This window comes from Veillonellaceae bacterium (genome assembly GCA_012523975.1).
GTDB lineage: Bacteria > Bacillota > Negativicutes > JAAYSF01 > JAAYSF01 > JAAYSF01.
Map to the genome: position 1 here is coordinate 1 of JAAYSF010000081.1, position 42990 is coordinate 42990.

Annotated in this window: 42 protein-coding genes, 3 tRNA genes, 1 rRNA gene, 1 other RNA gene and 1 pseudogene; 13 read left to right on the top strand and 35 right to left on the bottom strand. The window is 43.4% G+C overall.

Annotated features, from left to right (window positions below; translation table 11 throughout):
• Positions 1-51 precede the first annotated feature (51 nt).
• Both GX348_11150 and GX348_11155 read right to left on the bottom strand, forming a co-directional pair.
• A tRNA-Glu gene (locus tag GX348_11150) sits at positions 52-126 on the bottom strand.
• A gap of 5 nt (positions 127-131) precedes the next feature.
• A tRNA-Asn gene (locus tag GX348_11155) sits at positions 132-207 on the bottom strand.
• Positions 208-334: 127 nt separating this feature from the next.
• On the opposite strand from GX348_11155, the gene GX348_11160 reads away from it, so the two are divergent.
• Positions 335-1447 (top strand): aminopeptidase, encoded by a 1113-nt coding sequence (locus GX348_11160; GenBank protein ID NLP42717.1) that lies wholly within the window; start codon positions 335-337, stop codon positions 1445-1447.
• A 42-nt stretch (positions 1448-1489) separates the two neighbouring features.
• Here the strand turns inward: GX348_11160 and speE are convergent, their stop codons facing one another.
• Positions 1490-2326, bottom strand: coding sequence for a polyamine aminopropyltransferase (gene speE / locus GX348_11165; GenBank protein ID NLP42718.1), 837 nt, complete (start codon positions 2324-2326; stop codon positions 1490-1492).
• Positions 2327-2659: 333 nt separating this feature from the next.
• Here speE and GX348_11170 point away from each other — a divergent pair, with 333 nt between their 5' ends.
• Positions 2660-3013: a DUF4870 domain-containing protein gene (locus tag GX348_11170; protein ID NLP42719.1), complete on the top strand. Its 354-nt coding sequence runs from the start codon at positions 2660-2662 to the stop codon at positions 3011-3013.
• Positions 3014-3081: 68 nt separating this feature from the next.
• On the opposite strand, the gene GX348_11175 is transcribed toward GX348_11170, so the two are convergent.
• Positions 3082-3303, bottom strand: a complete 222-nt coding sequence (locus GX348_11175; protein NLP42720.1) for a hypothetical protein — start codon at positions 3301-3303, stop codon at positions 3082-3084.
• Positions 3304-3424: 121 nt separating this feature from the next.
• Here GX348_11175 and GX348_11180 point away from each other — a divergent pair, with 121 nt between their 5' ends.
• Positions 3425-3640, top strand: coding sequence for a hypothetical protein (locus GX348_11180; GenBank protein ID NLP42721.1), 216 nt, complete (start codon positions 3425-3427; stop codon positions 3638-3640).
• Positions 3641-3695: 55 nt separating this feature from the next.
• On the opposite strand, the gene GX348_11185 is transcribed toward GX348_11180, so the two are convergent.
• The 5 genes from GX348_11185 to GX348_11205 all read right to left on the bottom strand — a co-directional run bounded on the left by GX348_11185 (position 3696) and on the right by GX348_11205 (position 7878).
• Positions 3696-3947 carry a GlsB/YeaQ/YmgE family stress response membrane protein gene (locus tag GX348_11185; protein ID NLP42722.1) on the bottom strand — a complete coding sequence of 84 codons (252 nt, stop codon included), beginning with the start codon at positions 3945-3947 and terminating at the stop codon, positions 3696-3698.
• A 95-nt stretch (positions 3948-4042) separates the two neighbouring features.
• The gene (locus tag GX348_11190; protein NLP42723.1) at positions 4043-5113 is read right to left on the bottom strand and encodes a hypothetical protein; all 1071 of its coding nucleotides are present in this window, start codon (positions 5111-5113) and stop codon (positions 4043-4045) included.
• Positions 5110-6021: a hypothetical protein gene (locus GX348_11195; protein NLP42724.1), complete on the bottom strand. Its 912-nt coding sequence runs from the start codon at positions 6019-6021 to the stop codon at positions 5110-5112. Before GX348_11195 ends, GX348_11190 begins: the two co-directional genes overlap by 4 nt.
• 162 nt (positions 6022-6183) lie before the next feature.
• Positions 6184-7173 (bottom strand): pyridoxal-phosphate dependent enzyme, encoded by a 990-nt coding sequence (locus GX348_11200; protein ID NLP42725.1) that lies wholly within the window; start codon positions 7171-7173, stop codon positions 6184-6186.
• A gap of 39 nt (positions 7174-7212) precedes the next feature.
• Positions 7213-7878 carry an HD-GYP domain-containing protein gene (locus GX348_11205; GenBank protein NLP42726.1) on the bottom strand — a complete coding sequence of 222 codons (666 nt, stop codon included), beginning with the start codon at positions 7876-7878 and terminating at the stop codon, positions 7213-7215.
• Between the two features lie 156 nt (positions 7879-8034).
• Between GX348_11205 and GX348_11210 the strand changes: the two genes are divergently transcribed.
• Both GX348_11210 and GX348_11215 read left to right on the top strand, forming a co-directional pair.
• Positions 8035-8727 (top strand): amino acid racemase, encoded by a 693-nt coding sequence (locus tag GX348_11210; GenBank protein NLP42727.1) that lies wholly within the window; start codon positions 8035-8037, stop codon positions 8725-8727.
• A gap of 83 nt (positions 8728-8810) precedes the next feature.
• Complete coding sequence (locus GX348_11215) at positions 8811-9218, top strand: hemerythrin domain-containing protein (GenBank protein ID NLP42728.1); 408 nt, start codon at positions 8811-8813, stop codon at positions 9216-9218.
• Between the two features lie 76 nt (positions 9219-9294).
• Here GX348_11215 and GX348_11220 read toward each other — a convergent pair whose 3' ends face one another.
• The 7 genes from GX348_11220 to GX348_11250 all read right to left on the bottom strand — a co-directional run bounded on the left by GX348_11220 (position 9295) and on the right by GX348_11250 (position 17399).
• Positions 9295-9870, bottom strand: a complete 576-nt coding sequence (locus GX348_11220) for a DedA family protein (GenBank protein NLP42729.1) — start codon at positions 9868-9870, stop codon at positions 9295-9297.
• Positions 9871-10223: 353 nt separating this feature from the next.
• On the bottom strand, positions 10224-11126 hold the full coding sequence (locus GX348_11225; protein NLP42730.1) for a fumarylacetoacetate hydrolase family protein: 903 nt from the start codon (positions 11124-11126) through the stop codon (positions 10224-10226).
• Between the two features lie 431 nt (positions 11127-11557).
• The gene (locus GX348_11230) at positions 11558-12913 is read right to left on the bottom strand and encodes an MATE family efflux transporter (protein NLP42731.1); all 1356 of its coding nucleotides are present in this window, start codon (positions 12911-12913) and stop codon (positions 11558-11560) included.
• 26 nt (positions 12914-12939) lie between these two features.
• Positions 12940-14094 (bottom strand): metallophosphoesterase, encoded by a 1155-nt coding sequence (locus tag GX348_11235; GenBank protein ID NLP42732.1) that lies wholly within the window; start codon positions 14092-14094, stop codon positions 12940-12942.
• A 208-nt stretch (positions 14095-14302) separates the two neighbouring features.
• The gene (locus GX348_11240) at positions 14303-15487 is read right to left on the bottom strand and encodes a metallophosphoesterase (protein ID NLP42733.1); all 1185 of its coding nucleotides are present in this window, start codon (positions 15485-15487) and stop codon (positions 14303-14305) included.
• Positions 15488-15653: 166 nt separating this feature from the next.
• A complete protein-coding gene (locus tag GX348_11245) occupies positions 15654-15938 on the bottom strand; it encodes a hypothetical protein (protein ID NLP42734.1) in 285 nt (94 codons plus the stop codon).
• Between the two features lie 111 nt (positions 15939-16049).
• Positions 16050-17399, bottom strand: coding sequence for an FMN-binding glutamate synthase family protein (locus GX348_11250; protein NLP42735.1), 1350 nt, complete (start codon positions 17397-17399; stop codon positions 16050-16052).
• A gap of 279 nt (positions 17400-17678) precedes the next feature.
• Between GX348_11250 and GX348_11255 the strand changes: the two genes are divergently transcribed.
• Positions 17679-17882, top strand: coding sequence for a hypothetical protein (locus tag GX348_11255; protein ID NLP42736.1), 204 nt, complete (start codon positions 17679-17681; stop codon positions 17880-17882).
• A gap of 63 nt (positions 17883-17945) precedes the next feature.
• Here the strand turns inward: GX348_11255 and GX348_11260 are convergent, their stop codons facing one another.
• From GX348_11260 to GX348_11275, 4 genes are all read right to left on the bottom strand, one after another.
• Positions 17946-18227: a hypothetical protein gene (locus GX348_11260; protein NLP42737.1), complete on the bottom strand. Its 282-nt coding sequence runs from the start codon at positions 18225-18227 to the stop codon at positions 17946-17948.
• A 185-nt stretch (positions 18228-18412) separates the two neighbouring features.
• The gene (locus GX348_11265) at positions 18413-18961 is read right to left on the bottom strand and encodes a hypothetical protein (protein ID NLP42738.1); all 549 of its coding nucleotides are present in this window, start codon (positions 18959-18961) and stop codon (positions 18413-18415) included.
• A gap of 4 nt (positions 18962-18965) precedes the next feature.
• On the bottom strand, positions 18966-20672 hold the full coding sequence (gene nagZ, locus GX348_11270) for a beta-N-acetylhexosaminidase (protein ID NLP42739.1): 1707 nt from the start codon (positions 20670-20672) through the stop codon (positions 18966-18968).
• 145 nt (positions 20673-20817) lie between these two features.
• Entirely contained in the window at positions 20818-21501 is a 684-nt protein-coding gene (locus GX348_11275) for an NAD(P)/FAD-dependent oxidoreductase (protein ID NLP42740.1), read from the bottom strand.
• Positions 21502-21751: 250 nt separating this feature from the next.
• On the opposite strand from GX348_11275, the gene GX348_11280 reads away from it, so the two are divergent.
• Positions 21752-22054 (top strand): zinc-binding protein, encoded by a 303-nt coding sequence (locus GX348_11280; GenBank protein NLP42741.1) that lies wholly within the window; start codon positions 21752-21754, stop codon positions 22052-22054.
• Positions 22055-22143: 89 nt separating this feature from the next.
• Here the strand turns inward: GX348_11280 and GX348_11285 are convergent, their stop codons facing one another.
• On the bottom strand, positions 22144-22416 hold the full coding sequence (locus GX348_11285) for a GIY-YIG nuclease family protein (protein NLP42742.1): 273 nt from the start codon (positions 22414-22416) through the stop codon (positions 22144-22146).
• 3 nt (positions 22417-22419) lie between these two features.
• The gene (locus GX348_11290; protein NLP42743.1) at positions 22420-23139 is read right to left on the bottom strand and encodes an MBL fold metallo-hydrolase; all 720 of its coding nucleotides are present in this window, start codon (positions 23137-23139) and stop codon (positions 22420-22422) included.
• A gap of 206 nt (positions 23140-23345) precedes the next feature.
• Between GX348_11290 and GX348_11295 the strand changes: the two genes are divergently transcribed.
• Positions 23346-24056 carry a 4Fe-4S binding protein gene (locus GX348_11295; GenBank protein NLP42744.1) on the top strand — a complete coding sequence of 237 codons (711 nt, stop codon included), beginning with the start codon at positions 23346-23348 and terminating at the stop codon, positions 24054-24056.
• A gap of 5 nt (positions 24057-24061) precedes the next feature.
• Here GX348_11295 and GX348_11300 read toward each other — a convergent pair whose 3' ends face one another.
• Complete coding sequence (locus GX348_11300) at positions 24062-24760, bottom strand: metallophosphoesterase (protein NLP42745.1); 699 nt, start codon at positions 24758-24760, stop codon at positions 24062-24064.
• 107 nt (positions 24761-24867) lie between these two features.
• On the opposite strand from GX348_11300, the gene rnpB reads away from it, so the two are divergent.
• An RNA gene (gene rnpB, locus GX348_11305) (RNase P RNA component class B) lies at positions 24868-25192 on the top strand.
• Positions 25193-25264: 72 nt separating this feature from the next.
• Here the strand turns inward: rnpB and GX348_11310 are convergent.
• Together GX348_11310 and GX348_11315 are read right to left on the bottom strand one after the other, a co-directional pair.
• Entirely contained in the window at positions 25265-25765 is a 501-nt protein-coding gene (locus GX348_11310; protein ID NLP42746.1) for a glucosaminidase domain-containing protein, read from the bottom strand.
• A 130-nt stretch (positions 25766-25895) separates the two neighbouring features.
• Positions 25896-26828, bottom strand: a complete 933-nt coding sequence (locus tag GX348_11315; GenBank protein NLP42747.1) for an EamA family transporter — start codon at positions 26826-26828, stop codon at positions 25896-25898.
• Between the two features lie 390 nt (positions 26829-27218).
• Between GX348_11315 and GX348_11320 the strand changes: the two genes are divergently transcribed.
• Complete coding sequence (locus GX348_11320) at positions 27219-27650, top strand: peptidylprolyl isomerase (protein ID NLP42748.1); 432 nt, start codon at positions 27219-27221, stop codon at positions 27648-27650.
• Between the two features lie 7 nt (positions 27651-27657).
• On the opposite strand, the gene hrpB is transcribed toward GX348_11320, so the two are convergent.
• The 4 genes from hrpB to GX348_11340 form a co-directional block, all read right to left on the bottom strand.
• Positions 27658-30117 (bottom strand): ATP-dependent helicase HrpB, encoded by a 2460-nt coding sequence (gene hrpB, locus GX348_11325; protein NLP42749.1) that lies wholly within the window; start codon positions 30115-30117, stop codon positions 27658-27660.
• 99 nt (positions 30118-30216) lie between these two features.
• The gene (locus GX348_11330; protein ID NLP42750.1) at positions 30217-30981 is read right to left on the bottom strand and encodes an amino acid ABC transporter ATP-binding protein; all 765 of its coding nucleotides are present in this window, start codon (positions 30979-30981) and stop codon (positions 30217-30219) included.
• 10 nt (positions 30982-30991) lie between these two features.
• Positions 30992-31645 (bottom strand): amino acid ABC transporter permease, encoded by a 654-nt coding sequence (locus tag GX348_11335; GenBank protein ID NLP42751.1) that lies wholly within the window; start codon positions 31643-31645, stop codon positions 30992-30994.
• A 133-nt stretch (positions 31646-31778) separates the two neighbouring features.
• Positions 31779-32543, bottom strand: coding sequence for an amino acid ABC transporter substrate-binding protein (locus GX348_11340; protein ID NLP42752.1), 765 nt, complete (start codon positions 32541-32543; stop codon positions 31779-31781).
• A gap of 285 nt (positions 32544-32828) precedes the next feature.
• Here GX348_11340 and GX348_11345 point away from each other — a divergent pair, with 285 nt between their 5' ends.
• The gene (locus GX348_11345; protein NLP42753.1) at positions 32829-33788 is read left to right on the top strand and encodes a bile acid:sodium symporter family protein; all 960 of its coding nucleotides are present in this window, start codon (positions 32829-32831) and stop codon (positions 33786-33788) included.
• 46 nt (positions 33789-33834) lie between these two features.
• Here GX348_11345 and mutM read toward each other — a convergent pair whose 3' ends face one another.
• Positions 33835-34653, bottom strand: coding sequence for a DNA-formamidopyrimidine glycosylase (gene mutM, locus GX348_11350; protein ID NLP42754.1), 819 nt, complete (start codon positions 34651-34653; stop codon positions 33835-33837).
• 362 nt (positions 34654-35015) lie between these two features.
• Here mutM and GX348_11355 point away from each other — a divergent pair, with 362 nt between their 5' ends.
• Complete coding sequence (locus GX348_11355) at positions 35016-35672, top strand: TerC family protein (GenBank protein ID NLP42755.1); 657 nt, start codon at positions 35016-35018, stop codon at positions 35670-35672.
• A 197-nt stretch (positions 35673-35869) separates the two neighbouring features.
• Positions 35870-37124, top strand: a pseudogene (locus GX348_11360) (NAD(P)/FAD-dependent oxidoreductase).
• 365 nt (positions 37125-37489) lie between these two features.
• Here the strand turns inward: GX348_11360 and GX348_11365 are convergent.
• The 5 genes from GX348_11365 to rrf all read right to left on the bottom strand — a co-directional run bounded on the left by GX348_11365 (position 37490) and on the right by rrf (position 42932).
• The gene (locus GX348_11365) at positions 37490-39679 is read right to left on the bottom strand and encodes a DNA topoisomerase III (GenBank protein ID NLP42756.1); all 2190 of its coding nucleotides are present in this window, start codon (positions 39677-39679) and stop codon (positions 37490-37492) included.
• Between the two features lie 45 nt (positions 39680-39724).
• A complete protein-coding gene (locus GX348_11370) occupies positions 39725-40135 on the bottom strand; it encodes a DUF1232 domain-containing protein (protein NLP42757.1) in 411 nt (136 codons plus the stop codon).
• 56 nt (positions 40136-40191) lie between these two features.
• The gene (locus tag GX348_11375) at positions 40192-41925 is read right to left on the bottom strand and encodes an ABC transporter ATP-binding protein/permease (GenBank protein NLP42758.1); all 1734 of its coding nucleotides are present in this window, start codon (positions 41923-41925) and stop codon (positions 40192-40194) included.
• 756 nt (positions 41926-42681) lie between these two features.
• Positions 42682-42772 (bottom strand) — tRNA-Ser (locus GX348_11380).
• A gap of 43 nt (positions 42773-42815) precedes the next feature.
• Positions 42816-42932, bottom strand: a 5S ribosomal RNA gene (gene rrf, locus GX348_11385).
• Between the last annotated feature and the right edge of the window lie 58 nt (positions 42933-42990).

A 42990-nucleotide genomic window follows, 5' to 3' on the forward strand; every position in this document is an offset into this window, starting at 1 on the left:
ATCCTGCTTGTAAGGCAGGCGCTCTCCCAGCTGAGCTAATCACCCATGATATGGTGACCCGTAAGGGAATCGAACCCTTGATACCGCCGTGAAAGGGCGGTGTCTTAACCGCTTGACCAACGGGCCACTTTTGGCTCCTCGAGTAGGACTCGAACCTACGACCGATCGGTTAACAGCCGATTGCTCTACCAACTGAGCTATCGAGGAAGGACAAGTGATATTATATTATATAAATATGATGAATGCAAGTAGAATATTAATTTTTTAGTAGGTTTTTTTTTGATTCTGTCCAATATACTATTAAGTAAAAACCATCTTAGGAGGCGCTCTGTTTATGGATTCCAGGATAACTACCCTTGCCCAAAATCTAATCAGTTATTCAACCGATTTGCAGCCGGGCGAAAAAATCTTAATTGAAATGTTTGATGACGCACTGCCGCTTGCTCAAGCCCTTATTGACGAGGCTTACAAGGCAGGCGCAATTCCATTCATAACACTCAAGAACAACCGTCTGCAGCGTTCACTTTTACGTGGCGCTGCTAGGGAACAAATGAAATTAATGGGCCAATGGGAAGCTAGCCTTATGCAGGATATGGATGCTTATATCGGCATAAGAGCCAGTGAAAATATCAGTGAATTGTCTGATGTAAACGCCGAGCAAATGCAAATGTACCAGCAGCTATGGCTTAAACCTGTCCATACCGATATTCGTGTTCCGAAAACAAAATGGTGCGTAATGCGTTATCCAAATGGCTCGATGGCCCAGTTAGCCAATATGAGCACTGAGGCCTTTGAGGATTTTTATTTTAAGGTTTGCAATCTCGACTATGCTAAAATGGCAGCAGCCATGGACCCCTTGATTGAGCTCATGCAAAATACCGATAAAGTTAGGATAATCGGCCCGGGAACTGATCTTAATTTTTCCATAAAAAACATACCTGCCGTAAAATGCTCCGGCCTTAGGAATATTCCGGACGGCGAGGTCTACACCGCCCCCGTCCGCACCTCAGTAAACGGTTATATTTCTTACAACACCCCTGCTGTCTATCAAGGTGTTACTTACGAAAACATTTCCTTAGAATTTGCTGACGGCAAAATTATCAAGGCTACTGCCAATCATACCGATAAAATCAATAAAGTCTTCGACACTGACGACGGCGCCCGCTATATCGGCGAATTTGCCCTCGGCGTCAACCCACACATCGACACTCCCATGAAAGACACGCTATTCGACGAAAAAATTAAAGGGAGCTTCCACTTCACGCCGGGCAGCGCCTACGATGAGGCCTTCAACGGCAATAAATCGGCGATCCATTGGGATTTGGTCTGTATTCAGAATCCTGAGTACGGCGGCGGCGAAATCTGGTTTGACGACAAATTAATCCGCAAAGACGGTAAGTTTGTAATATCCGAACTTAATGGTCTGAATCCTGAAAACCTTGTGTAAATAAGAAGAGCGCGCCCGCGGCGCGCTCTTTCTTATCTCTTCTTATTTAAGAAACTCTTTTACGAAATTGGGAAGGGCAAAACAGCCTTTGAAAATCTCCTCATTAAAATAGCGAGTACCTTCAATAGCGGAGCATTTTGCAGCATCGACTTTTACTGGATCGTATTTTTTGGAGCCAATTGTGAAACAGTGCATGCCGCCTGGATAAAGCGGAATATGGGCTAAGTACGTGCGAGCAATCGGGAATAATGAGGTAACATCTTTATGAAGCCGCTTAATTAATGGTTGATTATACAGCGGTGAGTCTGTCTGCTGCACAAAGAGACCGTCCTCTTTAAGCGCCTTATAAACCTCCTGATAAAAAGCATGACTGAATAAACCTTCGCCAGGGCCGATAGGATCAGAGCAGTCAACGATGATAACATCGTACTTATTTTCAGCCTCCTTCATATGCTGAATGCCATCACCGATTTTTAGTCTTAATTTAGGGTGATTATTGATAAGGGCAGTACTTATTTCAGGTAAAAACTTTTTGCATACATCAACTACCATTCCATCAATTTCAACCATTTCAGCGATTTCGACAGTTTGGTGTTTTACAACTTCACGAATTGTACCGCCATCACCGCCGCCAATTACCAGCACGTTTTTGGGATTCGGGTGCGTAACCAGCGGAACATGAGCTATCATTTCATGGTACACGAACTCGTCAAATATCGACGTTTGAAATACGCCGTCAAGAACCAGCATTCGGCCAAATTCCCAAGAATCGACTAATCCTATTTCCTGAAACTCTGACTTTCCTGCAAACAATGTCTCCTTAATCCGGGCAGACATGCCCAAATTTTTCGTTTGAAATTCAGTTAGCCACAAATCCATTGCACTATCCTCCAAGATTCTATACTTCAACACAAAATACTATCATAAATTTTACCAAAACAAAAGCACTTAATACGGAAACTTTATTAACCCCCCTAATATACGTTATATTTTTCTGAAATTACCGCTGTCGAGATTTTACATTTAAGTACATCTGACCCCGAGCAAAAATCCAGAATTAGACTTGAGAATGAACTCTAAGAAGCATGCATAAGTTATTATTAGCCCCAAGGTTTCAGCCTAATATATTTCCCGGAAATTATTAAGCTTATAAAGCAAATCAGCTAGAGTCCGGCGCAGAATTATTGTATAATAATACTAGGAGGTGAGCTCATGAGGGCAGCTGTCAGCGGCGAGCAAAAAGTTCTTGCCATTACTGCGCATATTGCCTACTTGCTAGGCGGACTTGGTTTTATTGTCGCCCCATTGCTTATTTTTATGCTACGTAAAAATGATCCTTTTGTAAACCATCATGCTAAACAAGCCCTAGTAGCCCACGTAGCAATCCTCATACTGTCAGCCGTTGTCTCCTTCTTATGTATGCTTATTGTCGGAGTACTTCTAATTCCCATTGTGGGAATTTTATGGATTGTTCTAGTAGTGACCTCACTCATCGCAACAGTCAAATCACTTAATGGTGAACCTTACTATTATCCTTTTATTCAACCGATTATTAATAAATTATAGTTGATTGCCGCCTATAAGGGCGGTTTTTTTCATAACCCGAAAACCGCAGTTCTTTCAGGAGATAAAATTTAGTTTACTCTTCGTTTCGGAATAATAAAAATAATCGCCCAAAGAGCGACATAAGCTAGCATTGTCAACCAAAACGGTTTGATATCAGTGAAATAGACAACCATTACCAGCCCCGTCAAAAGCACCGTCGTTGTGCTATAAAACTTATGTCCCGACCTGAAAAATACCGCAATACCAGTGACTAAGGGTAGGATAAAAAAAAGCAAGTCAGTTGATGTCATTTACCTGGCCTCCCATCATGTTAGTCATAAATTAAAATGCCCTATTTTAATGTAGTTTAACAAACCCTTTTTCGTTAAACCGGCATATTATAATAACAACCTTTTTTTACGGGGGATACACATGACAAAAATCGAAGCCGTCCGGCTGCTTTTATGGCTTAATTTGGCACGTTCGGCCTTTGAGCTGTATATCTTCGAGCTAGGTACAAAAGAGGAAAAAAAAGCGGAGAAAAAAAATGCCCAGAGCAAAAACTCTGGACATTTAGTACTGACAGAAATTAATCAGCGATTAATTAAGCTTGAACAACAGCTGGCAAAACTAATTCCCCCAGATTAATTAATCCAGAATTCCTGCGACTGAAATGTCGATATGAACAAGCAGTTGATATATATTAGTAGCGGCCTTTATTTTTATGGGCAATCATTTTCAAAATAAATAATGCTACAGCTGCGCCGATAATACTGGCGACAATCCCCAAAAGCGTGCCCGGCCAGCCGGTAACATACATGCGTACTAAGAAGCCGCCCACCAATGATCCCATCAAGCCGATGGTAATATTTCCCCAAAATATTGAGTTTTCACCGCGCGACATTCTCGCGGCTATCCAACCGGCAGCCAAACCAACAATGACTGACCAAAACATGTTTTATACCTCCTCTGTTTTTCCACTGAAAGTATGTTTAGTGTTTCCTATTCTAGAAAAGGTATGGTATGTAAATCTTGTATAAAGTGAGGCAATCATGTTTTTCTTTTAATGCAGTCAGCAAACGCCTCCATCCTGGTATTAATGCCAATATCACTGGTGTGTTCGTCAATACTTAACGTTAAAAGCGGCAGTTTATAGTCAGCAGCAATATTTTTTAATGCATATTGGGCAACAACTTCTGGCATACACCCGAACGGGTAGATATGGACCACGCCATCGTAACCATTTTTGGCGCACCACAACGCGCTGCCGACCGATTTTAAACCATCGCCGCCGACATGATAGTTCAAATACGGTTGAGCTCTATTAAGATAAGCTTTTTCTTCTTTATGTAGTCCCAACGCTTTCAAAATGGTATTAGCATAGATAAAGTCGCCGGTATAGACAAATTTTTTGACTTCAATACCCTGCTTAATTAGAAAATCTTCAATGCCATAATTAACATAGGGTTCTAATAGAACATAAAATTCACCTATCAATGCAATCTTAGGCGGCTTCTTTTCCAAACTGTCACAAGATGCCTCCATCATACCTATGATGACTTTTTTGGCGTCTTCTACTTGACTTAAACTTTGACAATCTGCTAGCTGCCTAGAGCCTAGACTACAAATTTCAATAATAGTTTCGGGGCGGGTAGTCCTTGATCCATAAAAGTTTTTAGCGTTATTTAACGCATCAAGCGCCTTTAACTTTTTTAAAGCGAGGGCAATGCTCTGAATTATAGCCAACCGTCCTGCCTGCGGCGCTAATTTTCTTAATACTCCATATATATCGCTATATAAAGAGTCGATGTTTATTGTATAAAAGTTATGCTTAATTCTTTCAGCAAGTTTTATTTTTTGAACAACATTATAAAAACCCATGCGGCATTTGCCGGCCCCACAAATGGTAACGAAAGTATCAGCACCATGCTCAAGGCTTTCCAGGAAATTTCCCAAGGTAACTTTATAAGGTAGGCATACTCCCTCCGGTGAATGTTGAATACCTAATTCAAGGGTTCGTTTCGTTATCGGGGGGGCCTCAGTCACTTCTACACCAAGACTTTCCAACATCTTAGAAACTGGTATGGTTAAATACCCCATATGGGGGTAAGTTACCCTCAACTCTTCAACCTCCATTTCACCAGATCCCCGAAGGCCTCTATTCGCGTAACAACGCCGGCACTGCCAGTATGTTCGTCTATATTGAGAACTATAAAAGGTTTGCCGCATTTTTGCAGTACGTGATATTCAAGGTATTCATTAATAAGGGAATCCGGTCCGCAGCCAAAGCTTGAAAGCAGAATGATGCCGGCAACATCAGTCTGTCGGCAAAAATACCGCGCCGCCCCAGCAAGCTTGGCTGATAACTGCCAATACACTTCCGGGTCAGCTAATTCAGCCTCTTTATATAGTAATGCTGCCGGTATATCGTCAGGCGTTACAACTTTGTTGCCTTGCTTAGCAAGACATTTTTTAATGTCCTGGCAAAAAAATGAATCATTAGTAAGATAACTGTGTCCAATAAGGGCAATCTTAGCCCCCTCTGTCTTAGGCATATTGCTCCTAGATATTTGCCAGCATTTTATCGCCTGACGTAAGGCCATTTGCCCCGAAAAAACCGGCAGCCCAAGCTCCCGGCAAACCGTATAAACGGCTTTTAACTGACTTGCCGCTGTTTTGTCTTCAATTATAGGAGAAATTACTTGATCGGCACTCAATCCAAAAGTATTTTTGACAATATCAGGCAGCCCGGCGAACTTGGCGCAAAAATGAAAATTACGATGATATTGAACGATGTGAGGAACAAAAATATGGGTGCAATTGGCTAGCAGCTCATCAACATGCCCTAAATACACCTTTAGCGGCAAACATGACTCATCGACCGCTAGAACTGTACCACGGTTAAGAATCTTTCTGGTTGTCTCGCCTGAAAGACTTACCGGAACATTTAGTTTGGCAAAAAAATCCGTCCATAGGCTTCCAAACTCATGGTACAATAGGCCTTGCGGAATACCAATATGAACGTCCATCTACATTCATCCTTTAGTTTTTTTTATACACCTACTTAGGTACGACGCTATTATTATTTTGCAACCTGCATACTTTTTATGACTGGAAAAAAAAGAAACGCCGAATGCCCGCTAAAATAAAACCCCTGCAAGGTGCAATTAAGCTGCCTTGCAGGGGTTCGATTATTTTTTAAGTCCTGAACCGGTGAGCGGTACAACAATCTTCAGTTCACTGTTATAACTATCTTTGAAATATTTGAACGCGCCTGCCAATGCGGCACCTGAGGTAACTTCTACATAAATACCAATTTCACCGAGCATTGCCTGCGCAAGCTTAACTTCATCGTCATTCACAGTAATAATGTCACCACCGCTATCGGTAACGGCCTCAATAATCTCGTCAATGCGCATTGGCTCCTGAATAGCAATGCCTTCAGCCGCCATCTCGGTATACTGATGACCGGGATGATTCTTAAACTTACGATAGATAGGATCGCAGTTCCCGCTCTGTACTGCAATTATTTTAGGCAGCTTACCCAATTCTTTGAAACCGATATAAGCCCCCAACAGCATTGTGCCATTACCTGCCGGAATAACTACATAATCCGGAATACCCATCTGTTCATATAGTTCATAGGCCATTGACCTGGTACCTTCAAAGAACAACGGATTGTATACATGTGAGGCATAATATGTAGTCTCAGCCGCTTTCTTAATGGCTTTGGCTGTATCATCACGCGTGCCGGGAACTTTAACAACAGTTGCTTTATAGGCTGTAGCCTGCTTTATTTTACCTGCCGATGTACTTTCCGGCAGATAAATATTGCACTTGATTCCGGCGGCCGCACAATAACCAGCAATGGCAGCTCCGGCATTACCTGAAGAATCCTCAACAACTTCGGTTATTCCCAGTTCCTTAAGCTTATTGATAAGAGTAAAAGCGCCGCGATCTTTGTAGGATCCGGTCGGCATCATATAGTCAAGTTTAAGATATAAATCCATATTATTTAAGTTCCGCTTTAACAGCGGCGTCGTAACTTCGCCTAATGAAACAAGTTTAGGTACTTCTTCGCCTTTGTTCTTTTTGAGTTTGAACAGGCCGCCGCACTTACAGCGGTATTCCAGACCGGCAATAGGATAGCTTTTGTCGCATGTTGAGCAATAAAACTGCATAACCAATCCCCCTGTCAGATTTAAAGTTCATATGATAGTCTATGTTTCTGTATCTAATTCAAACCCAAATCTTTCACGAATGAACTCAAAAAAGGCCTGACATATCTCAGGGTCAAACTGTGAACCGGCGCATTTCTTTATCTCTATTAAACTCTCTGGCAAAGTCATCGGACTTTTATAACAGCGATGGGTTGTCATTGCGTCAAAAGAATCACAAATTGCCAGCATTCTGCTCAACAGCGGAATTTCCTTGCCTATAAGCCCATCCGGGTAGCCTTTTCCGTCATAACGTTCATGGTGATGACGCATTACCGGCACAATTGGTTCGGTACCGGCAATTGCTGATAGCATCTCTGCCCCGTCAATCGAATGACGTTTCATAATTTTATATTCCTCATCAGTTAACCTAGCTGGCTTGGTGAGTATAGCTTCGGGTGTTTTGATTTTACCGACATCATGAACAACTCCGACTACATATGCAAGATTTATTTCCTCGGCCGACATCGACATCTGTGTGGCAAGGCCGGCCATCAAATCGGCCACATGTTCGGCATGCATCGCAGTATAGGGATCGCAGTAATAAATTTCCCGGCAAAATCCATCAATCGCATCCATATTTACCTTTTCTATTATCAGCTGCTGCGGAACTTCGTTGTTATTCACATTTTCACCTATCATATATAAATTGCTGTCCGATTCGCTCATATTGTGTTTTGTTCTGCACCTTGCATGAAAATCCTGCTTGATATATTCAGTGCTCAGACTCTCTTTGATTGTTCGCTTTGAGTTGGTAATGTTATAATTATCAAGAGAGCAGTTACTTATAATTTGTGTGAAATTTAATATATGGAGGGAGAAATTATGGCTATTATCGGAATTCTCGGCGGTATGGGCCCAATGGCAACAGCTGATTTATTCACCAAAATCATTCAACTCACCCCCGCAAATTGTGATCAGGAGCATATAAGAATAATAATTGACAATCATCCTCAAATACCTTCACGGGCCGATGCAATTTTACGGGGAACGGAAAGTCCGCTCACCCATCTGCTTGAATCTGCCAAACTTTTAGAAAATGCCGGCGCAACATTTATAATTATGCCCTGTAATACAGCGCATTACTGGCATGGAGAAATTCAAGCAGCCGTTAAAGTTCCGCTATTACATATAATCCAAAACGCTGCGACTCAGATTAAAGCTGAGCATCATGATCTATCCGGAAGAATAATGCTGTTGGCAACTGACGGAACAGTGAAAACAAAAATGTATCAGGATGCTTTTTCGGCCCAGGGTATGGAGCTCCTTGTCCCTGAAGAGTCCGACCAGACTATTGTTGACCAAGCTATCATTCAAGTCAAAGCCGGCCAAATCGGCCAGCATAACCAATTTTCCCAATTGCTTGACAAGTACGCTGCCGCAGGCGTTAAAGCTTTTATTGGCGGCTGCACCGAGGTTCCCCTCCTCTTTCCCTACCTCAAGGGAGATTACCAAACCTTTGATTCGACTCTCTTGCTGGCCAAAGCAGCAGTTGCCAAAGCTTTGGAGGCTAGATAACATTAGCTATGTGTGATATGAAACACAGTCATGTCCCAGTAAATAGGATATAGTAAAAACAAAAATTACTAGGAGATGATAACATGGCTGATGTGAAAAACTTGCTTCGGCAGCACAACGAAATTTTAGAGCTAATCGGTAAAATAAACGCCTTTACTACTTCCCAGCAAATCGAAGCTAATGCATTTTCAACATCGTTATTACTTGGTCAGTTAGCCGGCAAAATAAAAATTCATATGACGACTGAAGATAAATTTGTATATCCGGCTTTGCTAAACCATGCCAATCCAAAAGTTCAAAGCCTAAGCCGTCAATTTGCCGATGAAATGGGTGACTTAGCCAAAACCTTTGATTCGTATAAGACAAAGTACATGAATGCCAGGGAGATAAGCGCCAATCCGGCTAGCTTTTTGCAGCAAACTAAGCTAGTAGCAGCAGCATTGGCAACGCGGATTGAAAAAGAGAACACCGAGTTATATCCGCTGCTTTAAATTTATTTGTCTAACTACTGATTTATTTAGCAAAAGGCCGTCTAAAAAGCGTTGCTGCTTTTAGACGGCCTTTGCATTAGTTTTCCCGTACTTTAACTTTATTCCGTTTTCTTTTTACGGCAATCCATATTATAACTGCGATTACGCCGGTCGCAATTAGTGTGGTATCTGAAAATTCTTTCAGTAGCTCCATCGCATACAGACCATAATAATAAATAAGTACTCCTTCGAGTAAAAATCGTTTAGCCCGGCCTAACGTTGCTGCAAATAGAAATAAGGTCATGTTCAGTCTAAAAACTCCGGCACTAATGCTGACAAATTTAAAAGGAATTGGCGCTAACGATGCTAATAATATGGCCCAGACCCCGTAGTTAGTCACCCAATGCTGGATTCTGTCGACATGTTTTTGCGGTACAAATTTCTGTATTATAGGGAGTCCAAAGCGCCTTCCGGCTAAGTAGCCAACAAGACCTCCTAAAATAGAAGCCCCTGTTGCAACCGCAGAGTAATATATCGCCTTTTCAGGCTCAGCTAGCGCCATTGGAATAAGCAATATATCAGGCAGTATCGGAGATATAAATGACTCGGTAAAAGAAATAATTATCAGGCCAATCAAACCATACTGTCCAAGCAAATCAACGATTTGTTCCAAAAACCAAACCTCCTTACTGCCATGGTTACCTAAATAATCTATATGCCCTAATAAAACAAAACGAGACCTTAGTATGACAAATCATACTAAAGGTCTCGCAAATTGGTCAACACCTAAGTCTACCAACGGCAGAACCAAGTATTTCTACCAGGATTGTTGACTCTGCCCTTACTTGCTACTCCCCTTTAGGAATCATTAATAGTTTAGCCTAATAATTTGAAATTGTCAATATAACCTACGACCGCTTGACATGGCCCGCTCTCCTCGTATATGTATGGCAACTGCACTGTCATCAGTAGAAAACTCGATATTAACCAAGGCAATATTAGCTGATGGGAATAAGTCCGGCATTATCACTCAATAGTATTTCTAAGGACTCCGATCTCGGCTATTTCTAGCTCCATTACGTCCCCTGACTTAAGGTACTTAGGCGGATTAAAACCAAGGCCCACCCCGGATGGAGTGCCTGTGGCAATAATATCGCCAGGTTCCAGGATAGTTGCCGATGAAATAGTCTCTATAATAGTAGGAATATCAAAAATCATATTCTGAGTGTTACTGCTTTGTCTGACTTCTCCGTTTATTTTGCATTTGATATCAAGTTTCTCCGGATTAGATAAGACAGATTTATGGACAATACATGGTCCCATTGGGGCAAAGGTATCACAGCTCTTGCCCAATAACCATTGACCATGCCGAAATTGCAAATCGCGCGCCGATACATCATTGATTATAGTATAGCCAAAGACATGCTCATAGGCTGCCGCTTTTTTAATTCCCAGACCTTTTTTACCGATAATTACACCAAGCTCGACTTCATAATCCAGCTGTGATACAATCTCCGGAAAGCTTTTAACAACGCTGTCCGGCCCTGTTACAGCGGTAGGAGCCTTAGAGAATAATACCGGAAACTTAGGAGCATTGGACTCTATAGCTTTAGCTGTTTCTTTAATATGATCGCGATAATTCAGGCCTACGCAGAAAATGTTTTTTGTCGGGCGGGGAATTGGCGCAAGTAACTTGACATCATTTATTTTTAAGGTTGCACAAGGATTAGTTTCAAACTTTTCTAGCAGTCGCTTGATAACGGGCAGCACCCGTTCTTCTTCATTAATAATCGCTAGCATAGTATCCGGAATTATCGATGTTCCTAGAAGGCATTTTTCGGCCTCGGTAACCGGAATTATTTCATTGCCATTTTTCGTTAACAAGCCTACGTGGTCTACATCTTTTTCCTGGTAAGTAACAAATCTCATTTTATTACCTCCTCTGTTCCTTCAAGCCTCACGCCTTATGCTAAGTTTAGAAAATTAATAAATAACGCCTTCATTAGCAGTTTTATTAATTCAATACTGCAACGTACTGGAAATTCCTGCAATAGCACAAAATTAAACATAACTCTTCCTTCCTGTCCCATATGCTAAAAGCCCAACAGCTTTTATTTTTATATTAACTTAGCTTGTAAAAATCCGTTTATTACCCTTGCGCTTTACCATAAAATGTTGTATTCTGGTTATGGGGACTGCTATGGTACGCTATAGCAGAGGCAAAGGGTGGATAAAGGTGGACAGAAGGGAGAGCAGATCGGAAACGGCTCTCCCTTTTGTTATGTAAAAATGCCGCGTTGAAAATCAACGCGGCATTTAATGTCTGCTTAAAATGATAGAAGCAAAAATGTTCCAGGCTGTCAGGCCCGACTCCCGATTGGCGAAAGGTTATCCCGTATCTCACGAAATAACAGCATTGCTGTGAGTACTGTTGAGGTTAAGTCAGCAATCGGGCTGGCTAGCCATATTCCGCTTAGTCCCCACATTCTCGGTAAGATGACTATCAACGGAATTAGGAAAAGCACCTGGCGTGATAAACTAAGCAACAAGGATTGTCTGGCTTTGCCAACTGCCTGAAAGTAGGTTGAGCCAACTATCTGAAGTCCAACTATCGGCATCATTGCTAAGAATACCCTCATACCGTTTGACCCAATCTCAATTAACTGTTGATTCTGATTAAATATAGCTATTATTTGAGCATTAAATAATTCGACTATTATAAAGCCCGAGAACGCAAACATAGTGGCTGCAATTGTCGCTTTTTTTAAAGCCTCGATTACCCTGTCGTAATTGCCCGCGCCATAGTTATAGCCAATAATTGGCTGAACACCTTGGCTAATCCCAAAAATCGGCATAAGCATAAACACTGAAACCCTATTTACAACTCCCATTGCTGCAACTGCAATATCACCGCCATAATTAATAAGACTAAAATTATACAGAACGGCAACAATACTGGCGGCTACCTGCATAAAGAAGGATGACAAGCCAATTGCAAAAATTGTGTGGATAATCTCCATATCCAGCTTAAGGTTTGACCAGCGCAATTTGAGATAGCCGCGCCGCGGGCCGATAAAATATGCTAGTACCCATATTGCAGCAACAGCCTGTGAAATTACTGTAGCCAGTGCCGAGCCGCCGATGCCCATGTTAAGGCCGAAAATAAACAGCGGATTTAATATAATATTCAGGATTGCCGATATTAACATTGTAGCCATTGCTGTCTTAGGGCTGCCCTCGGCTCGGATTATATTATTTAAACCAAAGCCCACAAATGAGAAGATACTACCGCCGATAATTATTCTCGTGAACTCTCTGGCATATGGTAAAACAGCCTGCTCCGCTCCTAATAAAATTAAAATGGGGTCCAAAAATAGCAGCACAACTGTTGTCAACGTTATCGCAATAATAAGCGATAGGGAAAAGGCATTTCCCAAAATCTTCTCGGCCTGCGCTTTTTTTCGCTGACCAATAGATATGGAGATTTGCGCAGTGGCTCCAATGCCGACTAACATACCAAAAGCCATTAGAACCAACATAACCGGGAAAGCGATTGTAACGGCGGCAAGTCCCAATTCTCCTACGCCGTTGCCGACAAAAATACTGTCGACAACATTATATAAGGCACTTACTAGCATTCCCGTGACAGCCGGCAGTGAAAATTCCCAAAGCAAGCTTCCGATACTCTTTTCACCAAGAGCATTAGGATTATCCATATATCTCTCCTACATTGTTATGTTAATCATTTGCTACTGAAAGAAATATCTATCTCCACAAGTTCAGGGCTGTTGCCAATTCGAATCGGAGGACCCCATGTTCCAAAACCGCACGATACTATTATTTGCATATCGCCTTTTTTTAAATAGCCCCAGTCAACTTCAAAAACCCGGCTGGTTATTAAACTGTTAGGGAAAAATTGTCCCCTGTGAGTATGCCCGGCAAGCAGCAGATCAATCCCCAGAGTTTCGGCAATGTTTAAATCATAGGGCTGATGATCGAGCAGGATAATCGGCAATAAATAATCAGCATCTTTAATTACAGCACCCAGTTGCTGCCGCGGCCTTCCTGTCATTTCTTTAACTGTAGGATCGTCCCGCCCCGCAATATAAAAGCAATTATTTATCTTGACCATTTTATCCCGCAATACAGTAAGACCCGACTGTTCCAAACTATTGACGACCAGATTAGCATGACCGCCAAGATATTCATGATTGCCGAGAACGGCATAAGCACCAAACTTAGGCTTAAGCTTGCGTAAAATTCCCGGCATTTCCCGCTCGGCAAAAAACGCAACATTCTCATCAATAGTATCACCAGCAAAAAAGATAATGTCAGGATTGATGTTATTAATCATTGCAACCATTTTTTCCAGTCGCCGCCGGCCTACTATTGGCCCAAGATGGATATCAGCTACTAACACAGCCTTTAACCCGGAAAGGCTACAAGCCGGTTTAGATATGCAGATTTTATAATGTTTTACTACGGGCCGCCGCGCGTTATACGACCCCCAGACCATAAGGGTGACAAGCAGGCAAGAAACGGTCGCTCCCCAAAACTGCGGATTTGAAGAAATCCCCGCAGGAAAAATGCCCAGTCCATATCCCGCCAATCTAATAACGTCGGCCAATAGCCAAATAAAAAATCCATAATAAGTAATACCCAGCCAATAACCGCTTATTACATTAAGCGTTACGCTGACTCGCCCTTTTAAATAGCTGCTGGTCCAGCGGCTAATAGCCGGGGTAACGGCAAACAGGCCATATATTATCCAGTATAAGATTGGACTAATAGATATAATGCTATTTAAGGTTTGAAAAAACCTTAGGCCTATATAGTAGTTAGCTCCCCCGTATACAACGAGAAATATGCTGAAAAAGGTAAAAAACTTATTACCCATTAGTCCCCCCCTTTATGAGAACTCTGAATACATACAAATATTATTGTGATACTGGCAGTTAATAACCTTCCCGAACAGTATTAGATTATGCTATTATCCGCCTAGTTTAGTATTACCAGGCTTATTCTATATTTCTTTCGGTTAAACAAAAGTAAAGGCGCGACTAAATAGCGCGCCTTTACTTTTGTTGTACAAACTTCTGGTGTCATTATTGCTGAGGATAAAGCGTGAAAAAGGCTATTTCGGCCGGGCAGCCTAACCGGTACGGCAGCCAGTTGCCAGTGCCGAGATGAACGTAACCGTACATCTCGGCTTGTTTATACATGCCGCGCATATAGCGGTATTGGGCCGGCAAAAGTGAATGACCAAACAATGCTACTTGTCCGCCGTGGGTATGTCCGGTCAAAGTGAGCGGAATACCGGTATCAAAAGCATTAATAATAAAATCCGGGTGATGGCTGAGCAAAATGGTAAAAGCACCATGGGGCACATCGGCCATTGTCTGCCCTATCATCCTACCCCGTTCGGAAACTTGCATTTCAGCATTTTTAGCCCAGGGATAATCGACACCTGCCAAATAGAAAGGAGTATCTCCATCTGCTATTTTAATGGCCCTGTTTTCCAGCAGCACCACGCGGCTATTTTCTAAGGCCCTGCGTATCCTGTTAATATCGCGAAAATATTCGTGATTTCCCCAGCTGAAATATATTCCATCGGGAATTTGCGGAGCTATGGCGGAAAGGCGTTCAAAAGTCCGTTCAGCCAAAGCAACCTCGTCAATTAAATCACCGGTAATTACAAGCATATCAGGTTTTTCAGCTAAAATTGTCTTAAGGACGCTGTCGAGTTTTTCAAGACTGAAGTAAAGACCAATGTGGGTATCACTAAGCTGAGCAATTTTATAGCCGCTTAGCGATTTTGGCAGCTGCGGCAAAGTTAAACTGTGATGCTGCAAAACTATTTTTGAACCGCCGCTAAATACGCCATAACCTGTCAACCCTAGCGTGCTAAGTGGTAAGGCCGCTACCATACCGCGCAGGAAATTACGCCGCGTGATATTATTGCTCTCCTTATCGTCGGTCTGTTGCTCATCATCCTTAGCAAACCGTACGATTGCATAAATCAGTGGCATTGCTATCAGGGCTGTTATTTGACCAATAAGCCAGACAATGGCTACCTTCATTAATGCCGCTGTCAGCGCGGCCGACGGACTAAATCGACCAAGAGTGACAATAATCAGAGAACCTACGGTAATAAGCCAATAAGCATAAACTACATTTTTGCTGCGATAATACGGAAACTGCTTTTTGAGAAAAAACAAAACCAGCCATGCTATTCCCAGGTCAAGCAGAATAAGGATCGCAAAGAACCAATACTTAGGACTACTGTGCATTAAACCCTCCTCAGAACTTCGGCGTCAAAAAGTCTTCTCTAATATTTTAGGTATTTCCTGCTAAATTATGTTGTAGGAATTTCAACAAATAAAAGTGAATCGGCCTAACACGGCCATAAGCAAAGCAGGCCTGCATTATAGTGGCAGGCCTGCTTTTTAGGGTTAATTATTCGGAGTAATCGTTATTAGCATCAGCTTTTGCGGTTAAAGTCCCAAATTGACTTTTGCTTTGTTGAGCTTTGCTAGCATTTTGGCTTTGATTCGAACTAGTGTAATCATTATTAGCGTCAGCTTTAGCAGTAAGCGTACCAAATTGACTTTTGCTTTGCGCGCTTTGGTTTTTCGTACTAGAAGGTTGACTCGAGCTAGTGTAGTCCTGGTTTGCATCAAATTGAGCAGTCATTGTGCCAAACTGTGATTTAGACGATTGATTCTTTTTGTTCTTTGACATCTGGCATACCTCCCGCAATAATTTTTGCAATCGGCTCCACCTATAGTTTTTCCTAATAAAATAGCTATATACTCGCAAAAAAACATGCCAACTCAGACATAGAATGGGTAATTATTTTTTATCTTGATCAGGCCTCGGATCAAAAGCGTAACGAATCTGAGCCATGTTAGCAATGTCTTTTTCTACTGTTACCAAATCAGACCGGTTTAAATCTTTGATGGCATTTTTACCAGTGGCCTGAACAGCCAGTTGCATTTCCATAACACACGATTTTAGGAAATTAGAAAGATGCAGGGCCGCCTTTTCAATATCTAGCTTATCATTCATTTTGCCGGTGTATAGCGCTAATTGGGATGGCGGTGCCTGTGGTGAAGTTTTTACTACCTGGCTTTGCATCGCTGCCATTAAAGCAATTGTCCCGATATAAACGGCATCAGCACCTAACGCTAAAGCCTTTAAAAAATGTCCTGGTGTTGCCAGACCACCGACAATAATCAGGCTGAATTTATCACGAATACCTTTTTCTGTTAACCAATTTACCGCCCTGACCAAGCTATGGAGCGTAGGAAGACCGACATGATCCTCCAGTGTCGGCGGCGCGCTTGACGTCCCGCCCTCGGAGCCATCGATAGTAATAAAATCGGCTTTTGTTTGGGCAATAACCGCTAATTCATATTCGATATAGTCTGATCCGGCGATTTTAATGCCAACGGGTACATCGTACTCAGACTTTAACTTGTCCACCATAGCTATTATATCCTGGGTACTCTCAACACCAGGCATCCTTGCGTGGATTTTAGTATCCTGTCCTTTCTCCAAATGCCAGGTTTTTCTTAAGTGATCACCAATACTCGAAGATGAAATTGGCTCATCTACCGCTCCTCCCCAGGCTCCCTGACCAAGCTGAACCTCGATTGCATCAAGCTGTTTAAGCTGCTCTGGACTTGTAAGCCAACTGCCCCGATGATATTGCCCGATCAACAATTTGGCTGAACTGCGTTCTTCATGAGTTACCGCTGACTCGCCGGTATTGGTTGCAGTCCCGGCCATTGACGCCCCTTTAGCCAACGCCATTTTCATTTGGAGACTAAGCGAACCGCCATAGGACATGCCGGTAATCATTATTGGAATATCGAGTTGCAAAGGTTTCTTAGCATTCGGCCCTATGACAGTCTTGGTATCAATTGTGCTAACTTTCGGAGTCGGCAATTCAAATAATTGTTTAGGATTTAAAAGAATCTTCTCCCAGGGCGACAGTACTACCGGACTGCCAAGCGGCCGACCTAGCACAGTGCCGGTTTCTGCCCGAATGGATGCCTCGATAAGCGCCCGTAAGGTCATTTTTTCAGCCACCGTAGCCAATAAAAACGGATTATCACTATAATCCTCTGTCAAAACTTTCTTAATCGATTCGTCAGCCATCGGATCAATTAATTTCATAACAAGCCAGCTAGTAAACACTATCAATACTCCTCCGTTCACATAGTATGCGACAAACATTTCCATGTTTATTATTACGAATCACCGGGAGATTTATGTGCGCACAATTGTTATTTTAAATTTACAACTTAGGCTTTCCAGGCTTTGCAGATTCGTTGATTTTATGTAAACTTCATTGTGTGATTTACAGGATTATAAATCCATTAATTACTAGAATTTTAAAGAAGGAGTTATTCTTATTATGTCGAATTGCTATGACTTGTGAAAACAATAACTGAAAGGGGTTTACAAGGAATTTATATGTCAACAATCATCAAAAAGAAGCTGCAGGAGTTTAATGTAAGTGATGCAGACATTGAAGCAATCCTGGCAATATATGATCATAAGCGCGTATTGGCCAATATTAAGCATGCAGAACGGGCCATTATTGACCGCCAAAAGGATATCGAAGATGTTTCGAGCTTTGTAAATATAGCAATTATCCAAAACTGGGCTCTGGCATAATAATTTTATTATAATTTTAATGAATAAAGGCTGTTCAAAAGTTAAAACGCTTTTGAACAGCCTTTATTTTACTGCATTGCGCCAGAAGTATACGACTAATAAAAAGCCGCTAGCCGCTGTAAGCAATTGGTATTCATCAACTGTTTTAAAGGTCACTAAGACATATATTAGCCCAACCGTTGTTATAAAAGATGCTAAATAAGATAATATTGCATACCGCTTTACTCTTAGTTTTTGAATTTGCCGCGACCAGATATTATGATTAAAATTTGGAGTTCGTTTATGGTTTTTCGCGGTGACTAACACAGTATCGTTAATAACGGGAAGCGGCTGGGTATCGTTCAAGTTATCTGTTAGTGACCTCCCGCAGTGTCGGCAATATTTTACACCATTATTAACTTTTCTGCCACAAAAGTCACAGTAATGCATTTTAACCTCAATCCGAATTGTTTTACTAGAATTTTACCCAAAACTGGTAGATTTTAACCACAATAAGCAAGCCGCCTGCTATCTAGCAGGCGGCTTTAATACTATCGTTTGCGCCCTGGTTTGCAAATAACCTCAGCAATATAGCTGTCAAATATATTAGCAGCATGAGCTGGCTGCATTACTACCGCAGTATCAGCGCCATGTGCAGTACCGCCGATAACGATTATATCTTTTCCATAAGGAATTAACCCGGCATCTAAAGCCATTACGGCAACCTCAACACAGACCTTTACACCCTGCCCAAACATTCTAAGTGTTTGGGCCATTATCTCAACCGGATAAATGCCGCTAAATTTGCGGCTTATACCGCGTTCAGCGCCTGATAGCACATGAGTTGTCGTTAGCATTTTTACGCCCTGGGAAATCAGCTCTTGCCGAACTTCGGCAGGCATATCGCTTTCGCCCGGTCCGGCATACCCGTTGGCATGAGTGACGCATACGACGTTGTCAACCTTGCCCGCCAACATTTTGGCGGTATAGCCGCCGCAAGAGGCCACCACAATATCCTTTATGCCGTACTCGGCTGCCTTCTTGAGCGCAAGCCGTACTGTTTCTTCAGTATTCTCCTTGCCAACTGTTTGAAAGTACATACTATCACCTCGTAAATGTTTTTGTTAACCCCCAGCCGCGCAGATAAAGGCCGGTTAATTCAACTGGCAGATACCCTCTTGGCTCAAGCTCACCCTTCAAAAGTTTGCCTAACGCTTTCATAGTAACCGGACGGTCGCTGTAGCATGCAATGTAAGCCCCTACCTCCGGAATCTTTAACAAATCATAGGGCGAGCGCATTGCGAGCGCAATTACCTTGTCGGCACCAAGAGCTTGTACGAGTTTAGCCCACTCAGGGTTGCGGTCAATATCATATGTACCTACAAGCACGACCTCCTCTTTGCTGAGTGTTTCACATATTTTGTTAATAGTATCTCCGTCAGGTTTGAGCGAAATTATGGCTGGCTTCAGAAAAGGGCACTCAGCTAAGAGCAGCGCCAATTCAGCTTCATATTCCTGCGGCCAAATAATCGGCACTGGCTTGGTTGTATCAAGATTGAGTAAATTATTATTCTTCACCAAGGTAAGGCTGGCCCCGGCTATCTCTTCGGCAACCGTCAAATGATGAGGCGCTGCCAAAACAGCTTGATAGTTATTGTTAGGATATGGATTATCAAGAATACCATACTCAGCCTTCGCCTTTAAGATGCGCCTCACCGACTGATTCAGCCTTTCTTCGGATATCCGACCTGCCTGAACGGCGCGAAGCAATGCCTTATATATAACATCCTGTTCCTGTGAAACATGCCCGCTATCCGCCCCAAACAGAAGCACATCAGCTCCTGCAAGAAATGCCCTTATTGCCGCCTCTTCCATGCCGTAATTATTAACAATCGCGCCCATACTCATTGAGTCGGTGAATATGATGCCCTCGAACCCCATCCTCTCGCGAAGCATATTCATCGCCTTTGGCGACAGCGTAGCAGGCACACCGCTATCATCTATAGCAGGCAGCACAACATGAGCAGTCATAACAGCCGGCACTCCTGCTTTAATCATCGCCTGAAACGGTAGTAACTCAACCCTGTTTAAATGCCCGATATTATGCAGCACTACCGGCAGGCCGACATGCGAGTCAATATTTGTATCCCCATGTCCCGGAAAGTGCTTGGCCGTTGCGATTACGCCTGCCGCGCGGTAGCCGTCAAGCATTGCGCTGCCTAGGCGCGCAACATCTTCCGGCGAAGAACCAAACGAACGAACGCCGATTATAGGATTTGCTGGATTGCTGTTTACATCGACCGAGGGCGCAAAATTTAGATTTATCCCTAAAGCTCTTAGTTCCCGAGCCGTTATTGCTGCAGACTTACGCGCTAACTCTTCGTCTCCGGTTGCGCCTAACGCCATATTGCCTGGAAATACCGTTGCTCCGTCAGTAAGACGGGCAACTCGCCCTCCTTCTTGGTCTATGGATATAAACAACGGATTTTTGTTGGACGCCACCGCAGTTTTTTGGATATCTTCAACCAGTCTGGCCACTTGTTCATTACTTTCGATATTTCCAGCCGAACTATACAAAATAACCCCGCCGAGATTGTTGTTTACTATCCTGGCTTTAAGTTCTGGCGATAAACTAGCTCCCTCAAAAAATCCGAGCATTATCTGCCCGACCTTTTCTTCTACCGTCATTTTACTTAAGATACGCTTTACTTCATCGCCGCCTGAAGGCTGTGCCTGAACTAAAACTGATGCTGCTAACCCGTGAAAAATAATGATTGCTGTGATAACTATAGCCTTGAGACTTTTGTGCATGCATTGTACCTCGCCTTTCTAATTACTGCGAAAATTGCCGACTGCTCTCAGCCTAATATTTTGACAAAGCTATCCCAAATACCTACTTTAATTTCCTCTGTAATAGAAAATGGCGCTAGGTAATTCCTAACGCCATCCGAGTTTTTTAACTCATTATATCTTCCTGCACTTTTTTAAATCCAATCCGATCAATCATTCGGCCCAGGCGTTCATAAGCCTTGGCATTCTCCTTATAATAGGCAAAAATCTTATCAACAATCGGGAGAACCTGCTCCTGCGGGACATTTTCAGCCAGCTTGTCACCGATTCTTGGAATAATACCGGCATTACCGCCGATAAAAATTGTATAGCCTTTAGGCATACCCATTATGCCCAAATCGCGGACGGCCGGCTCACTGCATGAGTTGGCGCAGCCTGATACACCAATCTTGAATTTAGAGGGCAGATCCAGGCCATGATACTTTTTATCAATTTCAAAACCTAGCGTGACAGCATCCTGCTGGGCACGCTTACAAAAATGGGTAGCCGGGCAGATTCTAATGCTACGCACACAAAGCCCGATAGCATGGCCTTTAGGCATGCCCAGTTCGTCCCATACCTGATCAACTTTATCCTCCTCGATACCAACAATAGCAATACGCTGCGAGCTGGTAATTTTCATAGCCTGGGCTCCATATTTCTCGGCCGCATCGACCATTTTTCGTAAAATATTAAAGTCTAGGATAACGCCGCCTGGAATATGGGGCGCGATAGCGTATGTTTTTTTATCACGCTGCAGCACAGCGCCTTTGTCCAACATGTCACGTTTTGTTTCATTAGTGCCTTCCATATATAAAGACCTCCTTATAATTTAGCATTAATTTCCCCTAATTCCACATCTTATATGATGTACCAAAATTATTTTTATAATTCTATTAAACAGCTTTACTTTCAAACAGTTTAATAGTATATTAGAAGTGGCCCAGTAAATAGACCCAGTGAGGTTAGCTATCCGTCCTTCTCAAACTGTATCCGGAATGGGAAGACCGCGCGATTACCCATTAGCTATTTGGGCAATACAATTGAGGAGGCTATTTAATATGGCTCAAGACAAAACTTTAACTTGCCGTGATTGCGGCGCAGAATTCGTATTCTCAGCTTCAGAGCAAGACTTCTATGCTGAAAAAGGTTTCACTAACGAACCTGGTCGTTGCCCTGATTGCAGACGCGCTCGTAAACAACAAAACGGTGGCTTTGGTCGTGGCGGCAGCCGTCCGCAACGCGAAATGCATGACGCTGTTTGCGCAGCTTGCGGTAAAGAAACTCAAGTTCCTTTCCGTCCAAGCGGTGACCGTCCTGTATATTGCAGCGACTGCTTCAGCCAAAACAACAGACGTTACTAGGATTTTTAAACGCTCCTGCTTAGCAGGAGCGTTTCTTGATTTCTCACGTAGTGCCGCGCTTCGTTTTATAAAGCCGAAGCGCGGCACTTTTATTGTTTGTCATATTGCTGAATGGAAGCCTGCTGCAAAACTAACTCTTCTTTCTCTTTCCGTTTTAGTTTCTTAATCTGGCATTCACGGACTTGAGCTGTCTTATTATTATCATATTGTTCATAATAGACAAGCTTTACCGGCCCGCGGCCTCTAGTATACTTAGCGCCTTTTCCGCTGTTATGAACTGCAATTCTATTCTCAAGGTCGGTAGTCCAGCCGGTGTATAAAGTCCCGTCAGCGCATTCAATTATGTAGGTAAAAGCGGCCACCAATCAAACCCCATTCATAGCAATACTCAGCTTTTGCCCATCCGTTTCCGGACACCATACTGCTGTCGCCTTACCAAGAGACGGGAAATCGGCCGGCGGCTGCCATACTTTTCCGCAGCTATGCATGGTAATAAGCTGGTTCACGTGTACTTTACGGCAAAACTCCTCCGCGCCGATGGCCCAAAATTCCTCGAGCCGGCTATCCACCGGGAAGAAGGCAACATCCAGTGCTAAACCCCCAAGTAGCTTCATTTCCTTTTCAAACCCATCTCGAGCAGCCTGAATATTCTCAGGCGTATCTTCTTTCCAATGCCACCAGTTTAAATCACCGGCATGGAATATACGCCAGCCGTCAACTTCGACCAAGAAAGATACGCCTTGGTCGGTAGAGCCGTAAGTAACGACCTTTATCGCCTGCTGTTCAGCCGTTTCGTAAGGCTTCATATAAATAATTTTATTGGGCGCTACTCCGCTCAGCCCGCCGACGGTATGAATATCATCACTTATAAAATATGCTGCAACTTTTTGCTGCCATTTACCAATTTCACTATTGAAATGATCGGCATGGCTATGCGAACTGAAGACAAAGGCCGTTTTCCCTTGGGCAAGCAGCTTTGGCATACTCTTTGAAGGATCTTTATAGTAGTCAAAAACCAGCAGATGGTTTTCGGTGCTAATCGCAAATCCACTATGGTGAAGATAGACAATCTCCAGGTTAGTCATCACTAATCCCCCCTTGACATTTATAATATCAGTATATTGTGCCCTAATTCTGGATAAGACAGCATTTTCCTTTACAAAAATAAGCTTGACAAACCAAAACCAGCGATTATAATCCCTTTTTTGGGTTTGTGACACAAATCACTGCTAATCTAAAGTCTACGTTGTATGCTATAACCAAGAATAACTAAGATTTAAGGAGAGAGAACATGCTGCGAAAAATTATTGAGATTGATGAAGAAAAGTGCAACGGCTGTGGATTATGTATTGGAGGCTGTCATGAAGGAGCGCTCCACTTAGTTAATGGGAAAGCAAGGCTGGTGGCGGATTCTTACTGTGACGGACTGGGAGCCTGCTTACCGGATTGCCCAACCGGCGCGCTCGCTATCATTGAACGCGAAGCCCCGGATTTTGACGAAGAAGCCGTAAAACAACACCTCGCCGCTAAGGCTGCCGCCAAAACCGAACAAATACCCTGCGGTTGTCCCGGAGCCAACGTTAAGCTCATTCAACGAACCACAAATAATAGCCACCAAAACGCTGAGTCTTATGGGTCTGAATTACGGCAGTGGCCGTGTCAATTGCGGCTTGTGCCGGTAAGCGCCCCTTATTTTGACAATGCTCATCTTTTAGTGGCTGCTGACTGCACAGCCTACGCCTATGCAAACATGCATGCTGATTTTATGCGCGACAGAATTACTGTTATTGGCTGTCCAAAGTTTGATAAAGAGAATTATTCCTTTAAATTGGCCCAAATCCTGAGTTCGCATGAAATCAAAAGCGTAACCGTCGTCCGCATGGAAGTTCCCTGCTGTAGCGGTATAGCTCACGCCGTTAATGAAGCAGTAGCAGCAAGCGGCAAAGCTATTCCCGCCCAGACAGTTATAATCGGCACAGACGGTACCATCAAAAACTTATAACAACCTCAAACCTCGGCGATTTTCTTCAGTCGGAAATCAAGCGCGTCGCATGAAACCAAATGATAATGGACGCCGTAAAAATTCCCGGTCGGTCCTAATCCTATTCCGCCGTTATGAAGATGTCCGAATATATAGTGTTCTACGCCCCACTCTGCCAAACTCTTGGCGTATTCACCGTCTGTTTCCTCCCAATAAATCATCGGGTAATGCGTAGCAAGAATGATCCGATTGTAACCATCCCTTATGGCCTGTTGGATTGATGCTGCTATTCTCCCCTTTTCACGCTCATAGACTTTAGCATCTTGAGCTGTAAACATCTTATCAAGGGGATTCGTCCAGCCGCGACTGCCGCAGATAGCAACATCATTGACTGCTTCATATGAATTATGGATAAAGGTAATGGTAGGCGGCAGATTTTGCCGCATTTTAGCGCTAGTCGACCACCAATAATCATGATTGCCTTTCAGCAAAATTTTACGGCCAGGCAATGCGTCGATGGCCAATAAGTCTTCACTGGCTTCCTCAAAATTCATTCCCCAAGATATGTCGCCAAGCAAGAGCACAACATCTTGAGCATCAACAGTATTTAGCCAGTTGGTGCGGATTTTGTCCCAGTGCCCTATCCAATTGTCGCCAAATATTTCCATCGGCTTTTTGGGCGGAGTCCCGGATAAATGCAAATCTCCTATCGCAAATATATTCACTCTTTATCGCCTTTCTCGCAAAATGTTTGTGGTATTAAGTACCAGTTGCTAAATTGCTAATTATCTATTATAATAACATATCCAACAACAAAAATACGACTTTAAAAGTGTACGGGGGAACGCTGCAGTTTTACTGCAGAGGAAAGTCCGGGCAGGCACGGTCTGAGATGATCGTAGTGTTTGTGCGCAGCCCAATAAGCTGCGGCAGGAACTAAGTTTCCTGACGGCGGTCAAATTGGCTCTCGTAGTCAAAAGTAGCCTGAAAGTGCCACAGAAACTATCCGTTCCGGCGACGGAGCGATGCAAGGGTAAACCCCACAAGCCTGAAACTCAAATTTTGGTAGAGGAATCCTAGAACGGGAATTCAACCAGACTAGGACGCATGTATTATGCGAGATAGATGTTCCCTAGAACAAAACCCGGCTTACGGTAGCTTTTAAAGTTATTTGTTTAATTATAAGAGGTTGTCCCATAAGCTAAAAAGCTTTGGGGCAACCTCTTTCCTTATTCCTCTAAGATTTTCTGATGGATTGTTAATATCATCTGGCCATAGGTCTTGCCGGGAACGGCCCATTTGCCGTTTAAGTCAGTCCAAGTATTTGCTTTACCGAAGTTACCGGTCGTCTTGACTAAATCATATCGTGGATCAACAACCTCCAGCTTTGGAGGCCGGTCAGACGCGTACGCAAGCAAGTGCTGTATTTGCGCTCGCACCCCGATTTGCGCAGTTGGAAACCATGCTCCTTTCACGCCCCCGCCTGTCGTCCCCAGTCCGCTGTAGTTGTTCTGGATTGGTATAACATCACCGCCGTAACGGAAATAGCCGGTCTCATGTAGGGCCTGAGCAAACGCGATATCAGGACGAATCCCCTCCAGCATAGCCTCTTGGTAGAAATAATCAACTAATTCTTCCGGCGACACCGTTAACAATGGAAAAGGATTGCGGCGAAGGAGATGTTCCACACATTGCTCTTTGGTTGCCAGCGGTTCACCAAAAATCGTCATGTCAACAGGCTCAATATCGTCAAATAAGCTGCGCGTAAATGTTGAAGGAGAGTCTGCAGCAATGGCCGATGCTGTCCCGATTAGCCAAACTAGCAAGCCGATAAGCGGTACACGAAATTTATTAAGTACGTTAACTATCAGATATATCCCTCCTGGTATTTTCAGTCTGAGAAATAGCTTTCCCTACCCGGGTCATATAAAGACCGGCAAAAATAACAATAGCGCCGGCGAACTGCAGCCAACCGAAGGTTTCACCCAGCATTAAGTACCCTGCGGCAACAGCAAACACCGGGGAAAGGTTATTATAGAGCGAAGCCTTGGTGCTGCCGACTTTGCCCAGTCCCCATATCCACAAAAAGTTGCCAATCCCCAACGGGAATAAGCCAGAAAAAACAATACTGGCCCAGCCAGCCAAAGGAACTTCTGACCAGTTAAAACGCAACATTTCATTTAATGAGGTCAGACAGAAAAAGAACGTCGAAAACAAAATAACGTAACCGGTAACTTGATAAGTTGAGTACTTGGCCAGTAGTTCTTTTGAAAAAACAGTATAATAACCATAAGTTGCTTGGGCAAGCAATAGTATTAAATTTCCGGTCACATGGCTATCGGCTATGCTCAGTTTGCTATTTGAGCCAAGCACAATAAGCACGACACCCAGAATACTAGCTAGGATCCCTATCGCCATCGGCCTAGTTATTTCTTCAATTTTACATACTTTATTAATAATAGCGACACTTACAGGTAAAAGCGCCAATACTAAGGAAGTATTGCCTGCAGTTGTTCGCTGTACTCCCAATGTCAAAAATATTTGAAACAAGAAAAAGCCGCCTACCCCAACTAAGAAGGCTTTCTTTAAGTCGCCCTTCTCAAATGGCCGATAGGTCTGCGAATAGAGAAGCGCTGTCCAAACCGCAAGAAGGGCAACTATCATCCGGGCAGCGTTAAATGACATTGCCGGGATGTACATCAGGCCTATTTTCATGACGGGCGGATTTAGACCCCATATAAAAGCCACAAATACTAAAACAGCATAAACAAAGCCATTATTCACTTTTGGCATAGTTTCACTCGTTTCTATTCGTAATCGACAAAATATTAAATACTATTTGACATCCTGTTAAAGTATTCCTGTTATAGCCGAAAGGTACCGGGCTTTATGAAAAATGAGTCAGGCATAATCCTCTGACTCATTTAAACAATCTGCCGCCTCACAAGCTCACCTGACCAACCAGTCAGCTACATTCTTATTATAATATAAATCATTGCAATGTCAAAGGTTTCTTAGCCTCAAAGGACTGCTGCGGTGACTCTGCCACTAGGACGATTCTCTTGACGCAAATCGAAACTAGCAGCAAATTAAATTTTCAACCGAGCTGCTGCCTAATTTTGCTTATGGCACGATAAATGATATAATTGGAAAGAATCTAGAACCATGAAATGAGGGATTACGTTGAAAAAAGCAGTTATTGAAATGGACTCTGGCAAAATCGTTATTGAACTGTTCGAAAAAGATGCCCCTATTACTGTCGGCAACTTTGAAAAACTCATTAAGGAAGGCTTTTATGATGGCCTGACTTTCCACCGCGTTATCAAGGGCTTTGTCGCTCAAGGCGGCTGTCCATCCGGCACCGGTACCGGCGGCCCTGGCTATACCATCCCCTGCGAAACTAAAGGCAACCCTAATAAACACGAACGCGGCTCCTTGTCGATGGCCCATCGCGGCCCAAATACCGGCGGCAGCCAATTCTTCATTGTTTATGAACCGCAGCCTCACCTCGATGGCGTACATACTGTTTTTGGCAAAGTAATCGAAGGTATGGACGTAGTTGATAAAATTAAGCCTCATGATGTAATGAAAAAGGTTACTGTTGTAGAAGAGTAATTTTCATTTACTGTAGTTTAGGCTTTGCCCGGTGAGTGGCCTGAGCAGCTAGCGGATCGTCCGGCCAATAGTGCTTCGGATAGCGGCCGGCGAGATCTTTCTTTACTTCAAAATAGGTTGTTTCCCAAAAATTAGCCAAGTCTTGCGTCACCTGGACCGGCCGATGGGCCGGCGATAAAAGGTGCACTGTGAGAGCAACTCTGCCCCGCGCAATGCGGGGCGTTTCTTTTTGGCCAAACATCTCCTGCAGCCGGACCGCTAAAACAGGACTATCCGAATTGCTATAATCGACTTGGATCCGTTGTCCACTTGGGACGGTAATATGAGTAGGCGCGTATTCATCCAACAAATTCCGCTGCTCCCAGTTAAGCCTGCTTTCTAAAATCTGAAATAAATTAAGCTTATCTAAATCAGCTTTGCTGCTTAAACCATACAGATAAGGAGCCAGCCACTCCTCACTTGCATCTAGCAGTGCATTATCTGTCATATCAGGATAACCCTGCTCGTGGCAATGCATAAAGATAAGCCGCTGCTGCAAACTGCGAGCTGCGCGCGTCCAGGGAAGAATATCAAGCCCCTCCGTTTTAATCCCGGAAATAAGAGCCGCTGCTACCATTTCAGGGTCTGGATTAAGCAGTGCTTCCTCTTTAATCGTCAACGCCCCTAATTTATGAAATCGTCTTGCCCGGACTGCCTTGCTGCTGCTATCCCAGGCAATTACATCGCAAACTTCTATTTGCTCTCGAAAGTGAGTAACCAGATCAGCGGCATCAAGCGGCGCAGCGAGAAAAATCCGGCTATCACTGCCTTGATCATCTAGCTGAGCGATTGCCAGCCAAGCTGCCTCTGACAGTGCTTGCTCACTTAAAAGAGCCGCACCGCGCCCATTCCTGAGCAAATATTTCCCGTTTGAACGGCGCTGAGCAATCCTGTCCGGATAAGCTAAGGCCAACAATAAGCCGCACGCGTCAATATCTTGCGTTTGGCATGATGTTATACTAAACACCTGTTTTAAATGGGCTATTTCAGCCTTGATAATCGGCCGAATAGCAGTATCTTGACGATGCAGCATTTCGAGGCGAAGCCTGATATCCACATCTTGCTGCGACCCTGCTAATAAATCCCGTTCGCCAAGCAGAGCCGCAATTTCACAAGCCAAACCTCCTAAATTTAAGGATTCGGCTTTGATAATCATATGGGCCAGTCTGGGGTGAACCCCGCATGCTGCCATTTTCCGCCCGTGTGCCGTAATTTTCCCGGCAGTATCGATTGCGCCAAGTTCAAACAGTAAAGTGCGCGCCTGTTCAAACGCAGCTAGTGGGGGCGGGTTTAGCCAAGCCAACTCGTTAGGCTGATTTACTCCCCAAGCTGCCAAATCCAGCGCTAAGGGAGCCAAGTCTGACTCTAAAATCTCCGGTTGCTGACATTCAATGAGCCGTAAGTCAGCCTCCTTAGTCAAAAGCCGATAACAAATCCCGGGGCCAAGGCGGCCGGCGCGTCCGCGGCGTTGATCGGCCGAAGCTCGTGAAACCTGAATTGTCTCAAGCCGCGTCATGCCGGTCCGCGACGAAAACCGCGGTATGCGCATCAATCCGCTGTCAATCACTACTCCTATACCTTGAACTGTAAGGCTAGTTTCGGCTATTGACGTAGCTAAAACTACTTTGCGCCAACCACCATCGCTCGGGGCTATAGCGTTATCCTGCATGTCCTGCGGCAAATTGCCATATAGCGGTGCTATAGATACCCCTGCTAAATTCATTTCCCGCAGTTGCCGCTCAACTCTGCGGATTTCACCTGCCCCCGGCAAGAAAACCAGAATATCGCCGCTGTCATTTCTAAGAGCTTCTAGGATAGTTTTGATAATAACCGGTTCAATTCGGCCTAGAACCGGTCGGTCTAAGTATATGGTCTCGACAGCAAACTCCCTTCCCGAACTGACTATAACGGGAGCATTCCCTAACAACTCGGCAACCGGCTGAGCATTAAGTGTCGCCGACATAATAATTATCCGCAAATCAGGCCGCAATACACTTTGCGCCTCCAGACAAAGCGCCAAACCCACATCAGCGTGAAGATTCCGTTCATGGAATTCATCGAAGATGACTGCGCCGACATTATCAAGTGACGGATCGGTTTGCATCATTCTTGTCAGTATGCCCTCGGTTACTACCTCAATGCGTGTCGCGGGGCCAACCCGGCTGTCTAATCTAACCCGGTATCCGACCGTCTCTCCGACTTTTTCGCCCAGCAGCTTTGCCATATAGCCGGCAGCCGACCGTGCAGCAAGCCGGCGAGGTTCAAGCATTATAATCTTTTGCCCCTTAAGCCAAGCCTCAGCCAACAGCGCCAACGGTACTCTTGTTGTCTTGCCAGCTCCCGGCGCAGCAATCAGCACAGCATTTGACTGAACTGATAATCCGTCTTTCAGCTTATCCAACACATCATCAATCGGTAATTTCTGCATTATTTCACTCCGCTTTTGATCCTAATAAGAAAAATGAGATCGCCGTATCAGAACAAGCGCTCTGCGGCAATCTCGGTTATTTATTCCTGGCTGTAAGTATCAGCTTTGGAAAACATTCGATAAAAATGCTTTAGTTCTAGGATGTGCCGGGCGATTGAAAATATCTTCTGGCGGCCCCTGCTCGACTATTTCACCTTTATCCATAAAGATAACATGATTGGCAACTTCGCGGGCGAAGGCCATTTCGTGCGTTACAACAAGCATCGTCATATGCTCCTCAGCTAATTGCCGCATAGCCTTTAACACTTCTCCGGTCAGCTCAGGATCAAGGGCCGAAGTCGGTTCGTCAAATAGCATTATATCAGGCGCCATCGCAAGAGCCCTAGCAATGGCCACACGCTGTTTCTGACCGCCGGATAGCCGGGAAGGATAGCTGTCGCGCTTATCTAAAAGTCCCACCTTGTTAAGCAGCGCCTCGGCCTGCGGGATAATCTCTTCGCGCTTTACGCCCTTTACAATCAGCGGGGCTTCGATAACATTCTCAATCACCGTCAGGTGAGGAAATAAATTAAATGACTGGAAAACCATGCCCATCTTACGGCAAATCCGTCTAGCTTCCGGTTCCGCAACGTACTGGCTTTTGCCATCGGGACCAGTTGAGGCTAGTACTTCGCCTTCAATTTCAATACTGCCGCTGTCGATGGTTTCCAAACGGTTGAGACAGCGCAACAGTGTGCTCTTACCCGAACCTGAAGGCCCGATAATTGCAATTACTTCTCCCTTGGTTACCTCCAAAGAAATGCCCTTGAGCACTTCTAATTTTTGAAAACTCTTATGGATATCTTTCAAACTAATCATTTTCATAACGCTACCCCTACTCATCATATACCGCATATTTCTTTTCGAGTTTTTGGAAACCCCAAGTTAATACCAGTGTCATTAAAAGATAAAATACCGCGGCTACTAAAAACGGTGTTGTATTAAAGTCACGCTGAACGATAGCCCGCGTGGTTCTGAGCAAATCGTTCATCGCCAAAACATAGATCAATGATGTATCCTTAACTAAGGTAATTGTTTCATTACTTACCGGCGGCAGTACCCGTTTTATTACTTGCGGCAGTATAATTCGCCGCATAGTCTGGATATAGCTCATACCAAGAACTTTTGCGCCTTCATATTGTCCACGGTCAATTGATTGAATTCCGGCGCGGAAGATCTCGGCAAAATAAGCCGCGTAATTTAAAACAAAAGCAAATACTGCCGCTGGAAAATCGTCCAGCTTAACACCAATATACGGTACCAGCGGTAAACCAAAGTACACAAATAAAAGCTGAAGCATAAGCGGTGTGCCCCTGAACAGCCAGATGTATACCCCGACAACGTCGCGTAGCGCCTTAAATCTGGAAATGCGGGCCAAAGACAGTAATAACCCTAGCGGCAGTGACAACACAATAGTCACGAAAAACATCTGCAGCGTAACTACCGTGCCGTCCAGCATTGGACCCAGTATTCCCAAAATGTATTCCATAAGATTCTCCCCTATCTAAGCTTCCACTTATTGCAAAATTTAAAAAACCACAATTAGGCCTACAGCTTATTATACAGTGAAACAATTGAAAAGCCAATGGTTAGGAACCATTGGCTAGACAAAGCTATTGCCGCTATTTCACGATATCTTCGCCAAACCATTGCTTGGAAATCTTGGCCGAAGTGCCGTCTTTCTTCATATCATCAAGTGCCTTCTGAAGCTTAGTAAGAAGTTCTTTGTCATCTTTTCTTAGCCCGACACCATATTCTTCGAAACCGAAGTTATCAGCTAGAATAACATATTCGCCCGGTTTCTTAGCTATATAGTAACGTCCAACAACTTCGTCAACAACGACAGCCTCAACACGACCGTTTTTGAGATCCATCAGTGCAGCTACATAATCAGGGTATTTCTTCAGTTCTTTAAATGAATTCAAAGTTGCTGCATCTTTTTCGATAGCTTCAACACTACTGCTGCCTTCCTGCGTTCCGACAACCTTACCAGCCAAATCAGTTTTGCCTTTTATGGCCGAGTTCGAATTTACAACGATTATCTGACGGTTTTCCATGTAAGCGTTGGTAAAGGCAATATTTTCTTTGCGCTTTTCTGTAATGGTAAGACCGTTCCAAAGCATGTCAACGCGCTTGCTGCTTAGTTCTACTTCTTTGCTGTTCCAGTCAATCGGTTTAAATTCGACTTGAACACCCATCCGTTTCGAGGCTTCTTTTGCCATGTCAATATCAAAGCCGACGATATTATTTTTGTCATCCCTAAATCCCATTGGCGGGAAATTATCATCAAGACCAACAACAATTTTCTTTTGAGCTGTACCGCCGCAACCGGCCAACAGAAGACCGATTAATATTAGGGCTAAGGCTGACAACATTATTTTCTTCATTTTCATATACCTCTCCACTCCCCCATTTAATCTATTACTATATTACTTTAGTTCATTAAAATATAGAAGTGGTGAAATGATAGATTTTTAACGTCTACCAGCATTTTAGACAAAAATACTGCTATTTCCAAGCTATTTCATAGATTTTGATCTTTTTAAATATTTTTCTGACCAGCACATACCCCTCACGCCGGATATAATAAAGTAAAGTCTATAAAAGCCCGTAATCACGTGGTAAAATTAAAAGGTGTTTTCGGCATCGCTAATTACTCTATGGAGGAACTTATGTTTAACTTTTTCGTCAGGTGTAATGACTGGCTAGGTAAAAATATGTTTATCGTCGTACTGTCCGGCCTTTTTATCGGTTTTTCGGTGGACATTGCTGACTCGTCTTTTTTACGCGCTGTCGTTATTGCGCTATTTGCCTATATGACATTTGTCACAGCCCTAAGCACAAGTTTTAAGGATTTCATTAAGGTACTACTAAGACCCTGGATTTCCTTATGGGTACTCATATTGGTACATCTGGTTACCCCATTTACGGCTTGGATAGTAGGGCTAATATTTTACCCGGATGAGCCCTATATTCGCTTAGGCTATTTAATCGGTGCGTCTATTCCGATCGGCGTCACTTCAGTTATTTGGACTGCCTTAGTTAAAGGTAATCTTCCGGTATCGCTTGTTGCCGTCACGCTCGACACACTCATTGTCCCTATAGTGATGCCACTATTTCTTCATCTGGTCATTGGTCAGACAATTCATCTTGACTACCTGAAAATGATTGAGGAATTGATGCTAATGGTAACACTCCCCAGCATTGCCGGTATGCTGCTTCACGATTGGACAGACGGCCGTATTTCGCGTTTTTCCAAAAGTTTCGGCGGCGCAACATCTAAAATTGCTCTGCTTTTTGTCATTGCAATCAATGCTGCTGTCGTTATGCCGCAAATTGCCTGGAATGCAACAATTATCAAAACTTTGCTTGTGACGCTATTTGTTGTTTCGTCCGGCTATTTCGTCGGCTACTTGGGTTCATTCGCCCTAAAAGACCGTTCCCACGAAATGAAGCTAACCATGGTGTTTAATGTAGGTATTCGTAACAACGCCTGTGGTCTGGTAATTGCTCTTACTTATTTTCCACCGGCCGTAGCCATTCCAATGACCCTTGCAATCTTATATCAGCAGCCGCTGGCAACTATTATATTTCGCATGTTTAAACAACTGAAGCCGGCGGAAGGATACTAAAAGACGAACGGCCGCCCCCTGCATCGGCGATGCAGGGGGCTCTTTATTAGCTCTGACAGATTGGGCAATAAAAGGCATTTCGCCCCCCCACCCGTTTGGTAACGATTTTTCCCCCACAAACATAGCAAGGTTTGTCCGCGCGGTAAGCAACTTGAAGATGGGGCTCAAACCCGCCCGTCAAATCGTCATCAGCGGCGAACTTTTCTTCATATACACCCCCTAGTTTTACAGCTCGCTCAAGTATATCTTTCATGCAGTCAAAAATTCGTTCCTGTTCTAGTGCTGATATGTCCTTTACCTTGCGATCCGGCCTAATACGGCTGCAAAACAGTATCTCATTTGAGTAAACGTTGCCAATCCCAGCCATAAAGGCCTGATCCATTAATAGTGGTTTTATCATCCCTTTGCGCTTTGCCAGCAGCTGTCTGAAATGACTTACTGTAAAATCCGGGTCCAGCGGTTCAGGCCCAAGGTCAGCAAGTTCTTTTATCTCGGACAAGTTATCTGTATTTACAAGATGAACGTAACCTAGGGTTATTTTGAAAAAGCCCAACTGTTCGCCGCTTTCAAACTGTAGTAGCAGCGATGGCCGTCTATCCATTTCTTCTCCAGCATAGAATAGTCGTAAATAACCTTCAAGCATTAAATGAGTAACCAGTGAAGAATAGTTGCTAAAACTAAGGATAATCTGCTTAGCCCGCCGTCGTGCCGAAATAACTTGCTGCCCGGCAAGTACGCTTGTTAACTTGGCTGCCGTTACGTTGGTTGCTTTTGCTCTGTTAACTACTGCGTTAGTTATCTTTTTTCCTACAACTTTATTCTGAAGCTGATATCGCAGCGTCTCAATTTCCGGAATCTCAGGCATATATATCACCAAGCTTTCTAATTGAATTATTATATTGTTTGCATAAATCAGCCTGGTAAATCCCTGTGATACCACAAAATACCTGACTTTCTCGCCGCCCTATTGTTAAAACTAAAATTACATTGCTAGGCATGGCTACGCACCATAATATAGTTTACTCCTACTTGACAAAATTCTATTTTGTGTTATATTGAAATCACAAATGGATAAGGTGTTTAAGGGGAGTAACCTGAAAAAGCAAAGCCGTCATCTCGGAATTCAAAATCCCGGCTTTGCTAGCAAACAATTGCTGGTGAGACCTAGCCTATCAATATAGGCTAGGTCTTTAGTTTTTTATCTATAATTCAAAATGGGAGGATAAAATGGATATCTCAACAGGATTTATAAGTAGTTTATTGGCCATAGTCTTTATTGATTTAGTTCTAGCCGGCGATAACGCCATTGTTATAGGCATGGCTGCCCGCAATCTACCGAAACATCTTCAGAAGAAAGCTATTTTCTGGGGAACCTTCGGCGCTATTGGTATCCGAGCCATCTCCACAGTGGTGGTAGTATGGCTGCTTAGGATTCCGGCGCTAATGATTGTCGGTGGTTTGTTGCTAGTCTGGATTGCCTACAACCTTATGACCGAGAAAAAGGAACATACCAATATTGCAGCGCCATCGAGTTTACGCGCCGCAATCCAAACAATAGTAATCGCCGATGGCGTCATGGGACTTGATAATGTTATGGGTGTTGCAGGTGTAGCCCATGGCAACATAACTTTGGTAATTATCGGTATGCTTATTACAGTACCTATCATCGTGTGGGGCAGCACTATGTTTATTCGCTTAATTGAGCGTTTCCCCATTATTATCTATATTGGCGGCGCTATTCTTGCTTGGACGGCCGGGCGAATGATTACAGGCGACCCGCTGCTTAAAACGTATTTCACTCCGATACTAGCCTTGGCTGTTGACATTATTGTTGTTGCCGCCGTAATGGGAGCTGCGATTATGAAAAAACGCCAGCATGCCTAAATATAATATAAAATTTTCGATGGCTGCGCTGATTGCGCAGCCTTTATTTTTTAAGCTTTTTCTACATAGCTTGGGCTAGTATGCTCAATTTATCAATCATCTTTGGTGATATAAATCATAGCCAATTTATAATTTTAGAATATAATAAATAATGTCAAGCAATAATTATTATCTGTATAGGCAGGAGGGAATCCACTATGTCACCCAATTTGACTGATAAACCTCATATTGTAATTGTCGGCGCCGGCTTTGGCGGCATACGAGCGGCGCGAGCGCTGGCTAAGGCCGATGTTCGCATCACTTTGATTGATAAACATAATTACCATCTTTTTCAGCCTTTACTTTATCAAGTTTCAACAGCTGGCTTGTCTGTTGATGATATCGCGTACCCCGTAAGGGCAATGCTGCGCGATCAGAAGAATGTCGAGTTCCGCATGGCAGAAGTAGCTGATGTTAATTTTGATAATAAATGTATAGTAACTGATAGCGGCGAAATTAGTTATGATTATCTAGTACTGGCAACAGGCGGCATGACAAATTATTTCGGTATGAACTCTATAGCCGAGAATGCTTTTGCTATGAAGACCTTAGATGAAGCTGTGACTATCCGTAATCATGTGCTCAAGATGTTTGAGCTTGCCTCACACGAAAACGACGCCGATAAACGCCGCGCCCTTTTAACCTTTGTTGTAGTTGGCGGCGGTCCGACAGGTGTTGAATCGGCCGGGGCTTTATCTGAGCTTATCTACTACGTATTAGCCAAGGAATATCATGAAATAAATTTCAAAGAAGTTCGTATTATGCTGGTAGAGGCATCTGACGGCTTATTGCCGGCAATGCCTGCCGACTTGCAGGAGGCTACCATCGAAACACTTATTCGCAAACATGTTGAAGTCCGACTTTGCGTTCAGGTTACCGATTTCAACGGTAAACAGCTATTTCTGAAAGGCGGCGAAATTGTACCCGCCTATACTGTTATCTGGGCAGCCGGCGTACGTGCCGCTGAGCTCTTTGATAAACTAAGCTTGGAAAAGGACAGAGCTCAACGCGCAATAGTTAATGAATATCTGCAACTTCCCAATCGACCTGAAGTATTTGTTATTGGCGATGCTGCGCATTTTAAACAAAATAATGTCCCGCTGCCAATGATTGCGCCGGTGGCAATTCAGCAAGCCGAAATCGCGGCTGCCAATATTATAAATTACATCAATTGCCGCCCCCTTAAGGAATTCGAGTATAAAGATGTTGGCAACATGGCTACCATCGGCCGTAATGCTGCCGTTGTCAGTATGGGTAAATTTAAGCTTAAAGGTTTCTTCGCTTGGCTTACCTGGTCCAACTGTCCATATCCTGCGGTTAATTGACTTCAGAAATAGAATAGTCGTCTTTACAAAATGGGTTTGGGATTATCTTGTTTATGAACGTGTAGTACGGATAATAACCCGCCAGTGAGTTTAAAAAAGGCCGGATAGCACTTATGCAAGCTATCCGGCCTTTATAAAAGTATTAAGGGGAAGGCGTTCCTTCCCCTTAGTTTAAACAACCATCCTTATAGCGCAGTTCCAAAGCTTAACAATCAGAAACAGCCTCTTTCACAACAAACTACTCGGACGCTAATACAAACCACTAACCACTAAAACGAACTTTACAAACAAAAAACACAACCCTTGTTTGACTCACGAACCTCTTGCATTACCCGGAAACACGTTCCACTTTGCAATACCGTTAACCACTAAGTCGCTATAAGGATGGTGCCTAGCTAAATAGTAACATACAAAATCAAATAACGCAATAGTCAAAATATTATATTTTTTAGGCTATTTTAGCTTTAGTTTCGCCAGAGCTTCTGCTAGGGCCGGGTTAAACGGATCATCTTGCTTCTTCTGCTTCTTCATATACTGAGCCACATCACTTTTCGATGCCTTACCGATCGTCTCCTTTTTACGCCTGTCGTTAAAAGCCGAAAGCTTTTCTCGGTATCCGCAGCTGCATACAAAAATTTGACCTTCTCCTTCGCCACGCAATTCCAGTTTTTTATGACAGTTTGGGCATCTGGCATTGGTAACTTTAGCAACACCTTTACGGTAGCCGCACTCCCGATCTTGACAAACTAGCATTTTGCCTCTTTTACCATTAACCTCAAGCAGATATTTTCCGCATTCCGGACATTTAGTTCTAGTAATGTTATCGTGCTTAAACTGACTTTGACTGTTCTTGATCTCATTAACAACTGCTCTGGCATAACCGCGCATTTTATTAATAAAGTCATGTTTATTAACTATACCCTTAGCAATTGCGCTTAACTGCTGCTCCCACTCTGCTGTTAAAGCGGGTGATTTAAGATCTGCCGGCACTAATTCAAGAAGTTGTTTTCCTTTGGACGTGATAAGCACATCCTTACCCTTTTTTTCGATTAAAAAACTATTAAACAACTTTTCGATAATATCGGCGCGAGTTGCCACCGTTCCTAACCCGCCTGTTTCGCCAATCGTCTTCTTCAGCGCCTCGCTCTCACCTGACATATATTTTACTGGGTTTTCCATAGCCGATAGCAAGCTGCCTTCATTAAACGGCGCCGGCGGTTTAGTTTTTCCTTCCGTGAGCGATAGTTTAGTGACATTTAATATATCGCCCTTATTTATAATTGGCAATGTCTGATCTGCAATATCATCAGTTTGCTCATCCTCAGTGAACTCATTATTATAGACTTCCTTCCAACCGGGAGCTATTACCCTCTTGCCTTTAGCGACAAATATTTCATTGTGAATTTGAGCTTTTATTGATGTCTGCTCATATTCAAACGGGGGGTACAGCACCGCTAAGAAACGCTTAACAACCAGATCGTAAATTTTTCGCTCTTTATCGTTAAATGCGCCAAGATTTACAGGCTGCTCAGTTGGGATAATAGCATGGTGGTCTGAAACTTTGCTGTTATCAACAAAATGCTTATTTGCTTTTAGCGGCAACCGTAATAGCTTAAAGGCCAGCTTGGAATAAGGTCCAACACTGCAGGCTTTTAGTCTTTCCGGCAGTGTATCGACAATATCACTAGAAATGTAGCGGGAATCGGTACGCGGATAAGTTAAAACCTTATGTGTCTCATATAGCTTCTGCATAATACCTAGTGTCTCTTTGGCTGAATAGCCAAAGAGACGATTAGCCTCTCGTTGCAGTTCAGTAAGATCAAACAACTGCGGCGCATAACTTTTTTTAGCGGCCTTTTCGACAGCAACAACTTCGGCTTTTGCGTTGGTTATTGCTCTAATAATACTTTCGCACTTTTCTTTATCAAATGTCTTGGTGTCTTTTGTCTTGCTGTCTTGCCAAATCAACCTTACGTTTCCTGTCTCGGCCGTTATACCGTAATAAGGTTTGGGCTGGAAGTTTTGAATCTCTCGCTCACGCTGAGCAATAATTGCTAAAGTTGGAGTTTGGACTCTGCCGCATGACAGCTGAGCATTGTACTTACAGGTAAGCGCCCTGGTAGCATTTATCCCAACTAACCAGTCGGCTTCAGCCCGCGCTACGGCTGAGGCATATAGGTTTTCATAATCCTTGCCTGGCCTGAGCTTATTAAAACCTTCCTTAATTGCCTTGTCGGTAACCGAAGAAATCCACAGTCTTTTTATAGGCTTGCGGATATTAGCTTTTTCAATAATCCAACGAGCGACAAGCTCACCTTCGCGGCCAGCATCAGTCGCGATAACTATTTCCCCTACATCTTTTCGTACCATCTGTTCTTTGACAGCCTTAAACTGGCGGCCAGTTTGCTTGATAACCACAAGTTTCAATTCTTGCGGCAGCATCGGTAAATCTTCTAGTCGCCAAGCTTTATATCTATCGTCATATTCCTCGGGATCAGCCAAGGTCACTAGATGGCCAAGTGCCCAAGTGACGATATACTTATCACCCTCGAGCCAGCCATTGCCTTTTTTATTACAATTTAAAACTCGGGCTAAATCTCGCCCAACCGATGGTTTTTCAGCTAATACTAATGTTTTATTCATGTTGCAGTCCTTTCTATATATCGGCGGTTGATCAATACCCCACGGTTAAGAACTTATAAAAGAAATTACATGACCAAGTCCTACTATCGCAATTACCAGCCACACGATTACAAAGATGATAAATACTCCAAATATCCATGGCATACGCTTTCGCCATTTAAAGCTCTCCACCTCACACTCATTACGAACCGAGGACGGGAGCATGTTAGTTAAGAATACAACTGCTGCAGGAATAAGCATAACATCATCAGCGATTCCGATAAATGGCAAATAATCCGGAATTACATCAACCGGGCTGATAACATACGTCATGAGTGCCACAAGCATCCCTTTAATGAACGGCGGAGTGCCAGGATGCTTCCAAGCATAATAAAGCAGCAATGCATCATTTTTTACTGTTTTAACTAGTCCCCACAGTTTCAATACACCGCTTAGAGCCACATAATCACCATCCATAAGCTCGTTATACTAGTATATTATACCATTCGGGCATACCATACGCCAGTAGACGACTAGAAGCGAGAATCTATATGCTTTTCCAATTGCCATCCGCCGTTCCCATCAAGCCTAAGCTTATTCACATGATACTTCACTAGTGTGTTCCGATGCCCAACACTAATAATTGCAGCTTTGGGCAACAGTTTAATTAAAAGACTATAAAGCATCTCTTCAGTAGTCTCATCAAGAGCTGAGGTTGCCTCGTCCAAAAACAGCCAATTAGGCTGGGTTAAGAAGGTTCTGACAAAGGCGATACGCTGCTGTTCTCCTAACGATAAGGCCTGCCCCCAATCTAGACACTCATCTAGCTTATTAGTTAAATGCTGAAGACGACAAGTTTTTAACATTTCGATCAGTTCAGCATCGCTTACCGCTCGTTTTAGGCCGGGATAAATCAGAACTTTTCGGAGTTCATCAATCGGCATATATGTGCGCTGCGGTACAAAGAGCATATCCGCATTGCGGGGAATATTCACAAGACCACTAGTATACGGCCATAATCCTGCCAAGGCACGAAGTAAAGTGCTTTTGCCGCAGCCTGATGGCCCGGCAACGAGGATACGTTCACCCTGTTTAATATTTAGGGTAATATCTTTTACAAGATTATAGCCATCCGGCCTAAAAACATTTACCGTATCGACAGCTAACTCATTAATATTATGCTTGTCAATCATTCTCTGATACGACGAATTATCAGCGCGTACCGTTTCCATAAATAAAATAAAATTATTTAGCCGGTTTACAACTGCTCGCCATTGTGCTAGACGGGTGAAGCTATCAATAATAAATGAAAAGCCGACTTGAACATGATTATAAGCATCAATAATTTGAAACATTTGACCTAAATGGATCTGACTATAAAAATAGCGAGGCGAAGCCACTAATATCGAAAAAATCACGGAAACTTGCGAATAGCCTGTCGTTAGCCACATTAAATTTCTACGGATATTTATGATCTGCCTGTAGTTAGAAATTATATTGTAAAAATGTCTGAAGCAATTAGCTTTTTCCTGAGTTTCACCGCTATATAATGCAATACTTTCGGCATTATCCCTAACCCGAATAAGGCTGTAACGAAAATCTGCTTCATAGCGCTGCTGGTCGTACTCCAATCGTACTAAGGGGCGGCCGACTTTTACTGTCAAATATGTTCCTACCCCAGCATACAAGAAAGCAGCCCAGACCAAATAGCCATAAATAGGCAGCGTAAAACCATTAAAATCGAGATATATTACACCGGACAAATTCCACAATATGACAACAAATGAGGATACAGTTACAACATCCTGAAGCAAATCTAGCGATAGCCTGAGAGTAAGCGCAACGAAAAGTTCAATATCTTCACTAATCCGCTGATCAGGGTTATCAGCCGCATCGCCAACCATTAATTGCAACCTGTAGTAGGTTTTTTTTCGCAGCCACTCAGATAAATACTTGTCAGTTAGCCAGCGGCGCCAGTTGATATGTAAAAGCATCCGGACGTATATTTGAATACCGCGCACCGCAATAAAAATAGCCGCTAAGATGGCGAATTGTATGACGGCGTCTAGAAATCCGGGATAATTATAGTCTTGAATGACTTGATAAAAATACGAGTGCCAGACATTAATCTGGACCGTTATATATACCAACCCTAAATTGAATGCTATAACGGTTAGAAGCAGTAGCCATGCTGACCACTTTTCTTCGGAAAACCAGTATGCTCTCGCAATTCTCCAAGCACTTCTCAGCACAACGCCACGCCTCACCCAAATCACCCCTCTACTTGTATATGGCAGAAAGGTGTCGGCAATGACTAAGCAGTAAACTTTACTCTGCCAAAACATCAAGCTAAAAAAATACAACATAATCTTACTGAAGGCTGATCTTAATTGGTGTATATTGGAATATCCATAGTATGTAGCAGCGATTACATGTTCTACAAAATTAATGGTACTTCCAAAAACTTGCCGCCCTTATTGGCCAAGAGCGTATGCAAGAGTATATCTCCGGAGGCCTAACTACATTTTGGCTTGGATCTTCCTTAAGAATATCCGCCATCGAACAAGTCGACTTACTTAATAAGCTATACTGTGACCAATCCCCCTTCCTCCCGAAGTAAGATCAATTGTTTTAAAAAATATATCCCTGTCTTCTAACAACGAAAGCAAGCTGCTAGGAAAGACTGGCTCAGGTCTTCAGGATGGTAAGTGGATATTAGGTTGGTTTGTTGGCTTTATAGAAAAAGAGGGCAAATATTATGTATTAGCAACCAATATTTTAGCCGATGATGGAGCGACCGGCCCTAAAGCTCGGGAAATTACAAAGGCTATTGCAAGGGATATTAATCTTCTCTAAATATAGCTTAGTTGAAAATAGGATTAGAAAAGACTTATCCTACGTCAAGTCCTTCTAGACGCGGGCGAAAGCTTATATCGTTCTTATTTCATAGCCAAAAAGTTATTACTTTCTGGTAAGATAAAAAGGACGGCTATCAACCTTTCGGTCTATAGCCGTCCTTTTTGTGGCGGAGTGGGAGGGATTTGAACCCTCGCAGGGGTTACCCCCTCTAACGATTTAGCAAACCGTCCTCTTCAGCCGCTTGAGTACCACTCCATATGAACTTGAAATAAAAACACCCACAAAAGCAGGTGTTTTTAACCGGCAACTTCCTATCCTCCCAGGGCGTTTCCACCCAAGTACTTTTGGCGTTTACGAGCTTAACTACTGTGTTCGGTATGGGAACAGGTGGAACCTCGTAGCTATCGCCACCGGATTAAGTTGAGATATTCTCTCAAAACTTCACATAAGCAGAGAACCAAGTTGTTAGGAGC

What these genes read in the sequence shown, in the direction of transcription:
- GX348_11160 (NLP42717.1), top strand. Translation starts at nt 335, where the DNA reads ATGGATTCCAGGATAACTACCCTTGCCCAAAATCTAATCAGTTATTCA.
- speE (NLP42718.1), bottom strand. Translation starts at nt 2,326, where the DNA reads ATGGATTTGTGGCTAACTGAATTTCAAACGAAAAATTTGGGCATGTCT.
- GX348_11170 (NLP42719.1), top strand. Translation starts at nt 2,660, where the DNA reads ATGAGGGCAGCTGTCAGCGGCGAGCAAAAAGTTCTTGCCATTACTGCG.
- GX348_11175 (NLP42720.1), bottom strand. Translation starts at nt 3,303, where the DNA reads ATGACATCAACTGACTTGCTTTTTTTTATCCTACCCTTAGTCACTGGT.
- GX348_11180 (NLP42721.1), top strand. Translation starts at nt 3,425, where the DNA reads ATGACAAAAATCGAAGCCGTCCGGCTGCTTTTATGGCTTAATTTGGCA.
- GX348_11185 (NLP42722.1), bottom strand. Translation starts at nt 3,947, where the DNA reads ATGTTTTGGTCAGTCATTGTTGGTTTGGCTGCCGGTTGGATAGCCGCG.
- GX348_11195 (NLP42724.1), bottom strand. Translation starts at nt 6,021, where the DNA reads ATGGACGTTCATATTGGTATTCCGCAAGGCCTATTGTACCATGAGTTT.
- GX348_11200 (NLP42725.1), bottom strand. Translation starts at nt 7,173, where the DNA reads ATGCAGTTTTATTGCTCAACATGCGACAAAAGCTATCCTATTGCCGGT.
- GX348_11205 (NLP42726.1), bottom strand. Translation starts at nt 7,878, where the DNA reads ATGAGCGAATCGGACAGCAATTTATATATGATAGGTGAAAATGTGAAT.
- GX348_11210 (NLP42727.1), top strand. Translation starts at nt 8,035, where the DNA reads ATGGCTATTATCGGAATTCTCGGCGGTATGGGCCCAATGGCAACAGCT.
- GX348_11215 (NLP42728.1), top strand. Translation starts at nt 8,811, where the DNA reads ATGGCTGATGTGAAAAACTTGCTTCGGCAGCACAACGAAATTTTAGAG.
- GX348_11225 (NLP42730.1), bottom strand. Translation starts at nt 11,126, where the DNA reads ATGAGATTTGTTACTTACCAGGAAAAAGATGTAGACCACGTAGGCTTG.
- GX348_11230 (NLP42731.1), bottom strand. Translation starts at nt 12,913, where the DNA reads ATGGATAATCCTAATGCTCTTGGTGAAAAGAGTATCGGAAGCTTGCTT.
- GX348_11235 (NLP42732.1), bottom strand. Translation starts at nt 14,094, where the DNA reads ATGGGTAATAAGTTTTTTACCTTTTTCAGCATATTTCTCGTTGTATAC.
- GX348_11240 (NLP42733.1), bottom strand. Translation starts at nt 15,487, where the DNA reads ATGCACAGTAGTCCTAAGTATTGGTTCTTTGCGATCCTTATTCTGCTT.
- GX348_11245 (NLP42734.1), bottom strand. Translation starts at nt 15,938, where the DNA reads ATGTCAAAGAACAAAAAGAATCAATCGTCTAAATCACAGTTTGGCACA.
- GX348_11255 (NLP42736.1), top strand. Translation starts at nt 17,679, where the DNA reads ATGTCAACAATCATCAAAAAGAAGCTGCAGGAGTTTAATGTAAGTGAT.
- GX348_11265 (NLP42738.1), bottom strand. Translation starts at nt 18,961, where the DNA reads ATGTACTTTCAAACAGTTGGCAAGGAGAATACTGAAGAAACAGTACGG.
- nagZ (NLP42739.1), bottom strand. Translation starts at nt 20,672, where the DNA reads ATGCACAAAAGTCTCAAGGCTATAGTTATCACAGCAATCATTATTTTT.
- GX348_11275 (NLP42740.1), bottom strand. Translation starts at nt 21,501, where the DNA reads ATGGAAGGCACTAATGAAACAAAACGTGACATGTTGGACAAAGGCGCT.
- GX348_11280 (NLP42741.1), top strand. Translation starts at nt 21,752, where the DNA reads ATGGCTCAAGACAAAACTTTAACTTGCCGTGATTGCGGCGCAGAATTC.
- GX348_11290 (NLP42743.1), bottom strand. Translation starts at nt 23,139, where the DNA reads ATGACTAACCTGGAGATTGTCTATCTTCACCATAGTGGATTTGCGATT.
- GX348_11295 (NLP42744.1), top strand. Translation starts at nt 23,346, where the DNA reads ATGCTGCGAAAAATTATTGAGATTGATGAAGAAAAGTGCAACGGCTGT.
- GX348_11310 (NLP42746.1), bottom strand. Translation starts at nt 25,765, where the DNA reads ATGACGATTTTTGGTGAACCGCTGGCAACCAAAGAGCAATGTGTGGAA.
- GX348_11315 (NLP42747.1), bottom strand. Translation starts at nt 26,828, where the DNA reads ATGCCAAAAGTGAATAATGGCTTTGTTTATGCTGTTTTAGTATTTGTG.
- hrpB (NLP42749.1), bottom strand. Translation starts at nt 30,117, where the DNA reads ATGCAGAAATTACCGATTGATGATGTGTTGGATAAGCTGAAAGACGGA.
- GX348_11330 (NLP42750.1), bottom strand. Translation starts at nt 30,981, where the DNA reads ATGAAAATGATTAGTTTGAAAGATATCCATAAGAGTTTTCAAAAATTA.
- GX348_11335 (NLP42751.1), bottom strand. Translation starts at nt 31,645, where the DNA reads ATGGAATACATTTTGGGAATACTGGGTCCAATGCTGGACGGCACGGTA.
- GX348_11340 (NLP42752.1), bottom strand. Translation starts at nt 32,543, where the DNA reads ATGAAGAAAATAATGTTGTCAGCCTTAGCCCTAATATTAATCGGTCTT.
- GX348_11345 (NLP42753.1), top strand. Translation starts at nt 32,829, where the DNA reads ATGTTTAACTTTTTCGTCAGGTGTAATGACTGGCTAGGTAAAAATATG.
- mutM (NLP42754.1), bottom strand. Translation starts at nt 34,653, where the DNA reads ATGCCTGAGATTCCGGAAATTGAGACGCTGCGATATCAGCTTCAGAAT.
- GX348_11355 (NLP42755.1), top strand. Translation starts at nt 35,016, where the DNA reads ATGGATATCTCAACAGGATTTATAAGTAGTTTATTGGCCATAGTCTTT.
- GX348_11365 (NLP42756.1), bottom strand. Translation starts at nt 39,679, where the DNA reads ATGAATAAAACATTAGTATTAGCTGAAAAACCATCGGTTGGGCGAGAT.
- GX348_11370 (NLP42757.1), bottom strand. Translation starts at nt 40,135, where the DNA reads ATGGATGGTGATTATGTGGCTCTAAGCGGTGTATTGAAACTGTGGGGA.